Genomic DNA, 56404 nt, shown 5'->3' on the forward strand with positions numbered 1-56404 from the left:
CGAGCACCCACTCGGGGAACCCGAGCTCCTGACGCCGGCCCAGACCCACCACCACCGGCTCACCGGCGGGCTCGAGCCCGAGGAAGCCCGCGGCCAGATCCTCGGCCGCACCGAGCTCGGCGGCCGTCAGCCGCACCACGACCCGCTCCTCCCCGAGCACCGGATGGCGGTACGCCCGAGCCGTCACGTCGACGGCGGACGGTCCGGCCCCCTCCGTGCCGACCGGGAGCACGGCCCCCGCGTTCAACAGCTCCCTGCCGTTCGTCACGGTCGTGCCCGTCATGCCTTCCCACCCTCATCGATCGTGCGGCCGGCGTACAGCGCGGCGGCCATGCGCATCCCCTCGGACCAGGCGACCGGTCCGACCCCGTCGAGCCGCACCGCGCGGCCGTCCTCGTCGTGCCAGCCGAGCGCGCCGGTCTCCGACTCCCCGTCCCAGTACGGCTCGCCGATCCACACCGACGCCTCCGTCGTCCGCCCCCCGTCGCGCACCTTGCAGGTCGCGTACCCACCGGACACCCGATACCCAAGCCCGGTGGCCCGCGCGGCGAGCCCGAACCGGGACGCGAACTTCCCGCCCGCGTACTCCCGCACCTCCGTCGCGCTCGCCGCGTGCGCCTCCGTACGCGTCCAGGTGGCGCGGTGGATCTGCTCCACGCGCTGCGTGATGCCCAGCTCGGCCGCGAACTCCCGGACGTCCTCCAGATCGGGCAGCAGCACCGGATGCGGCACGGTCACCGTGCGCGGCGTCAGCCGCACCGTCTCCCCGTCGAGGTCGACGACCTTCAGCCCGCCGTCCTCCGACACGTCCCGCAGAAAGCCGACCTCGTCCGGATCGTCCCCCACCACGGCCATGTCCCGCAGCGCGGACCGCCACGCCTCGTCCGGCCACACCCGGGCGATCAGCGCCGTCGGCACCGGCAGCGACGACACCATCCACCCGTCCACCTGCGCCACACACGCCTCCGCGTGCCGGTCCAGCCACTCGGACAGCCGCCGCAGCCGGTCCACCCCCGGATCGTCCCGCAACGCCTTGGGAACGGTCTTCAACTCCCGCCCCCCGGCCCGGCGAGCCACCACCCGCCCGCCCTCCCCGAGGGCCACCTCGTACCCCTCACCCGCGTCCACCCACGCCATCAGCCGCGCCCCTCCACCCGTACGTCACTCGTCCACGCAGCCGGAACCAGAGGCGAAGGCGCCCCTGAACTGCGGTATGAGAACGACACTATGCGGCCCCACTGACAACGCCTCGAACCGCCCTCCCCGGGGACCTCGGTGAGGGGTGGTCCGGCGGGGTGGGGCGGTGGGGTGGGGGGAAGCAGTGGTAGCTGACCGCTCGGAGTCCGGCGCTCAGCAGCGGCAGGTGAACAGGGGCCGGTCAGGAGCCCCTCAGGAGCGGCCGGTCACGTCCTGGTCGGCCGGAGTGGTGGTGCGGGTCATGTGGAAGGTGAAGTTCGAGTGGTCGCGGCCCTGGACGGCGGTGCCGTTGACGGTGCCGCTGATGTTGTTCTGGACGTTGCCGCCCGTCTCGGTCCTGGCCTGGCGCCACCAGTCGTCGAGGAGTGCGCGGAACTCGGCGTCCAGGGCGGCTCGTACGTGGAGGGCGGTGGCGAGGGCCTGGGCGTGGACCGGGTCGTCGGGCGCGCCCTCCAGGGCGGCGGCCTCGACCTCGCCGGAGCTGACGGCGAGCGCTCCGTCCGCCTGGGCCTCCTCCAGCGCCGCGCTGCGGCGGAAGGGGCGCCGGACGAGCGCGGTCAGCCCCAGCCAGGCGTTCCGGCCGGCTTCGGAGCCGATGCTGCCCGCCAGGGCCGCGAGCGCCGCTGCTGTGATCGGGTCCACGCCGGATCTCCCCCTCGTTCGGTGCGTCGCTCCAGCTTAGAGCGGATGAGTGGGTACGCGGAGTGGATTCCGCGCCAATGAGCCGGCAAGCACGGAGGGGCGGCGCGGGTGCCCTCCGGATTCTGCCGTCGGGCCGTCATGTGGTGTGCCGGGGCCTACTGTTGCGGCATGGCGGAGGAGACGCGTAATGACTTTGACGGCACTGCCGAGGTCGTCGTGCAGGCACGTCACATCGGCGAGCTGCACCAGCACCAGCATCTGTACGGTGCGGAGGCGCGGGCCGGGGCGGCCGCGCCGGCGCCCTTCCAACTTCCCCCCGCGATGCGTCAGTTCGTGAACAGAAGGACGGAGCAGGAGCGCATCGGTCTCGCGGTCGAGGACCACGCGACCGGCGCCGGTCCGCTCGTCGTCGCGCTCACCGGCATCGGTGGCGTGGGCAAGACCGCTCTCGGATTCCATGTGGCGCGCGGCCTCGCCGACCGGTACCCCGACGGAGTGCTCTACGTCGACCTCGACGACCTGCGACGCGACGGGACCGTCGAGGTCGCGGACGCCATGGGGGAGTTGCTGTCCGGCCTCCGCGTGCCGCCGGAGTGGCTGGAACGGTCCCTCGCCGGCCGTACGAAGCAGTGGTGGACGCACACCAGCGGCAAGCGACTCGTCGTGGTCGTCGACAACGCCCGGTTCGGGAGCGAGGTGATGCCGCTCCTGCCCGGCTCCGACCGCAGCCTGGTGATCGTCACCAGCCAGGGCGAGCTGTACGACCTCGACGGCACCGCCGCCGTCGAGGTGCCGGTCCACCCGCTCCACGTGGACGACGCGGCGCGCCTCCTGCGGCACCTGGTCGACGACCCGCGCCTCGCGGGCGAGCCCGACGCCGTGGCCCGGCTCGCCGAAGGATGCGGAGGGCTGCCGGCCGCCCTCCAGGTGGCGGGACAGTGGGTGCGGAAGTACCGCAGGCGGAGCCTGTCGCGGCTGGTCGCCGAGCTGACGGCCGAACTGCACGGGAAGGGGATCCCGATGGTCGAGGCGGTCTGGGACGCCGCGTACGAGGGACTCACCCCGTCGGCCGCACGGCTCTACCGGCTGCTGCCCGAGCTGCCCGGCCCCAGGATCGAGGAGGCGCCCTGCGCCGCCCTCCTGAGGTGCGGGCCCGACGACGCGGCGGACGCGCTCGAGGAGTTGGAGTCCGCGGGACTGCTGGCCGTCGGCGGCGGGGACGTACGACGGATGCACGACCTCCTGCGAGGACACGCCGAGCGGTGCGCGAGGCGCCACTTCGCCGCCGCGGACCCCGAGGAGCGCGCGGAGGCGCGCCGCGCCGTCCTCACCTGGTACCGGCGCCAGGCCGCCCGCGCCGACCTCCTCGCGGCCGGCCCCCGCATGAGGTACGGCGGGGTGCCGGAACCGCTCGGCGAGGGCGTTCCCGACGTCCGCCTCGCAGGGAAGACGGACGCGATGCGCTGGCTGGAGTCGCAGCGACTCGCCCTCTACGACTGCGTCCGCCTCGCCTTCGACCTGGGGCGGGACGAGGACGCCTGGGCGCTGTGCGAACCGCTCTGGACGCACTTCCTCGACCACCCGCACTACGCGGACGTCATCGACGCCTTCCGGACCGGCGTGCGGGCCGCCGACCGGGCCGAGGTCCTGCCGGCCATGATCCGGATGCGGTGCCAGCTCGCCCGCCCCCTCTGGGAACAGGGCCTCTTCGACGCCGCCGCCGAGCAGCTGCGGCAGGCGCTCGCCGCGGCCGAATCCCTGGGGGACGACCCGGAGGACCGGCGCCTGAAGGCGTCGACGGTCGAGTTCCGCGGCCTGCTCAAGGGGGAGACCGGCGACCTGACCGGAGCCGCCGAGGACTTCGAGGCGTCGAGGGCCATCCACCTCGCGATAGGGAACCGGTACGGCGCGATGCTCCAGACGTACCTCCTCGGGAAGAACGCCCTGCGGCGCGGCGCCCACGAGGAGGCCGTCGCGCACCTGGAGCAGGCGCACGAGGGCATGGTCGAGCTGGAGCGCGAACGGATGACCGCCCGCACCGGATTCGAACTGGGGCGCGCGCTGAGGCTGACGGGCCGCCACGAGGAGGCGCTGCCCCTGGCGACCGCCGCCCTCGCCTCCGCCCGCGCCCGCGCATCCCGCACCGACGAGGTCCGCGTCCTGCGGGAACTCGCACTCGTGGCGGAGGCGTACGGGGACCCGTCCGGCGCCGAGGAGCACCGCGCCGAGGCCCGCCGCATCGTGGTCGCCCACGGCGGCGTCCCCGAGGACGGTCAGACCTCGTAGCGGAGGTCGTCGGGCCGCGGGGGTTCCAGGCGGACGCGGTAGGCGACGGGGCCGGTGACGAGGGTGAGTGTGGAGGGCGGGGCTGGGCTCGGGGGTGAGCCGGGAGTCTTCTCCTTCGTGCGGTCGCTCAGCCAGGCGTGGACGGCGGAGGCCATGACGGACGGGTCGGGGTACGAGAGCCGGCCGCGGTCCTCGGCGGGTTCCACGTGGGCGGTCATCGTTCCGGCGGTGCGGTGCCGCACCAGGATCCGGCCCCGGCCGAGGACCGCCGCCGCGGTGCGGCAGCCGGGGTACTCCTCCAGGGCCCGCGCCGTCCAGCCTTCCGCCGTCCATGCCGTACGTGAGTGGAGGCCGTGCTCCGTGAGCGGGCGCCACAGCACCGTCGCGCTCTGGAGCTGGCGCAGGTCCGCGCCCGGGTACTCCGCCGCCAGGTGGTGCGCGGGCTGTCGTCCGTGGGCGGGGAAGCGGCGTACGACGATCCGTTCGCCCGTCACCTCGGCCCGGACGGCGAAGGCCTTGGGGCGGTGGGACGGCCGGGTCGGGCGGGGGAAGGCCGGAGCGTCGACGGAGTCGTCGTCGGCGGGGCTTCCGTCCGTCGGGGGACGCAGTCCGAGGAGGCGGTAGAGGTGCGGGCGGAGCCTCGGCAGCGCTTCGCCCTGGCAGGCGAACGCCTGCGCCGCGTGGGCCCGGGTGTCGACCTGCCGTGCGGCCTCCAGGGCCGCCTCCAGGCCGTCGGCGGAGGCCAGGCTCGGGACGGCGGCCAGCAGGTGCGCCATGGGGCTGTCGGGGAGCAGTTCGTCGCCGCCGTCGTAGGCGCCGACGACGGGCCGTCCGAGCGCGGCGGCGTAGAGCGCGGTCGAGCCGTGGTCGGTGACCACGGCGTCGGCGGCGACCAGGAGCGACGCCCACTCCTCGTAGGGGGCCGCGAGGACCAGACCCGCGGCCAGCGCGGGGGCGAGGTGGCGGGCGAGGTCGAAGGCGCCGATCCGGCTGTGCTGGTTGGGGTGGAGTACCAGCGCGACCTGGTGCGTGTCGTACGGGAGGAGCGCGGTCAGTTCGGCGACGAGGCCGGGGCGCCGGGAGAGCAGCGACTCCGGACCCCAGGTGGAGGTGACGGCGACGAGACGGCGGGGTCCGGTGCCCAGGGCGTCCCGGTACTCCTCGCGGTGGTGGGCGGAGGCCAGGACGCGGTCGAGGGTGGGATCGCCGACGACGGCCGTGCGGCGGGCGGCCCGGGGGATGAGGGAGACCAGTCGGGCCACCTGGCTCTCGTGGGCCAGGGCGTGGAGGTCCGCCCAGGGTTCGGCGGCGGCGTCGAGCAGGAAGTGGGGGTCCAGACCGGACGGGATGCCGGGGGAGCCGTCGCCGTCGACCGACTTGTTGAAGCCGGCGCCGTGGGGCAGCAGGAGCCGGGGGCCGGAGAGACGGTGCAGGCCGCCCTTGGGGCTGGCGGCGAGGACCAGGTCGTGCGGGGTCCGCAGGGCCTCGTCCCAGGGGAGCGTACGGGCGCCCGACCGTTCGACGGCGGCGAGGGCGTCGGCGTCGAAGTCCGAGCCGGGGACCAGGGTGAGGCGGGTGACGACGCGGGAGTCACCGCGGAAGACGGGGAGGACGTCGAGGAGCCGGTGCAGGGCCCCCGCCGACCGGACGGCGACGAGCACGGCCCGCTGCCCGCTGCCCGCTGCCCGCTGCCCGCTGCCCGCTGCCCGCTGCCCGCTGCCCGCTGCCCGCTGCCCGCTGCCCGCTGCCCGCTGCCCGTGCAATTGTTCGATTCTAGCGGGAGGGGGTGGCGTGCGGGGTGCGGATTCGTGAACGGACGCGGGATCGTCGGGGGACGCCAGGTGCGGCATGGCGCCGATGCTACCGAGGGCGAAACCCGCCACCGTGTCCTCGGGTCCAGTACGGTGACCCCTGGTCGACGAACCGAGAGGTGGTGGTCCATGAGCGCGCACGGCGGACCGGAGCGTCCCGTGGCGCCCGGGATCGCGAACCACATGCCCGGCACCGTCGACGGACAGCTGGCGCAAGTGGGCGTCGCGCACGGTCCCATCACCTTCAACTACCACTCGGCGCAGCCCGCGCCACCCGCCGCCGGGCGGCGGCCCAACCAAGTGCCGAGGCCTCCCCGCGGGTTCGTCGACCGCCACCGCACGCTGGCCGAACTTGACGAAGTGCTCGCCGATGCCGACGCCGCCGAGGCCCCGGGTTGCCCGATCGGCGTCTTCAGCGGACTGCCCGGCATCGGCAAGTCCGCCGCGGCCAGCCAATGGGCGCACACCCACCAGGACCGCTTCCCCGGCGGACAGCTCTTCGTCGACTTCGCCCCGCTCCGATCGACCGCCACGGGCAGCGGCGGTGACGTCTCGGAAGCGCTCGCCGCCTGCCTGCGCACCCTCGGCGTCCAGGATCCGTACCTGCCCGCCGGCGTCGCCGAGCGGACCGCCCTCTACCGGGACCTCTCCGCCGAACGGGGCGGCATGCTGGTCGTCCTGGACGACGTCACACACCCCGCGCAGGTCACCGCACTCCTGCCGCAGGGGCCCGGCAGCGCCCTCCTCGCGACCAGCCCCTGGCTGCTCGGCGAGCTCGTCCTCGACGGGGCGTCCCTGCTCCAGCTCGACGTGCTCGACACGGACAGCGCCGTGGAACTCCTCGCCACCCTGTGCGGTCCCGCCCGGATCGCCGGCGAACCCGACGCGGCGAGGCGGCTCGCCGAGTTGTGCGGCGGCCTGCCCATGGCCGTGCGCCTGTGCGGCGCGCGGCTGTTGACGCACCGGCGCCTGACCATCGCCGGACTCGTCACCGAACTGACCGACGAACAGAGCCGCCTCAGCCGAATCTCCGTGTCCTCTCCCCACGAGGAGCGCACCGTGTCCGCCGCTCTCGACCTCGCCTACCGCGACCTGCCCACCCCCGCCGCGCACCTGTACCGGACCCTCGCGCACGTCCCCGGCCTCAGCTTCGACGCCGCGGTCGCGGCCGTCGCGGCCGGCCTGGGGTCGGCGGCGGAGGCGCGGGAGCCTCTGGAGGCGCTGGAGCGGGCCAGTCTCCTCACGGTCCTGGACGACGGCCGGTACGCGCTGCACAGCCTCGTACGGCTCCACGCCCGGGAGACGTCCCGGGCCGAGGACCCCTCCGGCACGGCCCGGGAGGTCGTGGCCCGGGTCCTCGGCCACTATCGCGCGCTGACCGTCCAGGCGGACCTCGCCGTCCGCGCCGACCGCCTCCGGATCACCGACACCGCGGAGTTCACCGGGCCCTCGGGAGGCGTCCACGGCGGGCCGTTCGCCGACTCCGCGGACCCCGCCCGTGACGCGCTCGGCTGGCTGGAGGCCGAGCGCGGCAACATCCTCGCCGTACTCCGCGCGGCGGGGAGGAGCGGTACGGGCACGGGCACAGGTACGGGTACGGGCACAGATACGGGCGCAGGTACTGGTACGGGCACAGATTCTGGTCCGGGTCCGGGTCCGGGTCCGGGTCCGGGCACAGGTCCAGGCCCGGGTGAGGGTGCCGGGACCGCCGCCGGGGCCCCCGGGACGGACCTCGCCCGGCCCGTCTGGCAGACGGCGGAGGCCTTCACGGTGCTCTTCCTCCACCACCGCCACCTCGCCGACTGGCGCGAGTCGCTGGAACTCGGCGTCGAGGCGGCCCGGCACGACGGCGCCGCGGCGGCGGAGGCCCGGCTGCGCAGCCTGCTGTCCAGGCCGCTCCTGGACCTGGGCCAGGACGCGGCGGCCGAGGCGCACCTGGACACGGCGGAGCGCCGCGCCGCGGAGACGGGGCACCTGGTCCTCCAGGCCTCGGTCCAGGAGTTCCGGGGGCGCTACTGGGACCGCCACGATCCGGCGCGTGCCGTGGACGCCTACCGGGCGTCGCTCGCCCTCAACGCCGAGGCGGGGGAGCCCCGCGGCGAGGCCCTCGCCCGCTACTTCCTGGGCTGCGCGCAGAGCGCCGCCGGGGAGCACCGGACCGCCCTGGCGACGCTGGAGGAGGCGCGTGACGCCCTCCTCGCCCTCGACGACGGCCGGATGGCGGCCCGGGCACTCGCCGACCTCGGAAGGACCCGGGCCCGGCTCGGCGACACGGCCGGCGCCGTCGCCGCGCTGCGCCGGGCCGCCGCGGACCTCCGCGAAGGCCGCGCGTTCCACTACGAGGCGCAGGCCGAGGAGGACCTGGCGGACCTGCTGGAGGACCCGGACGAGGCCAAGGCCTGCCTGCGCAGGGCCCACATGATCTACGAGGACGGCGGCAGCCCGCGCGCGGCGCTGGTCCTGGCCCGGCTGACCGCCGACTGATTCACGGGGAGGGCGCCGGTCCGCCGTACGACTCCGGCGCCCGGAGCACGACCCTCTCCCGGCGCGCCCCGAACCGGAGCGTCAACTCCGTTCCGAACAGCGGCAGCCCGACGCGGAGCGCCGCGTAGACGACGGCGGCCGCCGCCCCGGCATCAATTCCGGTACTCACCCCGGCAGGCGTGACGAGGACGGTCCGCCCGTCGCGCAGCCCCACCAGGCAGCCGCCCTCCCGGGGCAGCGCGGCGAGACGCGCCCCCGGCAGACCGGACAGCAGGTCCGCAACGCCCTCGCCCGCCCTGTCTCCGGGTGCGCAGACGACCGAGGCGCTCTCCAGCAGCCGGGTGTCCGGTTCGTCGACGTCGCAGGCCAGATGCCAGAAGGAGGACTCGTCCTCGCCGGTCCGCTCGGCGGCGCCGGCCGGGAAGCGGCGTACGTGGACGACCGTGCCGCCCGCCTCGTCCCGCCCGACCTCCGTGTGCACCAGGAACGACAGGGTGGGCGCCGGGCCGGGCGGCGGGAGCGGGAAGGCGCGGGTGCCGCGCGGGCGGAGGGGCTTGGGGCGGGGGAGGTCCAGGAGGTCGTACACGAGCGCGCGGAGGTGCGGCAGGGCATGGCCGGGTTCCGCGAAGGCGGCGGCGGTGACCGCGGCGAACCGCTCCGGCCGGTGCTCCGCGAGGGCCGCCTCCAGCTGCTCGCGCGGCGGCGGCTCCGCCGCCAGCCGTCCGGCCGCGGAGCGGAGCGCGTACCCCGCCGTCCCGGGTACGGCCTCCGATCCGAAGGCGCCGAGGAGGACGGGACGGCCGATCGCGGCGCCGTACAGCGTCACGGAGCCGTGGTCGCCGATCACCAGGTCGGAGGCGACGAGGGCCTGCTGCCAGCCGTCCGTCGGATCGACGGCGATCAGCCCGGCCTCCAGGGCGGTCCGCTGCATGACCCGGACCTGCCAGGCGCCGTGTGCGGACCAGACGTTGGGGTGCAGCACGAGCGCCACCCGGAACTCGTCGGCGGGCAGCCCGGCCAGCAGGTCGAGGGGGAGCCCTGGACGGGTGCCGATCAGCGACTCGCCGCCCCAGGTCGAACTGACCAGCACCAGCCGCTGCCCCGGGAGCAGACCGAGGGCGGCACGGTACCGGTCGCGCCAGGCCGCGCTCGCCCGCAGCCGGTCGAGACACGGGTCCCCGACGAGCACGGTGCGTCCCGCCGTGCCCGGGTGGGCGGCGGACAACTGCGCGGCCTGATCGGGATGGGACACCGCGAGCCATGCCCGCCGCGCCCGCAGCAGCTCGTCCTGGACCAGTCCCGAGAGCCGGGTACCGGTCCCGGCCGAGTCGGGCACGAACTTCTGGAACCCGATGCCGTGCGGCAGCACCAGGACGGGATAGTCGCCGTGCGGCACGTCGACGTTCTCGGAGGCGGAGATCAGCAGGTCGGGCGAGACCTCGCCGAGCTGGGACCACGGGAGGGTGCGGCAGCCCCCGGCGCGGAGCAGGTCGAGCACTCCGTCGTTGAACGCCGACGTCGGGTCGTAGGCGAAGACGACGGTGACGCGGGGGTCGTCGTGCACGATCTCGGGGACGACGTCGAGTACCCGGACGAGCGAGGTGACCGTCCTCGCCGCGACCACGAGCGTCCGCTCACCGGCGAACGTCCGCCAACGCTCGGCACCGGGTCCCACCGGGACCAGGATGCGTTCGTCGGGATCCATCGTGCACCTCCGCCTGACGGCAGGATCGCACACCAGCCCACCCCCGGCTCCCGGCTCCCGGCTCCCGGCTCCCGGCTCCCGGCTCCCGGCTCCCGGCTCCCGGCTCCCGGCTCCCGGCTCCCGGCTCCCGGCTCCCGGCTCCCTAGCATAAATTTTGGTGGTTGACAATCGTCCCCCCGCTTTCTCGCGGGACAAGGCTACTGGCCGGCTTGGGCCGGTCGAGGCGCGAAGGGCGCCCCCACTCGTCATCTCTGCTGAATTGCATAATTTGGCAATTCAATACATGCTGTAGCCCTTCGGTTCAGAGAGGGAGCGTGCTGGGACGTGTCCGTTCCGCTGTATCAGGCCAAGGCCGAGTTCTTCCGGATGCTGGGGCACCCGGTCCGTATCCGTGTCCTGGAGCTGCTCCAGGACGGTCCGATGGCCGTACGGGATCTGCTGGCCGCGATCGAGGTGGAGCCGCCGGCGCTGTCGCAGCAGCTGGCGGTGCTTCGCCGGTCCGGGATCGTGACGTCGACCCGGGAGGGGGCGACCGTCGTCTACACCCTCGCGAGCGGTGACGTCGCCGAACTCATGCGGGCCGCCCGCCGCATCCTCACCGAGGTGCTCTCCGGGCAGAACGAACTCCTCGCCGAACTCCGGGAGGCCCAGGTCCCGGCCCGATGAGCGCCCTGAGCAGGATGAGTGAGGCATCGGGAAGGACGGGCGGGCTGCGCGCCCTGCTGCCGGTGCGCGCCGACTTCGCCGCCATGCGCCGCGCCCCGCGCCGCGACCTGCTCGCGGGCCTCACCGTGGCCGTCGTCGCGCTGCCGCTCGCGCTCGGTTTCGGCGTCTCCTCCGGGCTCGGCGCCGAAGCCGGCCTGGCGACCGCCGTCGTGGCCGGGGCGCTCGCCGCGCTGTTCGGCGGCTCGAACCTCCAGGTCTCCGGGCCCACCGGGGCGATGACCGTCGTCCTCGTCCCCATCGTGGCCCGGTACGGCCCCAGCGGCGTCCTCACGGTCGGCCTGATCGCCGGCGTGATCGTCATCGCCCTGGCCGTGGCCCGCGCCGGCCGGTACATGGCCTACATCCCGGCCTCCGTCGTGGAGGGCTTCACCCTCGGGATCGCCCTCGTCATCGGCCTCCAGCAGGTCCCGCAGGCGCTCGGCGTCCCCAAACCCGAGGGCGAACGGGTCCTGGAGGTCACCTGGCGCGCCGTCGGCGAGTTCGTCCGGGCCCCGAACTGGACCGCCCTCGGGCTCGCGCTCGGCGTCGCCGCCCTCATGCTCGTCGGTGCCCGGTGGCGGCCCACCGTCCCCTTCTCGATCGTCGCCGTGATCGCGGCCACCGTCGTCGCCCGGCTCTTCCACCTGGACGCGGCGGCACCCATCGGCGAACTGCCGGCCGGTCTGCCCGCCCCCTCCCTCGGCTTCGTCGACCTCGGACAGCTCGGATCGCTGATCGCCCCCGCGTTCGCCGTGGCCGCGCTCGCCGCCCTGGAGTCCCTGCTGTCCGCGCAGGTCGCCGACGGCATGACGGTGGGCCAGAAGCACGACCCCGACCGGGAACTGTTCGGCCAGGGCCTCGCGAACCTCGCCGCGCCGCTGTTCGGCGGCGTCCCGGCGACCGGCGCCATCGCCCGTACGGCGGTCAACGTCCGTACCGGAGCCTCCTCCCGGCTCGCCGCCCTGACCCACGCCGCCGTCCTCGCGGTGATCGTCTTCGCCGCCGCGCCCCTGGTCTCCGCGATCCCGCTGGCCGCCCTCGCCGGAGTGCTCCTCGCCACCGCCGTCCGGATGGTCGAGGTCGGCTCGCTGCGGGCGATGGCGAAGGCCACCCGCTCCGACGCCGTCGTCCTCGTCCTCACCGCGGCCGCGACCCTCGCGCTCGACCTCGTGTACGCCGTGATCATCGGCTTCGTCGTCGCCGGCGCCCTCGCCCTGCGCGCCGTCGCCAAGCAGGCCCGCCTCGCCGAGGTGGACTTCAAGGCGGACCTGCCGGGCGAACACAGCGCCGAGGAGCACGCGCTGCTCGCCGAGCACATCGTCGCGTACCGGATCGACGGCCCGCTGTTCTTCGCCGCCGCCCACCGCTTCCTCCTCGAACTCTCCGAGGTGGCGGACGTCCGCGTCGTCATCCTCCGCATGTCCCGCGTGACCACCGTCGACGCCACCGGCGCGCTCGTCCTCAAGGACGTCGTCGAGAAGCTCCACAGGCGCGGCATCGCCGTGATGACCTCCGGCATCCGCCCCGGTCAGCGGCAGGCGCTCGACGCGGTCGGCGCACTGGACCTCCTGCGCCTCGAAGGACGCGAGTTCGCCACCACCCCCGAGGCGATCGCGGGCGCCCGAGCCCACCTCCAGGGGGCGGGCGTCCTGCCCGCCGCCCCAGCCCCGGCCCCGGCACCGGAAGCCGCGGCGGCACCCGTCACCACCCCCCGCACCCCCACTGCCCCCGCCCCAGCCCCCGCAGACGAGGAGCCCGTCCGATGACCGCCGCCGCCACATCCCGTCGGATGGTCGACGTCTCCGGCGCGGAGGCGCTGTGGCTGCTGCAGGGCACCACCCAGGGGCGTCTGGTCCACCTGCGGCGCGAGGTGCCGGTCGTCCGGCCCGCCGTCCACGTCCTGGAGTACGGGAGGCTCGTCGTCCGCTGCCCCGTGCAGGCCGACATCCCGACGGGACGGCCGATCCTGACCTACCAGGCCGAGGACATCCGGATCGCCGCCGGCACCGGCTGGAGCGTCACGGTCTCGGGCCCCGCGGAGCCCGTCACGGACGCCGCCGAGGCCGCCCACTACCTCCGTACGCTGCCCGGCTGGGCGTACGGGCCGCACGACACCCTGCTGCGGATCACCCCGCAGACTGTGACCGGGTACCGGCTCGGCACGGTGAAGTCCGCGTGACGGCGCCCCCGCGACCCGTACGCACCGCTCCGCCGCTCCGCCCTTCCTCCTCCGCCTCTCCGCCCCTCCCCTTCCTCCTCTCCCCCTCCCCCTCCGTAAGGCAACGACAATGACCATCGAATGGCGCTACACCCTCCACCCCCGCCTCAGCGTGCTGTCCCTGTCGGGGTACCTCGGGGCGGACGCGGTCGGACGGTTCAGCGGCGCCGTGGGCTGGGTCCTGGCCCGCGGGACGGGCCCGGTCGTCCTCGACCTCACCGGCCTGCGCGGCTGGTCGGCCGGCGGACAGCTGGCCGTGGCGGAGGCCGCCCGTCGCCTGGCGGGGGAGGGGCGGGGCCTGGAACTCGCCGCGATCCCCGCCGACGGCTCCCTCGTCCCCACGGGCGACACCCCCCAGATACCGGTCCACTGCGACCTGGAGGCCGCGCTGGCCGCCCACAACGGCGGTGGCGCGGAACAGCGCGAGTGGTGCAGCGACGACTGGCCCGGCACGCGCACGCTCGCGACCCCGCCCGGGAACTGACGCCGGGGAGGCCACGTACTCCCGGGTCCCACCTCTCGCTGTGCGTGCGAGAGGTGGGACCCGGGCCGGCACCCGGAGACCCCGGGCTCGGCGCCGCGACCCGCAGCGGCGAGGATGGTGCCCATGGTGAACAGTTCTGGACGGGCGGGATCGGCACGGGACCCGCGGCGGCGGTGGGCCCGGTGAAGGCGCCGCTGTACCAACTGAAGGCCGAGTTCTTCAAGACGCTCGGACATCCCGTACGCATCCGGGTCCTGGAACTGCTGAGCACGCGGGACCACGCGGTCTCCGAGATGCTCGCCGACGTGGACGTCGAGGCGGCGCACCTCTCGCAGCAGCTCGCCGTCCTGCGCCGCTCGAACCTCGTCGTCGCCCGCCGCGAGGGTTCGTCGGTGTACTACTCGCTGACCAGCCCCCAGGTCGCCGACCTCCTCGCCGTCGCGCGCTCGATCCTGTCCGGGGTACTGGAGGGCCAGGCCGAGCTCCTCGCCGACCTCCACGGGAGCGCGGCACGCGACGCGAAGCAGGACGCGCCTGCCGCGCCCGCCGAACGCGAGGCGGGGGCGGGCGAGGACCCGCGGTGAGCGTGACGCGGTCGGCTCCCGACGTGAGGGGCGCACGCCACCACGGTCGTGCCGGTCACGCCCCGTCGTCTGCCTTCTGGAGGCCCTCGTCGCGCCCGCCCCGATGCCGCGTGCTCGCCCTGGCCGGGCCTGTGCCGTGACCGAGCAGGGATCGGCACCGTGCCCTGAGGCCGGGAACACCTTCGCGGTCCTGCGGCGGCCCGGCACGCGAACGTCATGACTGGGTCATCGCCGACCGCGCCGGCCATCGGACCGCCTTCTGGCGGTCCCGCCGGTCCCGCCGGTGCGGCCTCGCCGTCACCGCGCGTGGGACCGAGGAGCCTACCTGGAGCAACAGCAGCCCCTGCCTGCTCTTCGCTCCGCTCCGGACCTCAGCCACGCGGGGACGCTACTCGATCCCCTTCCGCGCGGCGAGGTCCCGCAGTTTCTCGTCGGCGTCCACGGGTACGTACACGAACGCCCGCAGCCCCGCGCCGTCGGCGTCACGACGCAGGACGTAGCTGCCGAAGCTGTCGGTCAGCAGGTCTCCGTCCCCGTCGTAGAAGAGCCACCGGACGCGGACGAGGAAGACGGCGTCGCTGAGCTGATCGCGGCTCAGGAGTTCATGGCCGACCGCCGCAAGGCCGAGCCGGCGGTAGAGGGGGTAGGAACGCTTCAGCCCGTCGACCATGGCCTCCCGGGTCTCCACGACGCCGACGCTGTGATCGTCGAGGATCATGCCCGGGGCACCCCACAACGCGGACGCCGCCTCGGCGTCGAAGGAGGCGAGGGCGGCGGCGTACCGGACGAGGAAGTCGTCGAGCTCGGCGGTGATGTCGTTCATGCCGCCCAACGTAGGCGCGGAACCCCTCCGGCGTTCGCCATGCCCCCACCAACCCGCCGCCGTGTCGCCGCGCCGGGATGAGTACCCACCGGTGCCGATGGGCGAACGTGCGGGCGAGCGGATGCCCGCCCGCGAAGCCCGGCAGGGTGGTGGTAACCAAGTGCGACGGCTCCTGCCGCCGCAGCCGGGGCGGGAGCCGGTAGCGGACCCTGGGCCCGGTGGCAGGACGCCGATCCCTCTCCCCACCCCGGGGTTCCCTTCCCTGATCCACCAGTGCGAGTGTGGCGTCGCATCATGTCGGGGGAGAGGGGAGGGGACGCCATGTCTCAGGAGGAACGCGACGCGCGGCTGGGGCTCACGGGCCTCACCGGCGCCGAACGAGAGGCCCGGATACGCCAGTTGAGGGAAGAGATCGACCGGCGGAAGGCAGCGGCGAAGGCCGCCCTGCGCGCGAGGCGCGCGGCCGGAGGGAACACCTCTCCCCAGCCCGAGGAGTGACGCCGACCGGCGGCGACGTTACTGGACAACCCTCGCACCCGTTTGGGCCCCCGTCCGTTCAGGGGCCACGGTCCGGCGCCGTGCAGCAGGGTGTCGATGATGCGAGCGGCGAGGGTGTCGGGGCTGGCGTCGCCCGTGTTGCCGCACAGCGACTTGCCGTGCCCGGCCTAGGTCCGCCGCCTTGTCGATGAGCCCGTCGTTCCGCGCGCGGCGCAGGGCGAAGGCCTCGCTGTCGGGGCGTCCGACAGCCTTGGCGCGAAGGTCCAGGCACCTTTGGCCTGAGGGACGTTGGCCGTGATCCGGCGCATCGCGGCGAGCGGCGGCGGCGTGTCCGGCCTGCCGTCGTCCACGGTCTGGGTCAGCCGGCAGACGTCGCCAACGCCTCGATCAGCGCCTGACGATGGGCGAACCGCCGGTGGACGGTCGTCCAGGCACGCCGTGGCCGCCGCGAACTCCTCCATGGACTCCCCGGGGCCCTCGGCGAACACCTGCTCCGCCGCGTCCAGGGTCGCGCGGACGCCGCGCTCCGCGTCCGCCCGTCGGCACCTGACGGAGGAACCCAAGCCCAGCACCGCCGCTCTCATCATCGGCGCGTCGTCCGGCCTCGGCGGGGAGTTCGCCGTCCGCGGGTACGACGTGATCCTCGCGGCCCGCTCCGCCGAACACCTCCCGCGCTCGCCGTCCGCCCTCACCGTCGAGCACGGCGTCCGCGCCCGCGTCCTGGTCCAGGACCTCGCCGCACCGGACGGACGCGGTCGGGCGGGTCACCGACGAGCCGGCCGCCCGCGACCTCACCGTCGACCTGCTGGTCGACAATACGGGCTTCGGCACTTACGGCCGCTTCGCGGAGAGCTCCGGGGCGCGCGACCACGACCCGCCGGTGGTCACCGTCGTCGCGCTCGTCGACCCCACCCACGAACTGCCGCCGGCATGCTGGAGCGCGGCCACGGCTCGAACGTCGACCTCGCCTCCAACGCGGGCTTCCAGCCCTCCCGTACCTCGCCGTCTACACGGCCTCCAAGTCCTGCGTCCTGAACCTCCGCCTCGCCCTGCGTCAGAAGTACCAGTGCCGGGGCATGCGCGTACTCACCCTCTGCCTCGACCCGGTCGAGACCGCCTTCGTCGAGACCATCGGCCTCGCAAGGCCGGCGTCACCGACTCCATGACCACCCCGCAACTCGTCGTCCGCGCGGCGCTGAGCGCCCTGGACCACGGCCGCGGCTACGTCGCCCCCGGCCTCTCCAACGCCTGGCCGCCCACCTGGCCCCGCGCCGCCCCGCAGCCGCGGCCCACCGGACGCCCGGACCGTGCCACGGGCCGGAGCGCGCCGCCTCCTGACCTGCGTGATGTCACAACTGCCGCTCCCTGGAGCACTGTTGTGCATCCGCCGCACATCAGCGGTGGCGGCTCGGAGGCGAGAGAGAGGAGACAGCGGAGTGGACCCGGTCGTGGCAGGGGCGGTCGTCACCGTTCTGGTCAGCATCATGAGCGGCGTGGTGAAGATCATGCGGTACAGGTTCAGTGCCCGAGTGGAGCTGGCGCGCATTGTGGACGCGGGCGTCACCGAGCGGGTGCGCCACACCGTCCCCTGGGGCGCGCTTCAGGAGCACACGGAGGGCAGAACCGTCCAAGCGGGCCCCCGCCCGGGCGGAGGTGCGCACCATGGATGACGTCACCGTCACCGAAGGCGCCACGGCACCGCCCCGGGAGTCCCCGATCGCCTTACCGGGCCGCCAGCTCGCCGAGGCGCTCCATCAGGAGCAGTACCCGGCCCTGGTCAGGTTCCTTCTCCTCAACGGCGCGTCCTGGGCGGCCGCCCAGGACGCCGCCCAGGACGCCTTCACGCAGATGTGCGCGCCCGGTCTCGTCATCGCCTATCCCAGGGCATGGCTGCGCAAGGTCGCCTGGCGTTCATGGGTGAAGCAGAAGGTCGCCTCCGAAGAACTCTGCTCCGATCCGCCCGAACCCCATGAACTCACGATGCGCTGGCAGACCCCCGCCCAGGCGGCGGAACTCGACGAGGAGAGCAGGGCCGTGGTCGGGCTGCTGCTCCAGCTGCCGGCGAAGCAGCGCGCCGCCATGGCGTGGACTCTCGACGGCTTCACCGCGGAGGAGAGCGCACGTGCCATGGGCACGACTCCCGTGGCGGTACGGCAGAACCTCTCCCGTGCCCGTGCGGCCCTGAAAGTCGGCTTGGGGCTGCAGGCCGGTACGGCCGACGGAAGGAAGAAGGAGGAAGGCCGATGAGCGAGAAGCCCCGAACCCAGGACATGCCCCGAACCGCGGACGCGCCCTGCATCCCTGACACCGGCCGTACCCCCGACACCGGCCGCACTCCGGGAATGCCCCCCACCCCCGACACCGGCCGCACCTTGGACACGTCCTGCACCCCGGACACGCCCCGTACCCCCGACACCGGCCGCACCCCAGACAAGCCCCCCAGCCCGGACGCCCACCCCACCCTGGACCCCTGCCGTCCCCCGGACGCCCACCCCACTCAACAGCCCCTGGACGACCTCCTCGCGGCGACGCACCATCGACTGACCGTCATCGTCCAGGACCGGCTGTCCGCCCAGGGCGGTGCTCCCGAACTCCGTGACCCCGATCTGGCCCTCAGCCGCACGCTCGCCGCCGTGCACCGCGGACTCGGAGCCGTCGTCACCGGACGACTCGCGGATCCGGTGGGTGCCGACCGCGATGAGTGGGCGGCGGGGACCCAGCCCGGCCACCTTCCCGTCGGCCACCCGCTCGCCGACCGTCTCGCCCCCGTACGCATGAAGTACCGCGGCCGTGCCCTGCAGGCAGCCCAGTCGTACGCCCTCCGGGACCTCCTGCCGGCTCTCGCCGGCGCCCGGAGGATCACCGAGAACGTCATCAACCACCTGGAGCTCGACGTGGCCGGAGGCCCCGGACCGCAGGTGCATGCCTCGGTCCACCGCCTGGAGTCCCTCCTCGAACAGGTGGGGCATCTCACGGACGGGACCCCTCCGGCCGTGGCCCCCGCCTCGGACTACCTGCGTGCGGTACGGGAATCCTTGGAGGTTCACGCCACGCCGCTGCTGCGGGCGGTGCACAACGCCCAGCAGCTCCTCAAGGAGGAGTTGGCGCCCATGCTCGCCGACCCCGGCGGCGCCCCGGATCCCGAGATGGTCACGAGGGACCTCGCCGACGACCTCGACCAGGCGTGGGCGAAGGCGCAGGACCTCTCCCGCGCGGTGTCGATCGTCCGGGCGGTCAGCAACGACTTCACGGGGGACGATCTGCGGCAGGCCAGGCTCGAAGGCGCGGTGTTGGCAGGCGTCCGCTGGAACGCCTCGACCGCCTGGCCGGCGGCGTGGGAGCCGCGCATCCGGCAGGCCTCGACGCCGACGGAAGAGGAGCCCGGAGTCCTCGTCATCGCCGCAGAACCGTGCAACGCCGGCGCCACCGCCTCCGCCGAGGCCTGACGTGCCGCAGGACGTCTCTGTCGCGGCCCCGGCCCCGGCCCCGACCCCGGCCCCGTGGGCCATCAGCTTCAGGCGAAAGTAACGAATCCCAACATCGACGAACAACAAGATGCGACAGGATTCTTGACCGGGCGTCAGTGGGTTCCTACGCTCGGCTCACATCGCATGGGAGCGTTCCCACACCCGCGCCCAGGCCCGTTCCCACGCCCGTTCCCACCCCACCCGCGCCATCCCCACCCCGCAACGTCAGGGCGGTGAACATTCCCCCTCCCGTCCCACGAGCCACCACCCCCACGCACCCCACGCACCCCATGCCACGGAGGCCACGATGCCCGCCCCCACCCTCCTCACCCCGCCACCCCTCCGCACGCGGAGGCGATCGACGGCCAGGCTGCTGCTGAGCGGCGTCGCCGCCGCCGCGCTCGCCGTCTCCGGCCTCGTCACGCTCCCGCAGCCCGCGCACGCCGCCACCGCACGCCAGGTGGAACGCCTCGACCGAGGGCTGACCAGCACGCACACCGCGAGCGGGAACCTTGTCTCGTGGCGCTGGCTCGCCACCGACCCGGACGACGTGGCGTTCCACGTCTACCGGGGCACCACGAAGCTCACCCCCACCCCCCTCACCGCCTCCACCAACTACTTCGACGCCGGTGCCGCGGACTCCGCCGACTACACGGTGCGCGCCGTGATCGGCGGTGCCGAACAGCCTGCCTCCGAAAGGGCGTTGAAGTTCCGCTCCGGCTATCTGGACGTGCCGATCTCGGCGCCCGCCGGCGGCACGACACCGGACGGCGTGGCGTACACCTACGAGGCCAACGACGCCTCCATCGGCGACCTCGACGGCGACGGCAGGCTCGACCTGGTCCTGAAGTGGCAGCCCACGAACGCCAAGGACAACTCCCAGTCGGGCTACACCGGCAACACGTTCATCGACGGCATCAGACTCGACGGCACCCGGCTCTGGCGGATCGACCTCGGCCGCAACATCCGTTCCGGCGCCCACTACACACAGTTCCAGGTGTACGACTACGACGGCGACGGCCGGGCCGAGGTCGCCATGAAGACCGCCGACGGAACCCGGGACGGCACGGGCGTCGTGCTCGGCAACTCGGCTGCCGACTACCGCAATTCGAGCGGCTACGTCCTCTCCGGCCCCGAGTTCCTGACCATGTTCGACGGCCGGACCGGCAAGGCGATGGGCACGGTGGACTACGTCCCCGCCCGCGGCACGGTCTCCTCCTGGGGCGACTCGTACGGCAACCGCGTCGACCGGTTCCTCGCCGGCACGGCCTACCTCGACGGCGCCCGCCCGTCCCTGATCATGGCCCGCGGCTACTACACCCGTACCGTCGTCGCCGCCTGGGACTGGCGGGGCGGCCGGTTCACCCGCCGCTGGACCTTCGACACCAACTCCTCCACGAACGTGGGCAAGGGGTACGACGGGCAGGGCAACCACGCCCTCTCGATCGCGGACGTCGACGCCGATGGCAAGGACGAGATCGTCTACGGCGCGATGACCGTCGACGACAACGGCGCCGGACTCTGGACGACCAAGCTCGGCCACGGCGACGCGGGCCACGTCGGCGACCTCGATCCGTCCCGGCCGGGCCTGGAGTACTTCAAGGTCTCCGAGGACAGGAGCAAGCCCGGCTCCTGGCTCGCCGACGCCCGCACCGGCCAGATCCTGTGGCAGACGGCCTCCGGCGCCGACAACGGCCGGGGCGTGGCCGGCGACATCTACGCCGGCAGCCCCGGCGCCGAAGCCTGGTCGGCCTCCGACACCACCCTGCGCTCCGCGACCGGCGCGCCCCTCGGCCGGGAGCCCTCCAGCATCAACTTCCTGTCCTGGTGGGACGGCGACACGGTCCGCGAACTCCTCGACGGCACCCGCATCGACAAGTACGGCACCGCCGGCGACACCCGCCTCCTCACCGGCTCCGGCGTCTCCTCCAACAACACCACCAAGGCCACCCCCGCCCTCTCCGGCGACATCCTCGGCGACTGGCGCGAGGAAGTCGTCTGGCGCACCTCGGACAACACCGCCCTGCGCATCTACGCGACACCCCACCCGACCGGCACCAGGATCACCACCCTGCTCCACGACACCCAGTACCGCACCGCCCTCGCCTGGCAGAACACCGCCTACAACCAGCCCCCGCACCCCTCCTTCTTCATCGGCGCCGGCATGCCCACCGCGCCTCGCCCCACCGTCCACACCCCCTGACGGCGAGCGGGCGCACACCCGCCCCGAACGAACGCCGGGGGTCAGGAGGCGCCCGCACCACCACCAGCACCCCCAGCACCAGCACTCCCACCATCAGCACCCCCGGCACCCGCCGCCGGCGTGGCCGGCGGACCGAACACCGCATCGAGCACCAGGTCCAGGAGGCGGTGGGGCCGGGGCCCCGTGCCGGCGTCGCCGGTCGTGGACAGGGCGATGCCGACGACGAGGTGGACGAGGTCGTCGACGGTCACGTCGGCGCGGGCCGTTCCGTGTTCCTGGGCCCGGTCGAGCAGTCCGCCCGCCGCGTCCAGGATGCGTCGGTGACAGTCGAAGAACGGGTCGGCCGCGGCGGCGGTCTCCACCAGCAGGGCGCTGCCCATGCCCTGGTTCGCCCGCGCGTGGTCGAGGAAGTCGTGGAGCCACCGCTGGAGGGCGTCGTCCGCGTCCCGCGCGCCGAGCAGCTGCTCCGCCCGCGCGCAGAGCGTCTCGATCCGGTCCCTGAGGACGGCGGTCAACAGCTCGGTCCGCCCCGGGAAGTGGCGGTACAAGGTCCCGGGCCCCACCCCCGCCCGGCGGGCGATCTCGTTGAGGGACGCGCCGGGACCCGCCTCCGCGAACACCTCCCGCGCGGCCGCGACCAGGCGCTCCCGGTTGAGGCGGGCGTCCATGCGGCGCGGGGGATCGACGGGGGCGCCGCCGGAGCCTCCGCTGCCGTCGGTGCCGTGCTCGGTCGTCATCTTCCTGCCCTTCAGCCGCTCTTGCTCCTTCGTTCCGTCGACCAGGTGTGGCCAACCGGAGAGGTTCTCCGTATCGTAGCGCCCAGCGAAGCGGAGAGCCTCTCCGTTTCATGGTGCAAGGAGTACGGATGACACCGCCCGCATCGACCGGTCTCGGCCGCGTCGGAATCTGGACCTTCGCGTACGACGCGCAGCCCGCCGGACGCGTACGGGAATCCGCCGCCGAACTCGAGGAACTGGGGTACGGGGCGATCTGGTACGGCGAGGCGTTCGGCCGCGACACCTTCGGCCAGGCCTGGTTGCTGCTGTCCGCGACCCGTCGCCTTCCCGTGGTCTCCGGCATCGCCAACATCGCCTTCCGGGATCCGCTGGCCACCGCCACCGCGGAACGCACCCTCGGCGAGGCCTTCCCCGGACGGTACGTACTCGGCCTGGGCGGCCACCGGGTGGACGACACCGTCCACGAGGTGGACGGCTACCCCGTGCCGGCCCGGGCCAGGGCCCTGTCCACGATGCGCGCCTACCTCCGGTCCATGGACGCCGCCCCCGCCCACGGCCCGGTCCCGGAGCCCGCGCCGCGCCGTCTGCTCGCGGCCCTCGGCCCGAAGATGCTCGGACTGGCCGCCGCGACGACCTGGGGCGCCCACACCTACTTCGTCCCGCCCGAGCACACCGAACAGGCCCGAGCGATCATGGGGCCGGACGCGTTCCTCGGCGTCGAGCAGGCCGTCGTGCTGGACACCGACCTCGACCGGGCGCGGGAGGTGGCGCAGGCGCACGTGGCCGGGTACGTCACGGCCGCCCCGCACCAGCAGGCCAACGTCCGGAGGCTGGGCTTCGGCGACGCGGACCTCGCCGGCGGCCCGAGCCGGCGCCTGGTGGACGCCATCGTCGCGTACGGGGGCACGGAGGCCATCCGCCGCCGCGTCCAGCACCACTTCGACGCCGGCGCGAACCACGTCTGCCTCCAGGTCCTCACCGCCGACCCGACCACGCTGCCGCAGCGGGAGTGGCGCGAACTCGCCTCCGCCCTGGGGTGAGAATCGAAAAAACTTCCTGAGTGGTCGCCGGATCGCTCCGCTACGGTGCAGCCATGGCGAACTTTGTACTGATTGCGGGTGCGCGACTCGGATCGTGGGCGTGGGACGATGTGGTGCCGTACCTGCGTGCGGCCGGCCACGGTGTCCACCCGCTGACGCTGTCCGGCCTCGCCGAGAAGCAGGGCGTGCCGGCCGGGCAGCAGACCCACGTCCAGGACATCGTTGACGAGGTCGAACGCCAGGACCTGCGCGACGTCGTCCTGGTGGGCCACAGCTACTCGGGCATTCCAAGCGGTCAGGCCGCCGGACGGATCGGCGACCGGCTGGCGCACGTGGTCTTCCTCGACTCCAGTGTTCCGGCCGATGGCGAACCGTTCGTCTCCGCCTGGCCGGACGGCGGGGCGATGATGAGGACAACGATCGCCGAGAACGGCGGATTCTGGCCGGTCGCGCCCGCAACCCACTTCGAGGGCCACGGCCTCACCGACGAGCAGATCGCGCGGATCGCGGGAGGTTCGACGCCACACCCGGGTGCCACGCTGACCGAACCCGCCGTGCTGGAAAGGCCGCTCGGCGACCTCCCGGCGACTTACATCAAGTGCACGCTCGGTGACCCCGACCCGAGCGACGACGTGGCCAAGCTGCTGACCAGCGGACGCTGGCGCCTGATCGAGATGGACACCGGCCACTGGCCCATGTTCTCCCGGCCCCGCGAGCTGGCGCGGATCCTCACCGACATAGCCGGGGCGTGACCGAGGTTCCGTGCGCGCGGACTCCGAGCCGGCGTCGTATCAACCGCGCTGCTCACAGCGACTCGTGGATGGCCGCGACAAGGACGGTCGCCTCGCATCGGACCGCGAGCTCGTCGTACCGCGTGGCCACGTCGGATCCGGTCAGGACGGACGCGCGGGCGGCCCGCCCCGATGCGGGCACTCGGACTGCCACCGGCGGAGCAGATAGGAGACCCGGCCCCATGGCCCGTACCCAACGGGAACGTCCCGCAGCGGCCGAACGATGTCCGTACTGATCGATGTCCGTACCGGACGTTAGCCTCGGCGGATGAATCCTCCGCGCCCCCCGAAGGCCATCACTCGTCACCACCACGACGGGCGGATCCACGCCTACGTGATCGAACCGGCCGCCGCCGGACGGCTGGAACCCGCGGTGGTGTTCCGCCCGCAGGCCGGTGACGAAGCGGTGGAGTCGGCGGTCAGGCCCGACCTGGAGCGGGTCGTGTACACGACCCCGCATCGGGTCGTCTGCCTCACGCGTACCGGTGACCTGGTGTGGGAGTCGGCCTTCGAACCGCACTCCGACGTGCGGTACGGCCACCGTCCCGGCTGCGCGTGGTCCCTGGACGGCCGGACCGTGTGGGTCTACCGGCCGGACGCCATGGCAGGACGCGGGGCCGGAGACCAGTGGGTCGTGCACGACGCCGACAGCGGGGCGGTTCTCGCTCGCAGAGAGACGGATACGGCGGGCCACGGCGCGTTCCATGCCACGCACCCCATCGACGGCAGCATCTACCTCAACATCGGGGAGGGCCAGGACGGTTCGGTGATTCTCCGGGGAAGGGTCGGGGCCGACGCCGAGGTGGAGTTCGTGGCGTACCCCTGGGTGGACCGCTGCCTGATCGACCTCGCCCCCGGCGGAGAGCAGTTCATGACCGTCGACCACGGCCAGGCGGACGTGGCCTTCCACCACCACCCCACGGGCGACGTGCTCTTCACGCTCCCGGTCGAGGCCTTCGGCTACGACCCGGAGGACACCGTCGTGGAGTGGAGCGGCGGCTATCTGACACCGGACACGGCCGTGGTCACCCTCGCCGGCGAGACCGAGGAGGGGGAGGAGTGGTTCCGCTTCCACCTCGTCGACGTACGCACGGGCACGATCGGCGGCGAGGCGACCGCCATCGAGGCGGCCCACTGCTACGACCTCCAGCCCCTCGGCGACGGCACCTGGCTGACGGACGGCCCCGTCCGCCACCACCGCGAGCCGACCCCGACATCCTGAAACCCAGCCCGCAGTCCGCCGTAGGCGCCCGGCGCCCGGCGAGCACGCACTGCCCCGGCGCCGTCGTCACGCGATCCCGACGTCGGGATCGCCGTAGAAGAAGAACAGCTTCACCTCGTCGCGCTCATCGCGGTCCACGTGGAAGAACCACGTGTACGCCGACGGGGGCTCCGGAGCCTCCGCCGCGGAAGCCGTCGCAGCGGAACGGCTCTCGACCCGTGTCCGGGCGGTCAGCGCGAGACGTACCACCTGTCCACCCTCGTAGTCGGCCAACTGCCAGGTGCCCGCATTGGAGAGACGCCAGCCGCCGTCGAAGTCGAGGCCGCCCCCCCGCCAAGCTTCTCCAGAAGAGCCGTCCCGTCCTCGCGCAGCACCACACGCGTCCCCTGGACGTTCTCGAAATACTGATACGGGCCGCCGCACGCGGTAGGAACGGCCAGGCCAACCAGAAGGAGCAGGCCGTCGCGAGACGTTCAGGACCCGCAGTGCTCTCAGGAACCCTTCCCGGTCGCGCGCCGGCAGCCCGGCGGGCAGGCGCTCCTCCTGCTCCTGGATGGCGGGCTGGGCAGTGTCCCGTACCCGGCGGCCTTCGGGGGTGAGGGAGACGGGCGGGCGCGGCGGATCAGTTGGCGCTCCGCCAGCGCGTCGAGCACGGCGATGATCCGGGTCTTGTCCGCGCCGATGGCCTCGGCCAGCGCGGCCTGTGTGCGGATCGGCGCCTCGTCGAGGTGGAGCAGGACGGCGTACGCCCACATGGTCAGGACGTGGGCGTCGAGCACGGGCCACTCCGCGGCCATCAGGGCGCGGCCCAGCGGCACGATCATCGCCGCGAGATCGGGACGACGCTCTTCTCCCCGGGTGGAATATCGAAGGGAACGCCTTCGACGACCTGAGGCGTCTCCACGCCCGCGTGGTCCGCGACAGTGTGCACCTGGTCGCCCGCGTGACACCCGCCGACCTGACCAGGCCCACACCCTGCGCCGGCTGGGACCTGAAGGACCTGCTCGACCACATGACGGCCCAGCACCACGGCTTCGCGGCGGCGGGCCGAAGGCGACGGTGCGGATCCGGAGCAGCAGCGGAAGGTGACGGACGGGGGATACGGGCAGGCGGCCGACCGGGTCGTCGCCGCCTTCGCGGCCGTCGACGACCCAGACCGCCCCTGCGCCCTACCGGAGTTCGGCCCGGGGGGTCTCCGCCAAAGCGCGGCGCGCCCTAGACTTCCACTTCCTCGACTGCGTCGTGCACGGCTGGGACGTCGCCCACACCCTGGGACTCCCGTACGCCCCGCCCTGGATGTCCTCGACACCGAGCTCCCATCGCCCGCGCCGTCCCCGACGGCGACTCCCGGCGAGTTCCCGCCAGCCCCTTCGCGCCCGCACTCGCGACACCCGCCGACGCACCCGCCCCGGAACGGATCCTCGCACTGCTCGGACGCCGCCCGGCGGGGTACGCACGCTGAGAGCTCCCTGGCACCGACCGACCTGCCATGCATCCATCGCGCCGCCCGCACGCCGACCACCTGGCGGCGGCCGGAGCCGTACGCCCCCGGGACTTCCGGCTTGATGCGTCAGGCCGCGTCCTCGCGCCCGCGCCCGCGCTCGGGCCCGAGTTCGTGGTCGCAGGTGTCATCGATGCCGTAGGTCTCCCACTCGGGGAACTCGTCCTCGGCGGGTACGGGTTCGCCCGGGGCCAGCAGGCAGGCGTCCAGTGCGGCGCGCAGCGCATCGGGGCGCAAGTCGGTGCCGATGAAGACGAGTTCCTGTCTCTGACCCTGCCCGGACTCCACGCCACCGGCGACGCCGGCCGGCTCGAACCGCGCGACGGCGCCGGCCTGCGACCAGAGTCCGGTCACCCGAGGCCGGCTGGCGAGCCGGAAGAAACCCTTGGAGCGGAGGATCCTCCCGTAGGCGCCGCTGTCGAGGCCCTCGGTGACCAGGGTCCACAGCCGCGCGGGATGGAAGGTGCGATCGGCGTGGAAGACCAGGGAGGAGATGCCGTACTCCTCGGTCTCCGGGACGTGGTCGCCGTTGAGCTCCTTCACCCAGCCCGGCGCCTGCTGAGCCCTCTCGACGTCGAACAGCCGGGTACCCAGCACCTGTTGCAGCGCCACCCGCCCCCGCACGGCGGGCACGATGCGCGCCTCCGGGTTGAGCCGGGACAGCGCCGCCCGGAGCCTACGGGCCTTCTCGGGGTCGACGAGGTCGAGCTTGTTGAGGACGATGACGTCGGCGAACTCGACCTGGTCCACGAGGAGATCACTGATGGTCCGCTCGTCGTCCTCGTACGGCGCGAGGCCGCGGGCGGTGAGCTCCTCGCCGTCGTCGAGCTCGCGGAGGAAGTTCGCGGCGTCGACGACGGTGGCCATCGTGTCGAGGCGGGCCAGGTCGCCGAGGGTGGCGCCGTCGTCCCGGGGGAAGGAGAAGGTCGCCGCGACCGGCATCGGCTCGGAGATGCCGCTGGACTCGATGAGCAGGTAGTCGAACCGCCCTTCACGCGCGAGCCGTTCGACCTCCTCCAGCAGATCGTCGCGCAAGGTGCAGCAGATGCAGCCGTTGGTCATCTCGACCAGCCGTTCCTCGGTCCGCGAGAGCGCCGCCTCGCCGCCTCGGACGAGCGCGGCGTCGATGTTGACCTCGCTCATGTCATTGACGATCACCGCGACCCGAAGGCCTTCGCGATTGGCCAGCACGTGATTGAGCAAGGTCGTCTTCCCCGCCCCGAGGAACCCGGACAGCACCGTCACCGGCAGACGTTCGTACGAGGTCAACTGCTCAGCCCTCAGGCCGGACGAGGTCACGCTCGTACGCCTTCACCAGCCGTTGCGGCACCTGATGAACGACACCGTCGACGGTGACGTCCACCAACTGCGGCACGCTGGCCTTCCACTGGGCGCGGCGGTGACGGGTGTTGCTGCGGGACATCTTCCGCTTGGGGACGGCCATGGAGACTCCTCGGTCTGATGGGGTGACGCGCCGAGGCTATATTAAAACGGTACCCATTATCAATTGGGCCTCTCCGGGCGCTGTCGCGTCGGTCAGCCGCAGCCCCTCGGGCGGGAACCACTGGAGGTCGTGCCATGCCTGCCGGCCGCGGCGGCCTGCCGTGCCGCCGACCTCGCCTGCTCCGGCAGAGACTGGGCGACCTAAGGGTGTATCGGACGTGGATCAAGCTAGGGTGTCTCGGTGACAGAGACGCAACGACGCCCTGACATAGGCCCTCCCGGCGGCGACTCCGACGAGAAGTCGACGCTGCTGGCGTTCTTGAACTACGTCCGTGAAGCAGTGGCCGCGAAGGCGCAAGGGCTTGGCGACGGCCAGGGGCGAACGCCTGGAGTGCCCTCCGGTACCAGTGTCTTCGGCCTGGTCAAGCACCTGACCGCGGCAGAGCATTACTGGTTCGCCTGGGCCTTCGAGGGTGCCGACATCGCGCATCCGGACTTCAGTATGGATCTCTCCGAGCGTGACAGTGAGGACAGTCTTCTCGCTGCCTATGGCCAGGCCATTGAGCGGTCCAACGAGATTGTCGAGCGTTGCGACGACTTGAACCGTCCGTGTGCCCGGGCAGCAGGCACAGCGGGGGCTGTGCGAACGATGCGGTGGGTGCTGGTGCACATGATCGAAGAGACGGCTCGCCATGCGGGCCATGCCGACATCCTCCGCGAGCAGGCTGACGGGTCCGTCGGCAGGTGACGCAGTGCCTCATAGCGGACCGCGAGTTTGTCGTATCTCGTCGCCACGGCACGGTGCCTTTTGAGGCGATTGATACCGCACTCAACTGCAGGCCGAGCCTTGTAGTCCTGCGTGTCGAACTTCGGCGGACGGCCGCCGCGGGAGCCGAGTTTCTTGCGGTTGCGCGCCTGGTCAGTCTTGTCCGGGATAGCGCATCGGATGCCGCGACGCCGCAGGTAGGCGCGGTTCTTGCGGGAGGCGTATGCCTTGTCCGCACGGACGCGGTCGGGCCGGGTGCGCGGCCGGCCCGATCCGATGCGGGGCACGCGTACCTTCGCCAAAACGGGCTCGAACTGCGGAGAGTCTCCGCGCTGCCCGGCGGTGATCACGACGGACATGGGTTTCTGCCCCTGCTCGACGGGCGCGAGCGTCCAAGGCCATGGTCGTGCGGCTCGATAGCAACACCGCCGGGCGGTTCCTTCTGCAGGTCCCCTTTTTTCCGTGCCCAGACCGCGTGCTGGTGGGCCCGGCAGACGGTGGAGTCGACGTTGACCTCCCAGGCAATCAGGCCCTTCGCATCGGCCTGGGCCTGCAACGAGGTGAATATGCGCTGCCAGGTCCCGTCCCGCTGCCGGCGCCGGAACAGGTCGTACACGCGGGCCCACGGTCCACACCGTTCCGGGACGTCCCGCCACGACACTCCGGTCCGGGTCCGCCGACGTATGCCGTCGACCAGCTGCCGCCGGGTCCATACCGGTGGCCGTCCCGGCTTCTTGCCCTTCGGCAACAGCGGCTCCAGCCGGGCCCACTGCGCGTCTGTCAGATCTCCACGCGCCACGAAGAAAGATCATCTCACACCCAAGATCCACTTCTGATACACGCCCTAGCCTCGATCTTTCTTGATGGGTCGCCGACGGAGTCGGCGGCCCATCTTGTTGCCGGTGGCGGAGGCTGGGCAGGCTGAGGGCCCGAGTGTCGTCTCGGGTGGACGCCGGGTTCCACTGCTCCGGTCTGGGGGTTCTCTCGAAGGGACGGGTGGATCTGCTGGTCAGCCGGGGTTCGGCAGGAGCGCGAGCCGTTCGAGGGCGGCGGTGATGTGGCGGGACCAGGGCCAGTGCCCGGCAAGGCGAAGGAACCGCCGACGACCGGTGGTCACGAGCTGTCCGGCCGTGGTGAACAGTCGAAGTCGCAGGCGGCGGGGTTCCCAGAGGCGGGCCTCGCCGGTCAGGGAGAGCATCGGCATCCAGGCCGGCAGGTCCAGGGCGATCTGCACGATCTCCAGCCAGATGCGGTTCTGCGCGGTGTCGTGCAGGGGAAGGTTCCGCAGTCCGGTCGAGCGGGCGGCCCGGATGCGGTCCTCGGCCCTGGCCCGCAGCCGGTGACGGAGCTCGAGCTCGGCGATCGGACGGCCCGGCATGTTGGTGGCGAAGCATGTCAGACGCATGCCGTTCGCGTCCGTGAGTCGCAACTGGGCCCCGGGGTGTGGCCGTTCCTTCCGCACGATCAGCCGCATCCCCTTCGGCCAGCCGTCCAGCACGTCACCGACGATCTCGGCGACCCAGGCCCCGTCCCGGATCTCGCCGCCGGGCTCGACGGCCGGCGTCCAGGCCGACGCGGGGACCTTGAGCACGTGCTGGTGGATCGCGTCGGTGATCATCATTCCAACCGAGTACGAAAGCCACCGGCCGCGCTGGGACAGCCAGTCGACGAAGTCGTGGGTGCCGCCTGCGGAATCGGTGCGGATCAAGGTCCGGCGCCCGCGCCGGTACTTTATCGGCAACTGGGCCAGCGCCAGGCGAGTGGCGGTGATGTGGTCGGCGGCAGTGTTCGAGCCCGCGTAGCCCGGCCTGAGCAGGGCCGCGACCGGCTCACCGGTGCCGCCCGGCCCGTGGTCGGCGAACCCCATCAGAGGGTGATGACCGTAGGTCCGCTTCCAGGTCGGGGCCGCATCCTCCTTGTCGGAGTGCGAGATCACCAGCACCCCGTCGAGGTCGACGGTCACCGTTCCACCCGCCTCGGGCGCTTCCTCGCCAGCCAACTGTCAGACCCGTTCGCGGACTTCGGCCCGCGCGGAACGGATCGCCGCCAGGGCCTTCTCGCCGGAGGCGGCGAGGGCGTCGACGAGGTGGGAGGCCGTCGGGTCGGAGGCCACCGGCCCGAACACGGCCGGCTCCGCTCGCAGCATGCCGACATCCGCAAGGCAGTCCCCGCCCAACGCGACCGCCAGGGCCACGTCCAGCAGGACCTTGCCCGGATCGTGCACCGCTCGAGCCTTCCGCCACGGTGTCAGTGCCACTGATATCGCGGTGTCGAGACCGGCCTTGCGGACGGTCTCGACCAGTAGCGCGCTCCCGGCCTGCGAGACCACTGCCCGGCCGCCGCCCTCGACGCGGACGCGCGGGTAGGACCCGATACGCTTCTTCACCTGGAGAGTGCTTCTTTTCTTGCGCCGACATGGACCCTAGACAAGTCCCATCGTTGCAGTTCAGGAGCACTCTCCGCTTATTTGATCAAGCTTCGGACAGCCCGCGTGAGGCTACTAGGAGGCAGAGGCCTTGCGAGAGGCAGCACGTCGGTGGGTGTGGGTGCCAGCGCTGTGGTCGGGTTTCGGCCACGGAGATGAGGACGACAGGCGACCCCTACCCCAAGCGCCTCTGGCTTCGCTAGCATCCCGGCTTCGGACTATTGGGAGGCTGTGGTGAGTGAACGGTTGGTCCATACAGTAGAAGTGCCGCTGGAGGACAGTGGCGGCGAGACAGTCCGCGTGCAGATCCGCGAGGTGGACGAGGCCCTCGTGCGGGTCGGTCGCGGCGGGCGGTCCATAGCCCGTGCCGAGCGGTCGTTCGGGCAGATGCTGGACACCGTGCGGCCCGTGGCGGAGAGCTTCGTGGGGCGCTTCCGGGAGCTGGCTAATGCGCCCGACGAGATCACCCTGGAGTTCGGCGTGTCGCTGTCCGCGGAGGCGGACGTCGTCATCGCCAGCACCGCCACCGCGGCCAATTTCTCCGTGAGCCTGACCTGGACCAAGCCTGACCTGCAGCCCTCGCCCGGCGAGAATGCGCAGCATGACTCGCATAGCTGACGGGCACATCTGAACGGAATGGCGGGGGGCTTGGTGGGGGAAGCGGGAGCCGAGTCGGGTCCGGAGGTGCCGTCGCGTAGCGTGGACGAGGCGCTAGCCTCGGCAGTCGTGAGGGTCGCCGGGCAGGACGGGGCGGTCTGTGGCGCGGGCGCCCTCGTCGCCCCTGACCTGGTGCTGACTTGTGCGCATGTCGTGTCGGACGCCCTCGGGCGCCCTCGGCGGGCTGCGGTGGCTGCTGGGGCCGTGGTCACCGTCGACTTCCCGTTGGCCGGGCCAGCAGCGGCTGGCCCCGGCCAACGCACAGCCGAGGTTGAGCAGTGGATTCCGATTCGCCCGGACCGTACCGGGGACGTTGCCCTGCTGCGGCTGCGCGACCCCGTCCCCGGGACGAGACCTCTGCCGATGGTGGACCCCAAAGAGGGGGTGTGGGAGCACGGGGCGCGCGCGGTGGGATTCACCGGCGTCGAGCCGACCGTGCTGTGGTTCCGGGGTCGGTTCAGCGGGGCGACGGAGGAAGGCTGGCTGCAACTCTCCCGCGCCGGCGCGCAGGAGACGTATGTCAGGAAGGGCTTCAGCGGCAGTCCTGTCTGGGACAGCGAACTGGGCGCGGCAGTCGGCCTCGTGGTCGCGGCACAGCCGGAGCAGGAAACGCAGCAGGTCTTCGTGCTGCGTACCGCAACGCTCGTGCGCGAGATACCCGGACTCGCTGACATCCTGCTGCCGGCCGCGCCCTTCCGAGGGCTGACCGCGCTCCAGGAGGACGACGCGGATGTGTTCTTCGGGCGGGACGGCGAGGTCGACGAGACGGTCGCGGCGCTGCGGGGCCACCACGGCACCGTCACCCTGTACGGCCCCTCCGGCTGTGGGAAATCGTCCCTCGCCCTCGCCGGTGTCGTGCCGAGGATGCGCAGAGATGGCCACGAGGTCCTGGTCGTCGACTTCGGCGGTACCGCTTCCCCCCGGTCGGAACTCGCGACGGAAATTTTCGAGGCGGCCCTCTCAGGGCGCCACGGTCCCGCCCGGGCGGACAGCGCCGACCAGGTGGAGCAGTGGCTGGACGAGCTGGGGCTCACCGGCGCCTACCACCGGGCGACGGGTCGGCGTTCGGCACAGCTGTTGGTAGTAGTTGACCAGGCCGAGGCACTGCTGAACCGCCCCGAGCCGGAGATCGCCCAAGCCGTCGCGCTGCTGTTCCTCAAGCGTCAGCCGGCCGGCCTGAGGGTCCTTCTCACTCTGCGGGCAGATTTCATGGACGCCGCGCTGAGCCACCCGCAGCTGGGCCCCGCGCTGAGGCGCGGAGTGACGCTCCCTCTCACCCCCATGGCACGGGATCAGCTGCACGCCGTGATCACCCAACCGCTCAAGGCGATTCCGGCCGTCGCGTACGATCCCGGGCTCGTCACCCGCATCCTCGATGACGCGGGTGCCGAGCCGGGGATCCTCCCGCTTTTGGGCTTCGTCCTGGAGCAGTTGTGGGAACGCCGCGCCGTCGGACGGCTCCGGGCGGTGACGTACGAGGAACTCGGCGGAGTGGCCGGTGCGCTGCGGCGCCATGCCGAGTCGGCGTGGCGGTCGTGTGTCAGACCAGGGCAGGAGGCGCAGGCACGGCTATTGCTGACCGGGCTGGTGCGGGTGCTGCCAGGCGGCGAGGCCCCCCTGCGGCGAGTGCTGACCCGCGGCGAGACCGAGGAGGAGTCCTGGCGCCTGGTTCGTGCGCTGGCCGAGCGGCGCTTGCTGGTCCTGTACGGCGGTGACGGCCGCCCCGAGAGCGCGGAGCTGTCCCACGAGGCACTGATCGCCGCCTGGCCTGCGCTCGCTGAGGAAGTACGTGCCAGCGCTGATTTCCTGGCGGTCCGCGCGGATGTGCAGCATGACCTGGAACGGTGGCGGAACGCGGACGGGGCGGCCGGCCTGCTGCCCGGCCCCCGCCAGCTCGATGCAGTGGAAGCGAGGTTACGCGGGCGCGAGCGTGACCTGACCGCAGAGCAGCGGGAGTTCCTGGGGCAGGCCCGCCGCCGCCGACGGGCCCGGCTGGCGTGGGCTCGGGCGGGCGTGGTGGCCGGTGCGCTGGTGCTCGTCGTGATCGCCGCGCTGGTCACATCTCTCATACAGGAATCGAACGTGAGTGAGCAGCGAGCGGCCGAAGGGCTGTCGCGGGCGCTTGCGATCCAGTCGGACGAGCTGGTGGAAGTCAACCCCGGTCAGGCCGCACTGGCCGCGCTCGCAGCGTACGAAACCGCGCCGACGCAAGAGGCCCGCAGTGCGCTGATGCGCCGGTACGACGCAATGCGGGGCGCCGCGTGGATGCTGACGGGTGCCGAGGGTACGAACAGTGCCGCAGCCATGAGCGCGGACGGCGCGGTGACGCTCGTGACGTCTGAGACCGGCCGCGCCACCCTGTTCGTCCGCTCGGCCGGGGGCGAGGTGCGACAGGAACCGCTCGGCCTCGCCGACAACGTCGCCTCTCCGGTGGTCAGCCGCGACGGGCAGCGCATCGCTTACGTGATCGACAAGAACGGCGCGGTGGTCTGGCATGACGTGACGCCCGCTCAGCAGCAGTTGGTCGGGCCGCCGCACCGGCTCCAGGGTGCGCTCACCGATCGCCCGCTGGGCCTGAGCTTCGGAAACATGAAGATCATGGACTTCTCGCCGGACGCCCGCCGACTGGTCGGGGTGTCCGCGGCGGATGCGGCACTGCCGGTCCAGGTCTGGGACTTGGAAACGGGACGGCCGCAGGCACTGCCCGAGCGGGTCACCCGGCTCACCGAGGTGTGGTTCGGGCCTGACGGGAACACTCTGGTAGGTCTGCACAGCCCCGCGCCGGCGAAGAACTCCGCACTGGTGGCGGTCGACATCGCCACTGGCACAGTGCGCCAACTGGCGGCCGACCTGGGGTACGACGGCCACGCGGTCTCCGGTGACGGCAGGATTGCTGTCGTATGCAGGGAAAAGCCGGATCCGAACACGCTCGGGTCGGCCCACTACCAAGCCGTCCGCGTGGCCGATGGACAGGTCTTGCGCCGATTCGACCTCGGGAAGGACACCTCATGCGCCGACGTGTCCGTCTCCGATAAGGGCGAGCGCTTCGCAGTGATGGGCACGAGTGGCTCCTGGAACATCGTCGCCACCGCTGCATCGGCGCGGGCGGACGGAGCAGCCAAGTTCTTCGGCCCCATGTTCGCCCAGGCGATCGAGCGGATGCCGCTCCTGGGCACAGCGAGCGATCCCGTCGTCGTCACGAAAGAGGACAACGCCATCACCGGGTGGGCGTTGACCAACGACGACGGGGGCGTCTCCTACAGCCCTCCCCGACTGCTCGGCGACGGGGGCAGGATGGTGGTCCGCGTAGGCAGGAACGGCGAGAGCCTGCGCGTCATGGAGACGGAGGGCAAAGAACGCACACTCGCCGAAGTACGGACCCCCACCGACACGCCCCCGGACGCGAAGCAGCAGATCCAGGTCAACGGCTCCTCGACACTGGTCGCGGACGTCTCTGATCGGAACCGCATCACGGTACGCGCGCTGCCCTCCCTGCACCAGGTAGCCGAGTTCACCACCGTCCAACCGCCCGCCGGAATCGACGGCAAGCGCGAACTGCTGGCGTTCCACTTCCTCGACGACGACCGGCTCATCACGATCGCCGGCCCGCACGTCGAACACTGGAACGCCCACGACGGCCGCCGCCTCACCCCGCCGATCGACTTGCGAGACCTGGCGCTCACCACGCAGCGCCAGCCGACGTACTTCGCGGGCCACCACCCCGAGCCGGGGCACATACGAGTCACTGTCGGTAACGAACCGGACGTGCACGCCGTGAACCTGGCAACGGGCAAGGAGACGGAGAAGCTGCGCATACGGCTTGACGCCGACCTCAACGTGGCCGTGTTCCTGCGGGACCCGCAGTACATGGCTGTGATGACGACCGGAGGCATGGTGGAACTGTGGTCGGTGCGCCCCGGGCAGGCCCCCAAGAGAATGGTGGGCCCGCTCGGACCGCTGAACCCGAATCGGTGGGCGGCGGGCGTGACCCCAGGCGCCGGGTTCTTCCTGGCCAACAACAACTCCGTGCAGTTCCTCCAGGCGGACAACCCTGCATTTCGGGAGACCTATCAGTTCGCGCAGCAGTACGGCTTCCTCGCGGCAGCCGACGACGGCAAAGCCCTGCTGCGGAACCCCACAACCGGCGGCAAAATCGATTTGCTCCGCCTCGACCCGAGCCTGTGGAAGCGCCACGTGTGCGCCGTCCTCGGACGCGGCCTCACCACCGATGAACGCGGCGGTCTCCCTGCCGGTCTGCCGACCGGCATCTGCCCCGCGCCCCGGTAGACGCTCGTCCTGCTTTCTCGCCGGAGGCGGCGAGGGCGTCGACGAGGTGGGAGGCCGTCGGGTCGGAGGCCACCGGTCCGAACACGGCCGGCTCCGCTCGCAGCATGCCGACATCCGCGAGGCAGTCCCCGCCCAACGCGACCGCCAGGGCCACGTCCAGCAGGACCTTGCCCGGATCGTGCACCGCCCGAGCCCTCCGCGACGGTGTCAGTGCCACTGATATCGCGGTGTCGAGACCGGCCTTGCGGACGGTCTCGACCAGTAGCACGCTCCCGGCCTGCGAGACCACTGCCCGGCCGCCGCCCTCGACGCGGACGCGCGGGTAGGACCCGATACGCTTCTTCACCTGGAGAGTGCTTCTTTTCTTGCGCCGACATGGGCCCTAGACAAGTCCCATCGTTGCAGTTCAGGAGCACTCTCCGCTTATTTGATCAAGCTTCGGACAGCCCACCTCGTGAAAGCGTGAGGCTAGACGATCGCCTCTTCCTTGCTCCCGACGTACCTGTAGACCGTCGGGCGCGACATTTGCGCCTCCTCGACGATGTCGGAGACCGTGGTGCGGCGGTGGGCCGCATCGCGGGCGAGCTGGGAGGAGGGTGGGGAATCGCCCCGCTCGGGTCGACCCCTCCGCCGCTCACGATGCTGCAATGCCGCGGAGGTGAGAGGAGTGACCGGGCGGGAGGGCGGTCGGGCCCGTGCGGGGCGCGTACCGGCGCTTCGCGGCTGGAGGGCGGCGCTGACGGCCATGCGAAGGCCCGCCCCGAAGCCGGGGGCGGGCGGGGGTATGCCGTCGGGCGACCTGTCGCCGACCGGAACGGGCTCCCTCTTGGCCGGCCCCGCGCGTCGCCGGCGTCTCCGTTCCGGGGCCCGCACTCCAGTACGCGCAGGGTCGCGACACGCGTGCGTATGCCCCGCTGGGAGTTGCGACACTGTTGGCAAACTCGGTTCCCGGGATGCGTTGGCTGGGGGGCGGATAGTCTGCCTGCATGGTTTCGGGTGAGGGGGCCGAGGGCAGCGGCGCGGATCTTGGCGGTCAAGGCTGGGGTGCCACGCGCTCCTGGGTGGAGAAGGGGCTGTCCGAGGCGGAGCACATCGAAAATGTTGTGCGCCTGCGGGGCGGCTGGACGTCGGAGATGCGCCGCCTTGACCTCCGTGGTCCAGGTGGTCGGCGCTCACTTGTCCTTCGGTCCTTCGTCAAGCCCTTCTTCGTTCGGCACGCGGCGGGTTTGCTGACCCGTGAGGCGACTGTCCTGCGCCTCCTCGGCGACACGGACGTGCCTGCGGCCACGCTCGTGGCGGTGGATGCGACGGCGCAGTACTGCGATCACCCCTCCTTGCTGATGTCCCTGCTGCCGGGGACCGTGCGCCTGGACGACCAGGGTGCCGATGACCGCGCTGAACTGCTGGCCCAGCAACTGGTGCGGATCCATCAGCTGGCGGTGACCGCGCAACAACGGCCTCGCACCTACCAGGCCTGGGCCGCCCCCGAGCGAGTGACTCTGCCCGCGGCGACCGAGCGGCCCGAGCTCTGGCAGCGGGCTGCCGACGTCATCCGCCAGGAGCCCCCGGCCTATCAGGGTTGCTTCCTGCATCGGGACTTCCATCCCGGCAACGTCCTCTTCACGGGTACCGATGATGACCTTCAGATCAGTGGGGTCGTTGACTGGGTGGAGACTTCCTGGGGGCCGGCCGACTTGGACGTGGCTCATTGCTCGACGGCCCTCGCTCTGCTGCACGGGATTCCCGTCGGTATGCGTTTTGCCGATCGCTACGTCGCCGCGGGCGGAACCTTGGCTGAAGACGGCACTGCCCATCTCTACTGGCGGCTGCTGGACGCGTTGGGATTCGCTCCGGACGCGGAGAAGGTCGCTGTCCCCTGGCGTGAACTGGGCCGCGTCGATCTGACAGCCGGTGTACTGACTCAAAGGCTGGAGGGATACATTGAATCCCTTTTCAGTCGCTATGCCTGAACCGTCATCGCTGGGGCGAACGCCTACGAGCAGGAGTCCTGCGCAGTGGGCCGGAGGGCTGCCAGGTGAGAAGCGCGCTTCCTGGCTCGCGGGGTGTTGGTCCACCAGGAGTTGAGGCGGTGGAAGTTCATCGCGGTGGCGGTGAGTTGGTGTCGCAGTCGGGCTTTGGCCGGACCGTGGTAGCGGCATCGCCGCAGGCCGAAGGCTCGAACGCCTTGGGAGATCGTGCCTTCGACACCGGCTCGGTGCACGTCCTCTTCCTTCCACTCCTGGGGCTCTTCCTGGGCCCGCGCCTGCTGAATCGCCTCATACTCAGCTTGCGGCCGGATAGTGATCCGACGGCCCATGTCCCCCTTGCTGTTGGAGCGGGTGCACTGTTCTCGGATCTTGCAGGGACGACAGGCAGCCGTCGGGAACCGTGCCCGGACCACGGCTGCTGCCCTTCCTGAGAGCGGTCCTCAACCCAACGGCTGCTGGTCGCACCGTTGGGGCAGGTCACCTGCCGGCTCTCCCCGTCGATGGCGAAGTCCGCCTGGGAGAGGCCGCTGTCCTTGGTCTGTCAGTTCGTGGACGCGAGGATCGGGTCCACCAGGTTGACTTCGTGATTCCTGCGGGCGGTGACCGCCTCCCTGGCGGTGGCGTAGCCCGCGTCGACCAGGTGGCGGTCCGGCAGGAGGTCGCGCTTGGCTAGGTGGGCGTGGATCGGGGCGACCAGGCGCACGTCCTGGACGGGGGAGTCGGTGGTTGCGACGTGTGTGATCAGGTTCGGGCTGTCCGGCCCACAGGTTTCGGTGAGGTGGACCTTGTAGCCGTCCCAGAAGATGCCGCGTTTCACGCTGCCGCGCGCGTCGGTGTCGTACGGCGTGACCAGCCGCTCCGCGCCCGCCGGGCGGTCCTTGAGGTCCTGGCGACGGGCCTGCCCGTTGTCGACGAAGTACTGCTGGATCCACAATCCGCCGCAGGATCTGAATCCGAGGAAGCAGCGGCAGGGACGGAGGGGCATCCGGGGCCGTTAGGGCCCCAAGCAGGCTCAACCCGTCAGCACCGATCTGCTCGATCTGCTCGGTCTGCTCGATCAGCTCGATCAGCTCGGCCTGCTTGGCCTTCCCCTTGGGCAGCCGCGTGCCCTCGAACCGGATCGCGTACCGGTCGAACCACTCAGACGGAACCCAGCCAGCCACTCCGGCTCGTGGACGGCCGCGGTGTTCAGCACGGCTCGCAGGGTCTCACCGAGCCGCACCAGCCCGTGATCTGCCGGGCGGGGGACAGCGCGATCGTCGAGTCCGTGCGTGCACGGCCACCGGCCTTGAGCAGGCCATGCTCCGCAGCGGCTTCAAGGACACGGTCCAGGAGCTGAATACCGGCGTCTCCGGCAATCAGCCAGTCCCTGAACTCGGTGAGTACCGAGTGATCGAACCCCGGATCGGCCGGCTCCAGCCCCAGCAGGTACTTTCAGTCCAGCCGCCCGCGCACCGCGTCTGCGGCCTGCCGGTCCGAGAGTCCCTTGGCGAACTGCATGACCGACACCAGTGCCAGCCTGCCCTTCGGGAACGCAGCCCGTGCCACCCGGGCTGTCTCCTCCGGAACCCCGTCGATCTTCCTGGCGTGCAAAGACATCGGCCCTCCCCAAGCGCAACGTCGGCCCTCATGGCCACAACGGGTCGTGAAGGCCGACGTCACGTTCAGCCCCAGGATTCGCCAACAGTGTCGGAGTCGCCGGCGGAGGCGTGTCGGGTCACCAGGAGGACTTGGTCACTCCGGGGAGGTGGCCCGCGTGGGCCTGCTGGCGGGTTCGGACGCGGGAGAGGCCGAACTTGCGGAGGTAGCCGCGGGGGCGGCCGTCGACGCTGTCGCGGTTGCGTACGCGGGTGGCGCTGGCGTCGCGCGGCTGTCGGCGGAGTTCGGCCTGGGCCGCGTCGCGTTCGGCGGGGGTCGACGCCGGGCGGCGGATGATCTCCTTCAGCTCGGCCCGCCGGGCGGCGTACCGCTCGACGACCGCCTTGCGCCGCTCGTTCCGCGCGATCTTGCTCTTCTTCGCCATCAGACCTTCCCGCCTCGTGCGCGGATGCGGGCCACGGCGGCCTCGATGCCGATCGCGTCCACCGTCTTGATCGCCTTGGTGCTCAGCGTGAGGCGGACGTGCCGTCCCTCGCTGGGCAGCCAGTAGCGCTTGCGCTGGATGTTGGGGTCGAAGCGGCGCGAAGTGCGCCGGTGGGAGTGGGAGATGGTGTTGCCGAAACCGGGCTTCGCGCCGGTCAGCTGGCAGTGGGCCGACATGGATGTCGCCGCCTTTCTCCGAAGAGGGCTGGTTGGAAATGAAAATCGTTCCCATATACTAGCCCCATGGCACGCAACGAGATCCGCCCGATCATCAAGCTCCGCTCCACCGCGGGCACCGGCTTCACCTACGTCACCCGCAAGAACCGCCGGAACGACCCCGACCGGCTCGTCCTGCGCAAGTACGACCCCGTGGCCCGGCGGCACGTCGACTTCCGTGAGGACCGTTGACCCCGACCCCGTATTGATCTCTCGCCCTCACCCCACCCCCACCCCCGCCCCCATCCCCGAAAGGTTTCTGCCGTGAAGCCCGGAATCCACCCCGCCTACGGTCCCGTCGTCTTCCGCGACTCCGCCTCCGGCACCGCGTTCCTCACCCGGTCGACGATGACCAGCGACAAGACGGTCGAGTGGGAGGACGGCAACGTCTACCCGCTCGTCGACGTCGAGATCTCCTCCGCGAGCCACCCCTTCTACACCGGGACCGCCCGCGTCCTCGACACCGCCGGCCGCGTCGAGCGCTTCGAGCGACGCTACGGAAGCCGCCGATGAGCGCGGGACGTATGGGGCAGACGGGGAACCCGGGGGAGCCGGGTCTCGGACTGGCCGTCGTGGTCGTCGCCGGGCTCCATTCGGAGGCCCGGCGGGAGGTCGTCGACCGGCTCCTGCGGACCGTCCCCGGGAGCGTCGCGCTCCACCACGACCTCTCCGACGCTCCCGGCGGGACCGTCCTCCGGCTCGTCCGGGCCGCCACCGGCACCCTGTCCCGGGACGAGACGCCGCTCGTCGACGACTGCGCCTGCTGTGCGCTGCGCGAGGACCTGGTCCCCGAGCTGGAGCGGCTTGCGGACGGCGGGCTGACCCGGCTCGCCGTCGTGGAACTGTGGGACTCCGTGGAACCGAAGGCCATGGCGGAGGTCATCGCCGCACACGGCCGCGACCGGCTCAGCCTCACCGGCGTCATCACCGCCGTGGACCCGGCGCTCGTCCTGCCGTACCTCGGCAACGGCGACGACCTCGCCGAAGCCGGCCTCGCGGCGGCGCCCACGGACCGGCGGACCGTCGCCGACACCTGGGCGCGGCAGCTGGAGTACGCCCCCGTCCTCGCCGTCGTCGACAACGACGAAGCCGACGACGAGGACCGCGCCCTGCTCGCCCAGCTGCACCCCACCGCCCGTCAGGTGCCGGCCGCCTCCGCGGAGCTGGCCCGGGCAGCGTTCGCGGGCTTCGACGTCGAGGCCGCCGCGGCCGCCCAGCACCCCGCGTGCGCGCTCCTTCCGCAGGAAGCCGACGAGGCCGGCGTCACCACGCTCGTCTGGCACCGGCGCAGGCCGTTCCACCCCGAGCGCCTCTACCAGGCCCTGGAGGACCTGTGCTGCGCCGCCGCGCGCAGCCGCGGCCGGTTCTGGCTCGCCGACCGCCCCGACACCCTGCTCGCCTGGGACGCGGCAGGCGGCGCGCTCTGCGTCGAGAACGCCGGCCCCTGGCTGGCGTCCCTGCCCGACGCGGCCTGGGAGCTGATCCCTCCCATCCGCCAGGCGGCGGCCGCGCTCGACTGGCACCCGGAACACGGCGACTGCTGCCAGCACCTGGTCTTCACCTCACCCGGACTCGACCGGGACGGAGTCGAGCAGCTCCTCGAATCCTGTCTGCTGACGGACGCCGAGTACGCGGCCGGGCCCGACGCCTGGAAGCACCTGCCCGCAGCGTTCGACTCCCTCCTCGACACCGCCGCCTGACCACCGCCGCCTGACCACCACCCCCCAGAGACCTTCGACACCCAGGAGACGCCGTCATGGCTCGACGCCAGGAACCCCGCAAGCCCGTGAAGTCCCGCCCCAACCCGCTCGACGCGGCGGGGATCACGTACATCGACTACAAGGACACCGATCTGCTGCGCAGGTTCCTCTCCGACCGGGGCAAGATCCGCAGCCGCCGCGTCACCCGCGTGACCGCCCAGCAGCAGCGCGCCCTCGCCACCGCCGTCAAGAACGCCCGGGAGATGGCGCTGCTGCCGTACTCCAGCCGCTGACGCCGCCCGGCCGGATGATGCCGATCGCGACGCCGCACCGGGAGCTCGTGTTCCGGGAGCACCAGGGGGTGCCCCAGGCGGGGGTGCTGGGCCCGGAGGCGAAGGCCTCCCTCGCGCCCCGGAGGCGAAGGCCTCCCTCGCGCCCGTCACGGGAGAGGCCGTCTTCTTCGGGATCAGCTTCGCGCTCGGCACGTCGATGCCGCACATCCCGGTGAGCGCCCTGGTCGGCGGCGGCGCGGCGATCCCCGGCGTGACACGGCGTTCGCTGTGGCTGAAGGGTTCGGCGTGGCACGTCCCGACCACGACAACGCCGAGGCGTTCGTACGGAGGATGCTCCGTGAGGGCATCGCGGACCTCGCCCCGGTCGTCACCGCGACGCTCGGCGGCACCGGCCGCCCGGACGTCACGGAGCGCACCCCGCAGCGGCGCTTCGTCGCGGCGACGGGCCTGACCCAGGGCGCCATCCGGCAGATCCACCGGGCCCGCCAGGCGGCGGTGCTCATCCAGGAAGGTGTACCGGCGCAGGAGGTCGTGCACCGGCTGGGCCACTTCGACCAGCCGCACCTGGCACGATCCCTGAAACGTTACGTGGGGCGCGCCGCCACCCGGCTCGCGACGCCGGACACGGCGTTGCCGCTGTCGCTTCCGTACAACACCTGACCCCGCGCGCCGACCTACTGTTCCTCACGTAGCCGACGGGTTCTCGGCCGGACCGGCCGAGAACCCGCGGACGGAGCGTTCCCGACGTGGAGGAATCATGCGCAAGGTCGTCTCGGGTCTGTTCGTCTCGCTCGACGGAGCCGTCCAGTCGCCCGACCAGTGGCAGTTCGAGTTCGACGAGGAGATGGGCGCGGCACTGGCCCGCACGCTGGAGACGGCCGACACGATCCTGCTGGGCGGCGTCACGTTCACCGAATGGGCCGGGTACTGGCCGACGGTGACCAGTGGCGAGGACGCGGGCTTCGCCACGTGGATCAACGAGTCCCCCAAGTACGTCGTCTCCTCGACGCTCGACAGCGTCGACGACTGGGCGAACAGCACCCTGATCAAGGGCGACCTGACGACCGCCGTGAACGAGCTCAAGGCGGGCGAGGGCAAGGACATCACCGTCGCCGGCAGCCCCACCCTGGTCCGCTCCCTGCTGGAACTGGACCTGCTGGACGAACTCGTCCTGCTGATCCACCCGGTCGTCGCCGGTGAGGGCCGCCGGAAGCTGTTCACCGACGACACCCCCATGAAGCGGCTCCAGCTGGTCAGCGCCCAGCCGACCAGCAGCGGAGTGATCATCGCGACCTACCGTCCGGCGCGCTGAGCGAGGAAGGGGCCAGTGCCGCGTCCGGCAGGCGGAGGTGCAGTCGGAGGGCGGCGCGGCCGGCGTCCGTCAGCCTCACCACGCGCGTGTCGCCGGCGTGGATCAGCCACGACTCCTCGACGGCGTGCCGGAACACGGCCGCTCCCACACCGCCCGCCAGGTGGAGGCGTTGTTCGCTCCAGTCGACGCACGTGCGGACCTGGGGACGTGCGGGCGCGGGGCCGGTCGGTTCGTCGGTGATCCCCAGTTCCCTCAGCCAGGAGGCCCCGGCGGCGGTGAGGGCGGGGCCGTAGTCCCAGGAGAGCAGGCCCTCGGCGGTCATGGCGTCGGTGACCGCGACGGCGAGCGAGCCGGCCAGGTGGTCGAAGCAGACGCGGGCGAAGGCCAGATCCCGGCGGCTCCGGGCCGCGGTGAGGGAACGTACCGGCGCCCCGCGGTGGGGTGCCCGCGCGGCCAGTGCCTCGATCATCTCCGCGATGCCGGGGTCGGCGAGCCTGACGTAGCGGTGCCGGCCGCTGCGTTCCTCCGCGAGCAGGCCGCCCGCCACCAGCCGGTTCAGGTGGCTCGTCGCGGTCGAGGCCGCGACGCCCGCGAGGCGGGCCAGTTCGGTCGCCGTCCAGGCCCGGCCGTCGAGCAGCGCGAGGCAGAAGGCGGCGCGGGTCCGGTCCGCCAGGAGGCCGGCCAGGGCGGCGAGGTCGGGCTCGTAGGCGCCGGGCCCGTCGGCGTACGCATCGGTGCTGGTCACGCGGCCATTGTCGGCCGCCGTCACTTCGACGCCCGCCGAAGGGTCACCCACCTAGCGTTCTCCGCATGACGAACGACACCCACCGAGTGATCCGCCCGAGCATCCTCTACTTCGGCACCCCCGTCGTCCTCCTCACCACCGAGAACGGCGACGGAACCTTCAACCTCGCCCCGATCTCCTCGGCCTGGGCCCTGGGACAGAACGTCGTCCTGGGCCTGGGGCGCGACAGCCGGACCGTGCGCAACCTCGCCGAGCGGCCGGACGTCGTGATCAACCTCGCCTCGCCCGACCTGTGGGAGCAGGTGGAGCGCCTCGCGCCGCTGACCGGCGCGGATCCGGTGCCGGAGAGCAAGCGGGCGGTGTACCGGTACGAGCCCGACAAGTTCGCCGCCGCCGGGCTGACCGCGCGGCCCTCCCAGCTCGTACGGCCGCCCCGGGTCGCCGAGTCCCCGCTCCAGCTGGAGGCGCGGGCCGTCACGCTGACTCCGGGCGGCGGGGGCGGCTTCCTCTCCGTCGAGTGCGAGGTGGTCCGCGTCCACGCCGCCGAGCGCATCGTCGTCCCCGGCACGCACCACGTCGACCCGGCGGAGTGGAGCCCCCTCATCTACAACTTCCGCCACTACCACGGCCTCGCCCCCGAACTCGGCCACGGCTTCCGCTCGGAGACCGCCGGGACCGCCGGGGCCGCCGCGCGGGTCGGGTGAGCCGAAGGCCCCGCGACCCGACCCGACCCGACCCGACGCGGTCCGACCCGACCCCACCTGACGCGGTCCGTGATCGAGTGTGCGACCGCCCGCCGCGATCCGGCCCCGGCGGGTCGGCGCCGTTCCCGCGGCGTTCTGGCACGTCAGCGCGGGTGCCGCACCGGCGAACCGCGGAGGCGGGTCCCGCGTACCGCCGCGAAGGGCGGTTGTCGCGGTCCTCGACCGGCGGACAGGGTGAGGCCTTCGCCGCGCTGCCTTGCGAGGGGCGCGAGGTACGGAGACATGAGGAGAGAGGGGTCACGATGCCGAGCCCGGAGACAGCCAGGCCGCCGTTCGATCCGGAGCTGGACGCCGTCCTGTCCGTCGTCAGCGCACAGTTGCCGACGTTGACACTGGAGACCGTCCAGCGGTTCCGGGAGCTGCCGATGGCGGGCGGACTCACCGACGAGGAGCTGGAGTCGGAGGGACTCGTACGCCGGGAGGTCACCGTTCCCGGCCACGAGGGCGCGGAGTTGGCCGCGACGGTGATATCGCGCCGCGACCACACCGGCCCCGGACCCGGGATCTACCACATCCACGGCGGCGGCATGGTCGTCGGGGACCGGCTGCTCGGCGTGGTGCAGATGCTGCCCTGGATCGTCGAGCACGACGCGGTCCTCGTCACCGTCGAGTACCGTCTCGCTCCCGAGTTCCCGGACCCGTACCCGGTCGAGGACTGCTACGCGGGCCTCGTGTGGACCGCGGAGCACGCCACGGACCTCGGGATCGACCCGGACCGGATCGTCGTCGCCGGCGCGAGCGCCGGTGGTGGACTCGCCGCCGGTACGGCCCTGCTGGCCCGCGACCGCCAGGGCCCGGCGCTGCTGGGGCAGGTGCTGATCTGCCCGATGCTCGACGACCGGGGGCGGACGACCTCGACGTACCAGTACGCCGACGCCGGCACCTGGAACGGCGCCGACAACCGGGTCGGCTGGAGCGCGCTCCTCGGTGCACGGCGCGGGACGGAGGACGTCTCGGTCTACGCGGCGCCGGCCCGCGCGACGGACCTCGCGGGCCTGCCGCCCACGTTCATCGACTGCGGCTCGGCGGAGCTGTTCCGCGACGAGGACGTCGCCTACGCGACAGCCCTGTGGGCGGCCGGCGTGCCCACGGAACTCCACGTGTGGGCGGGCGGCTTCCACGGCTTCGACCTGCTCGCCCCGCACACGGCCGTCTCCCAGGCGGCGACCGCGGCCCGCGACGACTGGGTGGCGCGCCTCCTCGACTCGTGAGCCGGGAGCCGCCGCAGGATCGTCCCTCCATCAACGGGAGGGGGTGGAAGGAGCGATCCGGAAGTCGGCGTGCAGACGCCGATGGTGGTCGACCGGGCGCACCGGGCCCGTGAGCATGACGTGCGCGGTCAGGCGGGGCTCGGTGCTGGAGGCGGCGAAGCGGAGCTCCAGGCTTCCCGGTTCCACCCTCCGCGTCCCGTCACGGCCCGTGAACGAGGCGAGGTCGGCGGGGACTTCCACCTCGACGCGTTTCCGCTCGCCCGCGGCGAGGTCGAGCCGCGCGTAGCCGATGAGCCTCTGCACGGGCTGCACCACCGACGCCACCGGGTCGTGGAGGTACAGCTGGACGAGTTCGGTGCCGGCGCGGGCGCCGGTGTTCTCCACGGTGAAGGAGAGGCGGAAGGCGCCGTCCGTCGGCGTCTCGGCCGTCTCCACGGTGAGGCCCGACCAGTCGAAGCCCGTGTAGGTCAGACCGTGGCCGAAGCCGTACGCGGGCGCCGGGTCGATGCTGGAGACCTCGCTCGCCTGGCCGAGGCGGGCGGCCAGGTACGTGGACGGCTGCGCGCCGGGGTGCCGGGGCACGCTGACGGGGAGCCGGCCGCTGGGCGCGGTCCGGCCGCTGAGGACGGAGGCGATGGCGGCGGTTCCCGATTCGCCGGGGAAGAAGGACTGGACGAGGGCGGCCGCCTCCTCGGTGGCCCGGCCCAGGACGTACGGCCGTCCGGCCAGCAGCGTGGCCAGCAGGGGCGTACCGGTGTCGCGAACGGCGTCGAGCAGGGCGTCGAGGAGCCGGCCCTGGGCCCCCGGCAGTGCGAGGGACTCCGCGTCGCAGCCCTCGCCGCTGGTGCCGCGGCCGAAGAGTCCGGCGCGGTCGCCGAGCGCCACGACGACGAGGTCGGCGCCGCGGGCGAGCTCCACGGCCTCGGCGAACCCGTCGGTCGCCCCGTCGTCGATGCCCGTGCCGGCCGCCACGAGGAACTCGGCGGCCGGGAACTCGGCCCGCAGCGCCTCGTGGAGGGTCGGCAGCTCGATGCCGAGCGGCACGTCCGGGTGCTGCCCGCCGACGTGGACGGGGAAGGAGTAGCAGCCGAGGACGGCCGTGGGAGCCTCGGCCGTGGGACCGATCAGGGCGATCCGGCGGGGCACGGCCGGGTCGAGGGGCAGGACGCCGTCGTTGCGGAGCAGGACGACGGCCCGCTCGGCGACCCGGCGGGCGAGCTCCCGGTTGGCCGCCGGGTCCAGGTCGATCGTGCCGCGCAGGAGCTCCGGGTCCGAGGCGCCGGCGCCGTCCCGGGGGATGCCGACGTCCGTGCTCGCGAGCGCCGCCGGGACGGGGCTCCAGTCCGGGTCAAGGAGGCCGAGGTGCACCTTCTGGAGGAGGACGCGCCGCACCGCGCGGTCCACGAGGGACTCGGGTACGCGGCCGTGCTCGACGGCGTCGAGCAGTGGCCCGCCGAAGGCCTTGACAGTGGGCAGTTCGACGTCGACGCCCGCCGCGAGCGCCAGACCGGCCGCCTCCTCGAAGCTTCCGGCGACGCCGTGCAGGGTCTTGAGGAACGCGATGCCGAAGTAGTCGGCGACGACCGTACCGGCGAAACCCCAGGTGTCGCGGAGCAGACCGGTCAGGAGCCCGTCGTCGGCGGCGGAAGGGATGCCGTCCGTGTCGGTGTACGCGTGCATCACGGACCGTACGCCGCTCTCCCGGACCGCCATCTCGAACGGCGGCAGGATCACGTCGGCCAGCTCGCGCCGGCCCATCCCGACGGGCGCGAGGTTGCGGCCCGCCCGGGAGGCGGAGTACCCGGCGAAGTGCTTGAGGGTGGCGACGACGCCCGCGGACTCCAGGCCCTGGACGTAGGCGGTGGCGAGGGTGCCGACGAGGTACGGGTCCTCGCCGATGGTCTCCTCGACGCGACCCCAGCGGGCGTCGCGTACGACGTCGAGGACGGGGGCCAGGCCCTGGTGGACACCGACCGCGCGCAGGTCGCGCCCGATCGCGCCGGCCATCTCCCGGATCAGCTCCGGGTCGAAGGTCGCGCCCCAGGACAGCGGGACGGGGTACGCCGTGGCTCCCCAGGCGGCGAAGCCGGCGAGGCACTCCTCGTGCGCCACGGCGGGGATGCCGAAGCGGTTGGCGGCGGCGATCCTCGCCTGCGTCCGCATGAGGGAGAGCGCGCCGAGCGCCGGGTCGACGGGAACCGTGCCGAAGGGCCTGGTCAGCTGGCCGAGTCCGGTGGGCAGCAGCGCGTCCAGGTCGACGGGCTCCTCCATGTCGTGCTGGTGGGGCGCGACTTCGGCGCCGTCGTCGGACGCGCCGACCCAGACGCCGAAGAGCTGGGCGATCTTCTCCGGGAGCGTCATCGCGCGCAGGAGCGCGTCGACGCGGGTCTCCGGATCCAGTGAGGGATCCCGCCAAGGACCATGAAGGGGGCCGGGGCCGGAAGCGGCAGGGTGGTCGGGAGACGACGCCGTGGTCATGGGTGCGGTCACTTTCCTCCGACTCCCATCAGGCCCTGGACCAGGGCGCGACGGGCGAACAGATAGACGAACAGGATGGGGAGCATGGACAGGACGACGGCCGCGAGCAGACCGGGGATGTCGACGCCGTGCTCGGTCTGGAAGTCGTAGAGGCCCATGGTGATGACCTTGTTCTCCGAGGACTGGGTGAGGACGAGGGGGAAGAGGAAGCCGTTCCACGCCTGGAGCGCGGAGAAGACGACGATCGTCGAGAGCCCGCCCTTGGACAGCGGCAGCACCAGCTGGAGGAAGATCCGCCAGGAGGAGGCGCCGTCCACCGTCATCGCCTCGTACAGCTCGGAGGTGATGTCGCGCATGACGCCGGTGAGGATCAGGGCGCAGACGGGCATGGCGAAGGCGGCCGTCGGCAGGACGACACCGAGGAGGTTGTCGTAGAGGCCGGCCTCGTTGATCAGGTAGAACATGGGCACGATCACGGCCTGGGAGGGGATGGCCAGGCCGAGCAGGAAGAGCCGGAAGACCCTGCCGGAGGCCTTGCCGTCGCTGCGGACGATCGCGTACGCCAGGGGCGGTACGAGCAGCAGGACGATCCCCACGACGGCGAGGGTGACGACGACCGTGTTGAGGAAGTACTGGCCGAAACCGTCGTTCAGGTCGCCGACGTAGTTGTCGAGCGTGAGGTTCGTCGGGAAGCCGAGGGGGCCGTTCGCGGCGTAGTCGGTCCGGGTCTGGAAGGTGGCGACGAGCATGACGTACAGCGGCAGGCCGATGACGAACAGCCAGACGAGGGACCCGAAGCCGGCGAGGTAATTGGGGCGTCCGCGCATCACACGCCCTCCAGGGTGCTGCGCATCCGGTCGTAGCCGCTCAGGCGGACCATGACCAGGGAGACGAGGGTGGCGACCAGGACGAGGAGCAGCGCGATGGCGGAGGCCATGCCGAAGTCGAAGCTCTTGAAGGCCTTCTGGTACATGAAATAGGCCGTGTTCGTGGTGTCGGTGCCCGGACCGCCCTGGGTGAGGATCAGGACGGTGTCGAAGGTGGTGAGGCCGCCGACCACCATGAGGATCGTCGACGTCACGACGGTGTTGCGCAGCTGCGGCAGGGTGATGTGGAAGAACTGCCTGACCCGCCCCGCCCCGTCGATCTGCGCCGCCTGGTAGAGCACCGGCGGGATGGCCCGCGCGGCGCCCTGGTAGAGCAGCGTGTGCAGGGGGGTGAACTGCCAGGTGCCGACGAGGACGAGGACGCCGATGGCGCTCGACTGGACGCCGAAGAGGTTGCCGTCGCCGAACAGCCAGGTGGCCTGGGAGGGGAGGCCGAAGTTGGGGTCGAGGAGGGCGCGCCACAGGACGGACACGGCGGTGACGGAGAGCAGCAGCGGGACGAAGTAGATCGCGGAGAGGACGGCGCGGTTGCGCTGGCGGCCGGCGGCCCAGACGCCGAGCAGGATGCTGATGGGGGTCTGGACGAGGACGCCGAGGACGGTGAGGACGAGGCTCAGCCAGAGGCTCTTCACCATCACGGGGTCGTCGAGCAGCTTGCTCCAGTTCTCCAGACCCGCGAACGCGGGCGAGCCGAGGCCGTTCCAGCGGGTGAAGGAGAGCACGACGACCAGGAGGAGCGGAACGAGGGCGAACAGCCCGAAGAAGACGGCGGCCGGTGCCGCCCAGGCGACGCCCGGGCGGCCCACACCGGTGGCGGGGGTCATGTCGGAAGTCCCGGTGGTCAGGCCGCGGGCAGGCTCTGCATGGCGGCGATGAAGGCGTCGGCGTCCGACCGTCCGTTGAAGAACTGCTGGATCGCCTGGTGGAGCGTGGTGGTGGCGGCCGGCGGGAACGCCTGGTCCCAGGAGAGCTGGAAGGCGGGGGCCTTCTTCACCAGCTCGTACTGGAACGTCGAGTACTCCGGGTTGGCGGCGGTGTCGAGGAACTTCGGGGTGTTGGTGGTGGTCGGCAGGTTGCCGATGGCGAGCTGCGCCTTGACGAACTCGTCGGAGTACATGAGCTTCAGGAAGTCGGCGACGGCCTCGGGGTGTTCGGTGCTCTTGAGCACCGAGTAGAAGTTGTTGGTGTTTCCGGCGATGTTGTCGCCGTTCCCCTTGCCGCCCGCGACGGTCGGGAAGGCGCCGTAGCCGAGGTCGCTCTTCACGAAGTCGGGGTAGGCGTCCTGGAGGGTGGAGTACTCCCAGGAGCCCATGAGTTCGAAGGCGGCCTTGCCGGTGGCGAGCAGCGCGGGCGAGCCGCCGTCGGTGAACTTGACGGAGTCGTAGTTGGTGCCGAAGGCGCCGGCGTCGATCAGCTCCTTCAGCATGCCGAGGGCCTTCCTGCTGTCGGCGCTCGCCCAGACGTCCTTGTCGCCCTTGACCGCGTTCGCGAAGTGCTCGGGCCCGGCGACTCGGTCGTACACGTACTGGAACCACATCTGCGTGGGCCACCGGTCGCCGCCGCCCAGTGCGATCGGGGTGACGCCCTTCTCCTTCAGCGCCTTCACGGCGGCCAGCAGCTCGTCCCAGGTCCTCGGCGCGGTGACGCCCGCCTCCTGGAGCACCTTCTTGTTGCTGAAGAGCAGGACCGGCTGGGTGCCGCGCATGGGGACGCCGTACGGCTTGCCGTCGACGACGGCGGTGTCGAAGACGGACGGCAGGAAGTCGGACTTGAGCTTGGCGTCCTTCGCGATGAAGTCGTCGAGGGGCATCAGCAGCCCGGCGTCGACGTACGGCTTGATGCTGCCGCCGCCCCAGTTGAAGAACACGTCCGGGGCCTGCTTGCCGCTGATGATCGTCTGCAGCTTGGACTGGTAGTCGGCGCCGGGGATGGTGTCGAGGACCGCCTTGACCTTCGAGGTCTTGTTGAAGGTGTCGACGAGCTGCTTCTCCACCTTGTTCGTCGCGTCCCCGTAGACGAGGACGTGGATCGTGCCCGCGTCGCCGCCGGCCGCGTCCCCCGAGCCGCCGCAGCCGGCCAGGGACAGGGCCATGGCCAGCGATGCCCCGCCGATGACAGCCGTTCTCAGGAGCCGTATGTGCCGCTTCATCGCGCCGCCCACCTCGCCTATCTCGAAAGAGTTTCGGAACTGTTTCCGAAACTTCATGGGCGGGACGCTAGGGCGGTGCCGCGAAACCGGTCAACCCTCTGTCGTCGCGTTATGGAAACGTGACATCGGGGTCGTGGGTGTCGGTGCTTTATGCTGCTCGGATGCGTGATGACGAGGAGAACCGGCGGATCACCCTGGCCGAGGTGGCCGAGAAGGCCGGCGTCTCGCTTTCGACAGTTTCGAAAGTCCTCAACGGACGCCAGGACGTCTCGCCCCGCACCCGCGGCAAGGTGGAGGCCCTCCTTGAGGCGCATGCGTACCGGAGGACCACCCGGGCGGCCGCCGAGGCCCCGCTCATCGAACTCGTCTTCCACGAGCTCGACAGCGTCTGGTCGATGGAGCTCATCCGCGGCGTGGAGAACCTCGCCAAGGTCCATCAGGCGAGCGTCGTCCTCACGGAGAGCGGCACCCGGCACGCGCCGGGACCGGACTGGATCGAGGGCGTCCTGCAACGCCGCCCCATCGGCGTCGTCCTCGTCTTCTCCTCGCTCCCCGCCGAGGTCAAACGACGACTCGGAGCCCGCTCCATCCCCTTCGTGATCGTCGACCCGGCCGGGGACCCGGAGCCGGACGTGCCGTCCGTCGGCTCGGCCAACTGGGCCGGCGGCGTCGCCGCCACCCGCCACCTCGTCGACCTGGGCCACCGGCGCATCGCCATCATCACGGGCCCCGAGGACGTCCTCTGCTCCCTCGCCCGCCTCGACGGCTACCGCTCGACCCTCGGCATGGCCGGACTCGACAGCGATCCGGCACTCATTCGCTTCGGCGACTTCCACGTCGAAGGCGGCTACGCCCACGCCCTCGACCTGCTCCGCCTGCCCGACCGCCCCACCGCGATCTTCGCCGGAAGCGACCTCCAGGCCCTCGGCGTCCTGGAGGCGGCCCGGGTCTGCGGGCTGCGCGTCCCCGAGGACCTCTCCGTCGTCGGGTACGACGACGTGATGCCCGCCCGCTGGTCCAGCCCCGCCCTCACCACCGTCCACCAGCCGCTCCGTCAGATGGGCGAGGAGGCGGTCCAGATGCTGCTCCGGCTGCGTGCGGGCGAACCCTCCGTGACCCGTCTGGAACTCGCCACCAGCCTCGTCGTCAGGAACAGCACCGCCCCGCCACCCGCCGCCCCCGCCCCGGCGTCGCCGACGGCCCGGGGCGGGGTGTGAGGGGAGCGGCGGGGGCCGGAGAGGGGGCGGGGGCGGGTATGGGTGCTACAGGCCGCCGGTGTACAGCAGCTTGTTGGGGGTGTTGTTGCTGAGGTTGGTCAGCAGGCCCTTGGTGGAGTTGCCGTCGAGCCACTGGCCGATCTCGGCCGGACCGGCGGTGGGGTGCTGCGCCTTGTAGAGCGCGGCGACGCCGGCGACGTGCGGGGCGGCCATGGACGTGCCGTTCAGGGCGACGGAACCGCCGCCGAGCTTCGCCGACACGACGTCCTGGCCGGGCGCGAGGATCTCGACGCACCGGCCGTGGTTGGAGAAGGACGTCTCCTCGTCCCACACGTTCGACGCGGCGACCGTGAACGTGCCCGCCGCGGACGCGGGCGAGACGTCACAGGCGTCCTTCGCGGAGTTGCCGGCCGCGATGACGGGCAGGACGCCCGCCTGGTACAGGGCGGTGGCGGCGTTGTTGACGGCGACGGACTTGTCCCCGCCCAGCGATCCGTTCAGGACCGCGGGCTGCCTGGCGTTCTTGGCGACCCAGTCCATCCCGGCGATGATCCCGGAGTACGGCCCCCGGGAGTCGCAGCCCAGGACTCGTACGCTCACCAGGCTCGCCTTGCGCGCGACGCCGTACGTCTTCCCGGCGACGGTGCCCGCCACATGCGTGCCATGGCCGTTGCAGTCCTGCCCGGCCCGCCCGTCGCCCATCGCGTCGAAGCCGAACGAGGCCCGGCCGCCGAACTCGTCGTGGGCGTAGTCGATCCCGGTGTCGAGGATGTACGCGGTCACCCCTGCGCCGCTGCCGAGCGTGGTGAAGTCGTTGTCGAGCGGCAGGTTCCACTGGTTGATCCGGTCCAGACCCCAGGTGGCGGCCGGGCCGCGGGTTCCGGTGGGCGTGACCGGCTGCGGCGGGGCGAGGGCCACCGCGTCCTCCTCGACGGACGCCACCCCGGGCGTCTTCCTGACGAGGTCCAGCTGGACCTCGGTCAGCGGCACCGCGAAGCCGTTCAGCGCCTTCTCGTAGACGAACGTGGGCTTGAGCCCCAGCTTCCGCGCCGCCGCGGCCGCGTCGACCGTCTTGTCCAGGGTCACGATGTACTTGCCGGGCACCGCGTTGGCGGCCGTGATGAGCGGCGCCGGAGTCGGGTCCGGCGCGGCGCCGGACCCCGAGGCGGGCGCCGAACCCACGGCGGTGGCGGCCGGTCCGGCGAGGGCCAGGGAGGCGACGACGGCGCTCGCGAGAGCGAGTCTGGTACGTGTGTTCATGTCGGGAGGGCACCACGCGGAAACGATCACGGGCCAGCACATTCCCGAGGATTCCAACGGATGCCGCAAAGATCACCGCAATGCGCTCGGCCGAAGCGGTGCCCCGGGAGAGGCGGCTTCAGCCGGATTCGGACGCGGGCTCCGACCCGGACTCGGGCTCCGACCCGGACGCGGGCTCGGACGCGGGCCGGGTCGTGGTGAGGAGGCCGATCTTGTCGATCCGGTGCTCGGGATTCCCCTGGTCGTCCCGCCAGAAGTTGCCGGCGGCGTTGTCCTCCGGAGTCGCGCAGGTGGACAACGTGATCATGGCCCGGGTGGGCCGCTCGCCAGGCGCCCCCGGGACCGCGGCCCGCTGCTCCGCGAGGGAACGCTCGGAGCGGAAGGAGGTGGTGCGGGTCTCGACGATCCGGTACGTGTACGTGGCGTCTCCGGCGGTCACGTGCACCAGGTCGCCGACCTCGACCTCGGGCAGATCACGGAGCGGCCCGCCGGCCGAGAGCCGGTGCGCGGTCACCTGGTAGTTGCCTATGTCGCCGGGCCCGACGCCGCCCCGCTCCCCGTACGGGCTCGCCGCGACGCCGCGGTCCTGTATGCGGGTGCCCGCCCGGTCGTCGGTCCTCCCCTCGTACGGCACGACCCGCAGGTCCGCCACCCCGATCGAAGGGATGTCGATCTCGGCGGCCCGCGGCCGGGGGCTGGGCACAGCGCTGGGCGCAGGGCTCGGCGAAGCGCCGACGGGCTCGGGCCGGTGCTCGGCCGCCTCGGTGGCACGGACCGGCGGCGGGGGAGCGGTGGCGCCCCCGGACGTCGCCGTGGAGGCACAACCGACGAGCAGCACCACCACCCCCGTGGCGGCGACGGAGGCGGCGACGGCGGCACGGCGCGTACGGCCCATGGCCGCACAACAACGGACCGGCACCGCACATTCCCGCCACCTCCCCGACGTCGTCAGCCCTTGACGGACTCCGCGATCCGCAGCGCGGCCTGGGCGGGCGTGAGGTGCGTGGTGTCGACGACTTCGGCCTCGGCGTGCAGCCACGCGGCTGCCGCTTCGGCGTACGGCTCCAGGTGCCGGAGGCGGAACGGGGAGTCCGGGCCGGTGACCGTGTCGCCCGCGATGCGCGCGCGGAGGGTGTCCTGGTCGGCGTGGAGGACGAAGTGCCGGACCGGGATCCCGTGCGCGGCGAGGCCCGCGCCGATCTCGCGCCAGTACTCCTCGACCAGGACCGTCATGGGCATCACCAGCGTGCCGCCCGTGTAGGCGAGGACGTGCCGGGCGGTCTCCACGACGAGCGGTCGCCACGGCGGCCAGTGCTGGAAGTTGCCCGCCGCCGGCAGCCCCGGCGTGATGTCCATCAGCGTCTCGCCGACCTTCTCGGCGTCGAACACCCGCGAGTCCGGAATCAGTTGCCGCACCAGCGCGGCGGTCGTCGTCTTGCCCGCACCATGGGTGCCGTTGATCCACACGATCGTCATGCGGTCCGAGGCTAGCGCCGCGCGCTCGTGCCGGGCTCGTCCGGGCCGTCGCGCAGCCCGCGGACCGAGTCGCGGAAGGCGAGGGGGGTCTGCCCCGTGCGGTGGTGGAAGTACTTGCTGACATGCGTCGCGCTGGAGAAGCCGAGGCACTCGGCGATCCGGGCGGCGGTCCGGTCGCTGTGGGCGAGGAGCCGCTGGGCCTCCAGGACGACGCGCCGGTCGATGAACTCCTTGGCGCCGACACCGGCGGCGGCGAGCGTGGCCCGGGAGAGGGTGCGGGGCGAGTAACCGAGCGTCTCGGCGTGGTCCTCGACCCGGCGCGTGCGCGCGAAGCCCTGCTCGACGGCGTCGCGGATGCGCAGGTACGTGACGTCGGGTTCGGGCGCGGGGCGGCCGACGGGCGCCGTGAGGTGGGCCAGGCGCAGGACGAGTACGGCGAGCAGGTGACGCAGCGCGGCGGTGTGGATCTCCAGGGGCAACTGTCCCAGGGCCCGGAACTCGGTGGCGAGGTGCTCGGCGGCCAGCCGCGGCGTCGTCGGGGAGGGGGCGCCGCAGGACCGGGGCGCGCGGGTCTTCGAGGCGCGCCGCGGCCGCGGTCGCCGGGTCGGGGAAGTCCTCCCGGAACAGGACCAGCGCCCCCTCGGCGCGGG

General features: G+C 72.2%; 50 protein-coding genes and 5 pseudogenes (2 of these 55 cut by a window edge). 28 read left to right on the plus strand and 27 right to left on the minus strand.

Annotation, left to right across the window (positions count from 1 at the left end):
• The 3 genes from HHL19_RS17810 to HHL19_RS17820 all read right to left on the minus strand — a co-directional run.
• A protein-coding gene (locus tag HHL19_RS17810) for a DNA-binding protein (protein WP_169090713.1) crosses the window boundary here: on the minus strand, positions 1–283 show its 5' portion. The gene continues 4625 nt to the left of window position 1, outside the view; the window shows 283 of its 4908 coding nt (coding positions 1–283); its start codon is at positions 281–283; the stop codon falls past the left edge of the window.
• Positions 280–1137: a DUF4132 domain-containing protein gene (locus tag HHL19_RS17815; protein ID WP_169090715.1), complete on the minus strand. Its 858-nt coding sequence runs from the start codon at positions 1135–1137 to the stop codon at positions 280–282. The genes HHL19_RS17810 and HHL19_RS17815 overlap by 4 nt, the downstream gene beginning before the upstream one ends.
• 252 nt (positions 1138–1389) lie before the next feature.
• Positions 1390–1839 carry a hypothetical protein gene (locus HHL19_RS17820; RefSeq protein WP_169090717.1) on the minus strand — a complete coding sequence of 150 codons (450 nt, stop codon included), beginning with the start codon at positions 1837–1839 and terminating at the stop codon, positions 1390–1392.
• Between the two features lie 168 nt (positions 1840–2007).
• Here HHL19_RS17820 and HHL19_RS17825 point away from each other — a divergent pair, with 168 nt between their 5' ends.
• Positions 2008–4125 carry a tetratricopeptide repeat protein gene (locus HHL19_RS17825; RefSeq protein WP_169090719.1) on the plus strand — a complete coding sequence of 706 codons (2118 nt, stop codon included), beginning with the start codon at positions 2008–2010 and terminating at the stop codon, positions 4123–4125.
• On the opposite strand, the gene HHL19_RS17830 is transcribed toward HHL19_RS17825, so the two are convergent.
• Positions 4113–5786, minus strand: a complete 1674-nt coding sequence (locus HHL19_RS17830; RefSeq protein WP_169091164.1) for a translation initiation factor 2 — start codon at positions 5784–5786, stop codon at positions 4113–4115. The genes HHL19_RS17825 and HHL19_RS17830 overlap by 13 nt on opposite strands.
• A gap of 279 nt (positions 5787–6065) precedes the next feature.
• On the opposite strand from HHL19_RS17830, the gene HHL19_RS38120 reads away from it, so the two are divergent.
• Positions 6066–8420: an NB-ARC domain-containing protein gene (locus HHL19_RS38120; protein ID WP_169090721.1), complete on the plus strand. Its 2355-nt coding sequence runs from the start codon at positions 6066–6068 to the stop codon at positions 8418–8420.
• 1 nt (position 8421) lies between these two features.
• Here HHL19_RS38120 and HHL19_RS17840 read toward each other — a convergent pair whose 3' ends face one another.
• Complete coding sequence (locus HHL19_RS17840) at positions 8422–10125, minus strand: hypothetical protein (RefSeq protein ID WP_169090724.1); 1704 nt, start codon at positions 10123–10125, stop codon at positions 8422–8424.
• Between the two features lie 324 nt (positions 10126–10449).
• Here HHL19_RS17840 and HHL19_RS17845 point away from each other — a divergent pair, with 324 nt between their 5' ends.
• From HHL19_RS17845 to HHL19_RS17865, 5 genes are all read left to right on the plus strand, one after another.
• On the plus strand, positions 10450–10791 hold the full coding sequence (locus HHL19_RS17845) for a metalloregulator ArsR/SmtB family transcription factor (RefSeq protein ID WP_169090726.1): 342 nt from the start codon (positions 10450–10452) through the stop codon (positions 10789–10791).
• Positions 10792–10805: 14 nt separating this feature from the next.
• Complete coding sequence (locus HHL19_RS17850) at positions 10806–12596, plus strand: SulP family inorganic anion transporter (protein ID WP_169090729.1); 1791 nt, start codon at positions 10806–10808, stop codon at positions 12594–12596.
• On the plus strand, positions 12593–13009 hold the full coding sequence (locus HHL19_RS17855) for a pyridoxamine 5'-phosphate oxidase family protein (RefSeq protein ID WP_240981654.1): 417 nt from the start codon (positions 12593–12595) through the stop codon (positions 13007–13009). The genes HHL19_RS17850 and HHL19_RS17855 overlap by 4 nt, the downstream gene beginning before the upstream one ends.
• Positions 13010–13118: 109 nt before the next feature.
• Positions 13119–13532 carry an STAS domain-containing protein gene (locus HHL19_RS17860; protein ID WP_169090731.1) on the plus strand — a complete coding sequence of 138 codons (414 nt, stop codon included), beginning with the start codon at positions 13119–13121 and terminating at the stop codon, positions 13530–13532.
• Positions 13533–13714: 182 nt separating this feature from the next.
• Positions 13715–14116 (plus strand): metalloregulator ArsR/SmtB family transcription factor, encoded by a 402-nt coding sequence (locus tag HHL19_RS17865; RefSeq protein ID WP_169090733.1) that lies wholly within the window; start codon positions 13715–13717, stop codon positions 14114–14116.
• A gap of 388 nt (positions 14117–14504) precedes the next feature.
• Here the strand turns inward: HHL19_RS17865 and HHL19_RS17870 are convergent, their stop codons facing one another.
• The gene (locus tag HHL19_RS17870) at positions 14505–14939 is read right to left on the minus strand and encodes a hypothetical protein (protein WP_169090735.1); all 435 of its coding nucleotides are present in this window, start codon (positions 14937–14939) and stop codon (positions 14505–14507) included.
• Positions 14940–15260: 321 nt separating this feature from the next.
• Between HHL19_RS17870 and HHL19_RS17875 the strand changes: the two genes are divergently transcribed.
• From HHL19_RS17875 to HHL19_RS17895, 5 genes are all read left to right on the plus strand, one after another.
• The gene (locus tag HHL19_RS17875; protein WP_169090737.1) at positions 15261–15437 is read left to right on the plus strand and encodes a hypothetical protein; all 177 of its coding nucleotides are present in this window, start codon (positions 15261–15263) and stop codon (positions 15435–15437) included.
• A gap of 1436 nt (positions 15438–16873) precedes the next feature.
• The gene (locus tag HHL19_RS17880) at positions 16874–17107 is read left to right on the plus strand and encodes a hypothetical protein (RefSeq protein WP_169090739.1); all 234 of its coding nucleotides are present in this window, start codon (positions 16874–16876) and stop codon (positions 17105–17107) included.
• Positions 17100–17684, plus strand: coding sequence for a sigma-70 family RNA polymerase sigma factor (locus tag HHL19_RS17885; RefSeq protein WP_169090741.1), 585 nt, complete (start codon positions 17100–17102; stop codon positions 17682–17684). The genes HHL19_RS17880 and HHL19_RS17885 overlap by 8 nt, the downstream gene beginning before the upstream one ends.
• A complete protein-coding gene (locus HHL19_RS38125; RefSeq protein ID WP_206325270.1) occupies positions 17681–18883 on the plus strand; it encodes a hypothetical protein in 1203 nt (400 codons plus the stop codon). The genes HHL19_RS17885 and HHL19_RS38125 overlap by 4 nt, the downstream gene beginning before the upstream one ends.
• Positions 18884–19211: 328 nt before the next feature.
• On the plus strand, positions 19212–21107 hold the full coding sequence (locus tag HHL19_RS17895) for a rhamnogalacturonan lyase (protein ID WP_169090743.1): 1896 nt from the start codon (positions 19212–19214) through the stop codon (positions 21105–21107).
• Between the two features lie 41 nt (positions 21108–21148).
• Here HHL19_RS17895 and HHL19_RS17900 read toward each other — a convergent pair whose 3' ends face one another.
• Positions 21149–21844: a TetR/AcrR family transcriptional regulator gene (locus tag HHL19_RS17900; RefSeq protein WP_169090746.1), complete on the minus strand. Its 696-nt coding sequence runs from the start codon at positions 21842–21844 to the stop codon at positions 21149–21151.
• 128 nt (positions 21845–21972) lie between these two features.
• Between HHL19_RS17900 and HHL19_RS17905 the strand changes: the two genes are divergently transcribed.
• Both HHL19_RS17905 and HHL19_RS17910 read left to right on the plus strand, forming a co-directional pair.
• Complete coding sequence (locus tag HHL19_RS17905; protein ID WP_169090748.1) at positions 21973–22884, plus strand: TIGR03620 family F420-dependent LLM class oxidoreductase; 912 nt, start codon at positions 21973–21975, stop codon at positions 22882–22884.
• A gap of 53 nt (positions 22885–22937) precedes the next feature.
• Complete coding sequence (locus HHL19_RS17910) at positions 22938–23636, plus strand: alpha/beta hydrolase (protein WP_169091168.1); 699 nt, start codon at positions 22938–22940, stop codon at positions 23634–23636.
• A gap of 52 nt (positions 23637–23688) precedes the next feature.
• On the opposite strand, the gene HHL19_RS17915 is transcribed toward HHL19_RS17910, so the two are convergent.
• A complete protein-coding gene (locus HHL19_RS17915; RefSeq protein ID WP_169090139.1) occupies positions 23689–23829 on the minus strand; it encodes a hypothetical protein in 141 nt (46 codons plus the stop codon).
• Positions 23830–23943: 114 nt separating this feature from the next.
• Here HHL19_RS17915 and HHL19_RS17920 point away from each other — a divergent pair, with 114 nt between their 5' ends.
• Positions 23944–24897 (plus strand): hypothetical protein, encoded by a 954-nt coding sequence (locus HHL19_RS17920; RefSeq protein ID WP_169090750.1) that lies wholly within the window; start codon positions 23944–23946, stop codon positions 24895–24897.
• 66 nt (positions 24898–24963) lie between these two features.
• Here HHL19_RS17920 and HHL19_RS37340 read toward each other — a convergent pair whose 3' ends face one another.
• The 4 genes from HHL19_RS37340 to rpmF form a co-directional block, all read right to left on the minus strand.
• Positions 24964–25170, minus strand: a complete 207-nt coding sequence (locus HHL19_RS37340) for a hypothetical protein (protein WP_240981655.1) — start codon at positions 25168–25170, stop codon at positions 24964–24966.
• A 218-nt stretch (positions 25171–25388) separates the two neighbouring features.
• A complete protein-coding gene (locus HHL19_RS17930; protein ID WP_206325269.1) occupies positions 25389–25721 on the minus strand; it encodes a MarR family winged helix-turn-helix transcriptional regulator in 333 nt (110 codons plus the stop codon).
• A 746-nt stretch (positions 25722–26467) separates the two neighbouring features.
• Positions 26468–27667: a GTP-binding protein gene (locus tag HHL19_RS17940; RefSeq protein WP_169091172.1), complete on the minus strand. Its 1200-nt coding sequence runs from the start codon at positions 27665–27667 to the stop codon at positions 26468–26470.
• 4 nt (positions 27668–27671) lie between these two features.
• On the minus strand, positions 27672–27842 hold the full coding sequence (gene rpmF / locus HHL19_RS17945) for a 50S ribosomal protein L32 (RefSeq protein ID WP_169090752.1): 171 nt from the start codon (positions 27840–27842) through the stop codon (positions 27672–27674).
• A gap of 240 nt (positions 27843–28082) precedes the next feature.
• Between rpmF and HHL19_RS17950 the strand changes: the two genes are divergently transcribed.
• Positions 28083–28589: a DinB family protein gene (locus tag HHL19_RS17950; protein ID WP_169090754.1), complete on the plus strand. Its 507-nt coding sequence runs from the start codon at positions 28083–28085 to the stop codon at positions 28587–28589.
• 20 nt (positions 28590–28609) lie between these two features.
• Here the strand turns inward: HHL19_RS17950 and HHL19_RS17955 are convergent.
• Together HHL19_RS17955 and HHL19_RS17960 are read right to left on the minus strand one after the other, a co-directional pair.
• A pseudogene (locus HHL19_RS17955) lies at positions 28610–29406 on the minus strand (IS5 family transposase); the annotation flags it as partial.
• A gap of 210 nt (positions 29407–29616) precedes the next feature.
• Positions 29617–30993, minus strand: a pseudogene (locus HHL19_RS17960) (IS1380 family transposase).
• A 273-nt stretch (positions 30994–31266) separates the two neighbouring features.
• Between HHL19_RS17960 and HHL19_RS17965 the strand changes: the two are divergent.
• Positions 31267–31650 (plus strand): CU044_2847 family protein, encoded by a 384-nt coding sequence (locus HHL19_RS17965; RefSeq protein WP_169090756.1) that lies wholly within the window; start codon positions 31267–31269, stop codon positions 31648–31650.
• A gap of 108 nt (positions 31651–31758) precedes the next feature.
• A complete protein-coding gene (locus HHL19_RS17970) occupies positions 31759–35976 on the plus strand; it encodes a trypsin-like peptidase domain-containing protein (RefSeq protein ID WP_346770284.1) in 4218 nt (1405 codons plus the stop codon).
• Position 35977: 1 nt separating this feature from the next.
• On the opposite strand, the pseudogene HHL19_RS17975 reads toward HHL19_RS17970, so the two are convergent.
• A pseudogene (locus tag HHL19_RS17975) lies at positions 35978–36322 on the minus strand (transposase); the annotation flags it as partial.
• Positions 36323–36962: 640 nt separating this feature from the next.
• Here HHL19_RS17975 and HHL19_RS17985 point away from each other — a divergent pair.
• Positions 36963–37946 (plus strand): phosphotransferase, encoded by a 984-nt coding sequence (locus HHL19_RS17985; RefSeq protein ID WP_169090761.1) that lies wholly within the window; start codon positions 36963–36965, stop codon positions 37944–37946.
• A 23-nt stretch (positions 37947–37969) separates the two neighbouring features.
• On the opposite strand, the pseudogene HHL19_RS17990 reads toward HHL19_RS17985, so the two are convergent.
• The 3 genes and pseudogenes from HHL19_RS17990 to rpmB form a co-directional block, all read right to left on the minus strand.
• Positions 37970–39563 (minus strand): annotated as a pseudogene (locus tag HHL19_RS17990) (transposase).
• Between the two features lie 118 nt (positions 39564–39681).
• Positions 39682–39987, minus strand: coding sequence for a 30S ribosomal protein S14 (rpsN, locus tag HHL19_RS17995; RefSeq protein WP_169090763.1), 306 nt, complete (start codon positions 39985–39987; stop codon positions 39682–39684).
• Positions 39987–40223 carry a 50S ribosomal protein L28 gene (gene rpmB, locus HHL19_RS18000; protein ID WP_169090765.1) on the minus strand — a complete coding sequence of 79 codons (237 nt, stop codon included), beginning with the start codon at positions 40221–40223 and terminating at the stop codon, positions 39987–39989. The genes rpsN and rpmB overlap by 1 nt, the downstream gene beginning before the upstream one ends.
• 66 nt (positions 40224–40289) lie before the next feature.
• Here rpmB and rpmG point away from each other — a divergent pair, with 66 nt between their 5' ends.
• The 6 genes from rpmG to HHL19_RS18030 all read left to right on the plus strand — a co-directional run bounded on the left by rpmG (position 40290) and on the right by HHL19_RS18030 (position 43567).
• On the plus strand, positions 40290–40454 hold the full coding sequence (gene rpmG / locus HHL19_RS18005; protein WP_169090767.1) for a 50S ribosomal protein L33: 165 nt from the start codon (positions 40290–40292) through the stop codon (positions 40452–40454).
• 72 nt (positions 40455–40526) lie between these two features.
• Positions 40527–40775, plus strand: a complete 249-nt coding sequence (locus tag HHL19_RS18010) for a type B 50S ribosomal protein L31 (RefSeq protein ID WP_169090769.1) — start codon at positions 40527–40529, stop codon at positions 40773–40775.
• Positions 40772–41962, plus strand: coding sequence for a GTP-binding protein (locus HHL19_RS18015; RefSeq protein WP_240981656.1), 1191 nt, complete (start codon positions 40772–40774; stop codon positions 41960–41962). The genes HHL19_RS18010 and HHL19_RS18015 overlap by 4 nt, the downstream gene beginning before the upstream one ends.
• 56 nt (positions 41963–42018) lie before the next feature.
• Positions 42019–42255, plus strand: coding sequence for a 30S ribosomal protein S18 (gene rpsR / locus HHL19_RS18020; protein WP_169090771.1), 237 nt, complete (start codon positions 42019–42021; stop codon positions 42253–42255).
• 285 nt (positions 42256–42540) lie between these two features.
• Positions 42541–42915 (plus strand): helix-turn-helix domain-containing protein, encoded by a 375-nt coding sequence (locus HHL19_RS36795; RefSeq protein WP_206325267.1) that lies wholly within the window; start codon positions 42541–42543, stop codon positions 42913–42915.
• Between the two features lie 97 nt (positions 42916–43012).
• Complete coding sequence (locus HHL19_RS18030; RefSeq protein ID WP_169090773.1) at positions 43013–43567, plus strand: dihydrofolate reductase family protein; 555 nt, start codon at positions 43013–43015, stop codon at positions 43565–43567.
• On the opposite strand, the gene HHL19_RS18035 is transcribed toward HHL19_RS18030, so the two are convergent.
• The gene (locus HHL19_RS18035; protein ID WP_169090775.1) at positions 43539–44312 is read right to left on the minus strand and encodes a winged helix-turn-helix domain-containing protein; all 774 of its coding nucleotides are present in this window, start codon (positions 44310–44312) and stop codon (positions 43539–43541) included. The two genes, HHL19_RS18030 and HHL19_RS18035, sit on opposite strands and share 29 nt — an antisense overlap.
• A 65-nt stretch (positions 44313–44377) precedes the next feature.
• Between HHL19_RS18035 and HHL19_RS18040 the strand changes: the two genes are divergently transcribed.
• Positions 44378–45016 (plus strand): flavin reductase family protein, encoded by a 639-nt coding sequence (locus tag HHL19_RS18040; RefSeq protein WP_169090777.1) that lies wholly within the window; start codon positions 44378–44380, stop codon positions 45014–45016.
• A gap of 302 nt (positions 45017–45318) precedes the next feature.
• Positions 45319–46287 (plus strand): alpha/beta hydrolase fold domain-containing protein, encoded by a 969-nt coding sequence (locus HHL19_RS18045; protein ID WP_169090779.1) that lies wholly within the window; start codon positions 45319–45321, stop codon positions 46285–46287.
• A 30-nt stretch (positions 46288–46317) separates the two neighbouring features.
• On the opposite strand, the gene HHL19_RS18050 is transcribed toward HHL19_RS18045, so the two are convergent.
• The 4 genes from HHL19_RS18050 to HHL19_RS18065 all read right to left on the minus strand — a co-directional run bounded on the left by HHL19_RS18050 (position 46318) and on the right by HHL19_RS18065 (position 51801).
• The gene (locus tag HHL19_RS18050) at positions 46318–48648 is read right to left on the minus strand and encodes a glycoside hydrolase family 3 N-terminal domain-containing protein (RefSeq protein WP_240981657.1); all 2331 of its coding nucleotides are present in this window, start codon (positions 48646–48648) and stop codon (positions 46318–46320) included.
• Positions 48649–48773: 125 nt separating this feature from the next.
• Positions 48774–49592, minus strand: a complete 819-nt coding sequence (locus HHL19_RS18055; RefSeq protein WP_169090783.1) for a carbohydrate ABC transporter permease — start codon at positions 49590–49592, stop codon at positions 48774–48776.
• Positions 49592–50476 carry a sugar ABC transporter permease gene (locus HHL19_RS18060; protein WP_169090785.1) on the minus strand — a complete coding sequence of 295 codons (885 nt, stop codon included), beginning with the start codon at positions 50474–50476 and terminating at the stop codon, positions 49592–49594. Before HHL19_RS18060 ends, HHL19_RS18055 begins: the two co-directional genes overlap by 1 nt.
• A 17-nt stretch (positions 50477–50493) precedes the next feature.
• A complete protein-coding gene (locus tag HHL19_RS18065) occupies positions 50494–51801 on the minus strand; it encodes an extracellular solute-binding protein (protein ID WP_169090787.1) in 1308 nt (435 codons plus the stop codon).
• Between the two features lie 161 nt (positions 51802–51962).
• On the opposite strand from HHL19_RS18065, the gene HHL19_RS18070 reads away from it, so the two are divergent.
• Entirely contained in the window at positions 51963–53018 is a 1056-nt protein-coding gene (locus tag HHL19_RS18070) for a LacI family DNA-binding transcriptional regulator (RefSeq protein WP_169090789.1), read from the plus strand.
• 45 nt (positions 53019–53063) lie between these two features.
• Here HHL19_RS18070 and HHL19_RS18075 read toward each other — a convergent pair whose 3' ends face one another.
• From HHL19_RS18075 to HHL19_RS18090, 4 genes and pseudogenes are all read right to left on the minus strand, one after another.
• On the minus strand, positions 53064–54278 hold the full coding sequence (locus HHL19_RS18075) for a S8 family peptidase (RefSeq protein ID WP_169090791.1): 1215 nt from the start codon (positions 54276–54278) through the stop codon (positions 53064–53066).
• Between the two features lie 118 nt (positions 54279–54396).
• Positions 54397–55173, minus strand: coding sequence for a class E sortase (locus tag HHL19_RS18080; RefSeq protein WP_169090793.1), 777 nt, complete (start codon positions 55171–55173; stop codon positions 54397–54399).
• A gap of 53 nt (positions 55174–55226) precedes the next feature.
• Entirely contained in the window at positions 55227–55754 is a 528-nt protein-coding gene (locus tag HHL19_RS18085) for an ATP-binding protein (RefSeq protein ID WP_169090795.1), read from the minus strand.
• Positions 55755–55765: 11 nt separating this feature from the next.
• Positions 55766–56404 (minus strand): annotated as a pseudogene (locus tag HHL19_RS18090) (helix-turn-helix transcriptional regulator) (it continues 247 nt past the right edge of the window).

The organism is Streptomyces sp. R302, assembly GCF_012927245.1.
GTDB lineage: Bacteria > Actinomycetota > Actinomycetes > Streptomycetales > Streptomycetaceae > Streptomyces.

Coding starts and splice junctions, on each gene's coding strand:
- HHL19_RS17815 (WP_169090715.1), bottom strand. CDS start 1,137: ATGGCGTGGGTGGACGCGGGTGAGGGGTACGAGGTGGCCCTCGGGGAG.
- HHL19_RS17825 (WP_169090719.1), top strand. CDS start 2,008: ATGGCGGAGGAGACGCGTAATGACTTTGACGGCACTGCCGAGGTCGTC.
- HHL19_RS38120 (WP_169090721.1), top strand. CDS start 6,066: ATGAGCGCGCACGGCGGACCGGAGCGTCCCGTGGCGCCCGGGATCGCG.
- HHL19_RS17840 (WP_169090724.1), bottom strand. CDS start 10,125: ATGGATCCCGACGAACGCATCCTGGTCCCGGTGGGACCCGGTGCCGAG.
- HHL19_RS17850 (WP_169090729.1), top strand. CDS start 10,806: ATGAGTGAGGCATCGGGAAGGACGGGCGGGCTGCGCGCCCTGCTGCCG.
- HHL19_RS17855 (WP_240981654.1), top strand. CDS start 12,593: ATGACCGCCGCCGCCACATCCCGTCGGATGGTCGACGTCTCCGGCGCG.
- HHL19_RS17860 (WP_169090731.1), top strand. CDS start 13,119: ATGACCATCGAATGGCGCTACACCCTCCACCCCCGCCTCAGCGTGCTG.
- HHL19_RS17870 (WP_169090735.1), bottom strand. CDS start 14,939: ATGAACGACATCACCGCCGAGCTCGACGACTTCCTCGTCCGGTACGCC.
- HHL19_RS17875 (WP_169090737.1), top strand. CDS start 15,261: ATGTCTCAGGAGGAACGCGACGCGCGGCTGGGGCTCACGGGCCTCACC.
- HHL19_RS17885 (WP_169090741.1), top strand. CDS start 17,100: ATGGATGACGTCACCGTCACCGAAGGCGCCACGGCACCGCCCCGGGAG.
- HHL19_RS38125 (WP_206325270.1), top strand. CDS start 17,681: ATGAGCGAGAAGCCCCGAACCCAGGACATGCCCCGAACCGCGGACGCG.
- HHL19_RS17895 (WP_169090743.1), top strand. CDS start 19,212: ATGCCCGCCCCCACCCTCCTCACCCCGCCACCCCTCCGCACGCGGAGG.
- HHL19_RS17900 (WP_169090746.1), bottom strand. CDS start 21,844: ATGACGACCGAGCACGGCACCGACGGCAGCGGAGGCTCCGGCGGCGCC.
- HHL19_RS17905 (WP_169090748.1), top strand. CDS start 21,973: ATGACACCGCCCGCATCGACCGGTCTCGGCCGCGTCGGAATCTGGACC.
- HHL19_RS17910 (WP_169091168.1), top strand. CDS start 22,938: ATGGCGAACTTTGTACTGATTGCGGGTGCGCGACTCGGATCGTGGGCG.
- HHL19_RS17920 (WP_169090750.1), top strand. CDS start 23,944: ATGAATCCTCCGCGCCCCCCGAAGGCCATCACTCGTCACCACCACGAC.
- HHL19_RS17930 (WP_206325269.1), bottom strand. CDS start 25,721: ATGATCGTGCCGCTGGGCCGCGCCCTGATGGCCGCGGAGTGGCCCGTG.
- rpmF (WP_169090752.1), bottom strand. CDS start 27,842: ATGGCCGTCCCCAAGCGGAAGATGTCCCGCAGCAACACCCGTCACCGC.
- HHL19_RS17985 (WP_169090761.1), top strand. CDS start 36,963: ATGGTTTCGGGTGAGGGGGCCGAGGGCAGCGGCGCGGATCTTGGCGGT.
- rpsN (WP_169090763.1), bottom strand. CDS start 39,987: ATGGCGAAGAAGAGCAAGATCGCGCGGAACGAGCGGCGCAAGGCGGTC.
- rpmB (WP_169090765.1), bottom strand. CDS start 40,223: ATGTCGGCCCACTGCCAGCTGACCGGCGCGAAGCCCGGTTTCGGCAAC.
- rpmG (WP_169090767.1), top strand. CDS start 40,290: ATGGCACGCAACGAGATCCGCCCGATCATCAAGCTCCGCTCCACCGCG.
- HHL19_RS18015 (WP_240981656.1), top strand. CDS start 40,772: ATGAGCGCGGGACGTATGGGGCAGACGGGGAACCCGGGGGAGCCGGGT.
- rpsR (WP_169090771.1), top strand. CDS start 42,019: ATGGCTCGACGCCAGGAACCCCGCAAGCCCGTGAAGTCCCGCCCCAAC.
- HHL19_RS18030 (WP_169090773.1), top strand. CDS start 43,013: ATGCGCAAGGTCGTCTCGGGTCTGTTCGTCTCGCTCGACGGAGCCGTC.
- HHL19_RS18040 (WP_169090777.1), top strand. CDS start 44,378: ATGACGAACGACACCCACCGAGTGATCCGCCCGAGCATCCTCTACTTC.
- HHL19_RS18045 (WP_169090779.1), top strand. CDS start 45,319: ATGCCGAGCCCGGAGACAGCCAGGCCGCCGTTCGATCCGGAGCTGGAC.
- HHL19_RS18050 (WP_240981657.1), bottom strand. CDS start 48,648: ATGACGCTCCCGGAGAAGATCGCCCAGCTCTTCGGCGTCTGGGTCGGC.
- HHL19_RS18055 (WP_169090783.1), bottom strand. CDS start 49,592: ATGCGCGGACGCCCCAATTACCTCGCCGGCTTCGGGTCCCTCGTCTGG.
- HHL19_RS18060 (WP_169090785.1), bottom strand. CDS start 50,476: ATGACCCCCGCCACCGGTGTGGGCCGCCCGGGCGTCGCCTGGGCGGCA.
- HHL19_RS18065 (WP_169090787.1), bottom strand. CDS start 51,801: ATGAAGCGGCACATACGGCTCCTGAGAACGGCTGTCATCGGCGGGGCA.
- HHL19_RS18070 (WP_169090789.1), top strand. CDS start 51,963: ATGCGTGATGACGAGGAGAACCGGCGGATCACCCTGGCCGAGGTGGCC.
- HHL19_RS18075 (WP_169090791.1), bottom strand. CDS start 54,278: ATGAACACACGTACCAGACTCGCTCTCGCGAGCGCCGTCGTCGCCTCC.
- HHL19_RS18080 (WP_169090793.1), bottom strand. CDS start 55,173: ATGGGCCGTACGCGCCGTGCCGCCGTCGCCGCCTCCGTCGCCGCCACG.
- HHL19_RS18085 (WP_169090795.1), bottom strand. CDS start 55,754: ATGACGATCGTGTGGATCAACGGCACCCATGGTGCGGGCAAGACGACG.